Annotated in this window: 63 protein-coding genes, 4 tRNA genes and 1 pseudogene; 61 read left to right on the forward strand and 7 right to left on the reverse strand. The window is 58.2% G+C overall.

The window, feature by feature from the left end:
• The 49 genes and pseudogenes from birA to D7241_RS00245 form a co-directional block, all read left to right on the forward strand.
• On the forward strand, positions 1 to 950 hold a 950-nt coding region (birA, locus tag D7241_RS00005; RefSeq protein ID WP_408099808.1), incomplete at its 5' end, for a bifunctional biotin--[acetyl-CoA-carboxylase] ligase/biotin operon repressor BirA.
• Positions 940 to 1,680 (forward strand): type III pantothenate kinase, encoded by a 741-nt coding sequence (locus D7241_RS00010; protein WP_408099809.1) that lies wholly within the window; start codon positions 940 to 942, stop codon positions 1,678 to 1,680. The genes birA and D7241_RS00010, both read left to right, overlap by 11 nt.
• 11 nt (positions 1,681 to 1,691) lie before the next feature.
• Complete coding sequence (locus D7241_RS00015) at positions 1,692 to 2,354, forward strand: SPOR domain-containing protein (protein WP_408099810.1); 663 nt, start codon at positions 1,692 to 1,694, stop codon at positions 2,352 to 2,354.
• Positions 2,355 to 2,492: 138 nt separating this feature from the next.
• A tRNA-Tyr gene (locus tag D7241_RS00020) sits at positions 2,493 to 2,577 on the forward strand.
• A 25-nt stretch (positions 2,578 to 2,602) separates the two neighbouring features.
• Positions 2,603 to 2,676: transfer RNA gene (locus tag D7241_RS00025), tRNA-Gly, on the forward strand.
• 26 nt (positions 2,677 to 2,702) lie between these two features.
• Positions 2,703 to 2,778 (forward strand) — tRNA-Thr (locus D7241_RS00030).
• An 84-nt stretch (positions 2,779 to 2,862) separates the two neighbouring features.
• Positions 2,863 to 4,056 (forward strand): annotated as a pseudogene (tuf, locus tag D7241_RS00035) (elongation factor Tu).
• Between the two features lie 52 nt (positions 4,057 to 4,108).
• Positions 4,109 to 4,184 (forward strand) — tRNA-Trp (locus D7241_RS00040).
• 42 nt (positions 4,185 to 4,226) lie between these two features.
• Positions 4,227 to 4,595, forward strand: a complete 369-nt coding sequence (gene secE, locus D7241_RS00045) for a preprotein translocase subunit SecE (protein ID WP_255983754.1) — start codon at positions 4,227 to 4,229, stop codon at positions 4,593 to 4,595.
• A 9-nt stretch (positions 4,596 to 4,604) separates the two neighbouring features.
• Positions 4,605 to 5,138, forward strand: a complete 534-nt coding sequence (gene nusG / locus D7241_RS00050) for a transcription termination/antitermination protein NusG (protein WP_019342058.1) — start codon at positions 4,605 to 4,607, stop codon at positions 5,136 to 5,138.
• Positions 5,139 to 5,251: 113 nt separating this feature from the next.
• The gene (gene rplK / locus D7241_RS00055) at positions 5,252 to 5,683 is read left to right on the forward strand and encodes a 50S ribosomal protein L11 (protein WP_021209388.1); all 432 of its coding nucleotides are present in this window, start codon (positions 5,252 to 5,254) and stop codon (positions 5,681 to 5,683) included.
• Positions 5,683 to 6,378 (forward strand): 50S ribosomal protein L1, encoded by a 696-nt coding sequence (rplA, locus tag D7241_RS00060; protein WP_408099811.1) that lies wholly within the window; start codon positions 5,683 to 5,685, stop codon positions 6,376 to 6,378. Before rplK ends, rplA begins: the two co-directional genes overlap by 1 nt.
• A gap of 209 nt (positions 6,379 to 6,587) precedes the next feature.
• Positions 6,588 to 7,088 (forward strand): 50S ribosomal protein L10, encoded by a 501-nt coding sequence (rplJ, locus tag D7241_RS00065; protein ID WP_255983752.1) that lies wholly within the window; start codon positions 6,588 to 6,590, stop codon positions 7,086 to 7,088.
• Between the two features lie 73 nt (positions 7,089 to 7,161).
• Entirely contained in the window at positions 7,162 to 7,530 is a 369-nt protein-coding gene (rplL, locus tag D7241_RS00070; protein WP_255983751.1) for a 50S ribosomal protein L7/L12, read from the forward strand.
• Between the two features lie 222 nt (positions 7,531 to 7,752).
• Positions 7,753 to 11,823 (forward strand): DNA-directed RNA polymerase subunit beta, encoded by a 4,071-nt coding sequence (rpoB, locus tag D7241_RS00075; protein WP_408099812.1) that lies wholly within the window; start codon positions 7,753 to 7,755, stop codon positions 11,821 to 11,823.
• 65 nt (positions 11,824 to 11,888) lie between these two features.
• A complete protein-coding gene (gene rpoC, locus D7241_RS00080; RefSeq protein ID WP_408099813.1) occupies positions 11,889 to 16,088 on the forward strand; it encodes a DNA-directed RNA polymerase subunit beta' in 4,200 nt (1,399 codons plus the stop codon).
• 141 nt (positions 16,089 to 16,229) lie between these two features.
• Positions 16,230 to 16,601 (forward strand): 30S ribosomal protein S12, encoded by a 372-nt coding sequence (gene rpsL, locus D7241_RS00085; protein ID WP_003291416.1) that lies wholly within the window; start codon positions 16,230 to 16,232, stop codon positions 16,599 to 16,601.
• 98 nt (positions 16,602 to 16,699) lie between these two features.
• Positions 16,700 to 17,170, forward strand: coding sequence for a 30S ribosomal protein S7 (gene rpsG, locus D7241_RS00090; protein ID WP_045160593.1), 471 nt, complete (start codon positions 16,700 to 16,702; stop codon positions 17,168 to 17,170).
• 31 nt (positions 17,171 to 17,201) lie between these two features.
• Entirely contained in the window at positions 17,202 to 19,313 is a 2,112-nt protein-coding gene (gene fusA, locus D7241_RS00095) for an elongation factor G (RefSeq protein ID WP_255983748.1), read from the forward strand.
• 30 nt (positions 19,314 to 19,343) lie between these two features.
• Positions 19,344 to 20,537 carry an elongation factor Tu gene (tuf, locus tag D7241_RS00100; RefSeq protein WP_025240334.1) on the forward strand — a complete coding sequence of 398 codons (1,194 nt, stop codon included), beginning with the start codon at positions 19,344 to 19,346 and terminating at the stop codon, positions 20,535 to 20,537.
• A 149-nt stretch (positions 20,538 to 20,686) separates the two neighbouring features.
• Positions 20,687 to 20,998, forward strand: coding sequence for a 30S ribosomal protein S10 (rpsJ, locus tag D7241_RS00105; protein WP_003186070.1), 312 nt, complete (start codon positions 20,687 to 20,689; stop codon positions 20,996 to 20,998).
• Positions 20,999 to 21,080: 82 nt separating this feature from the next.
• Complete coding sequence (rplC, locus tag D7241_RS00110) at positions 21,081 to 21,716, forward strand: 50S ribosomal protein L3 (protein WP_408099814.1); 636 nt, start codon at positions 21,081 to 21,083, stop codon at positions 21,714 to 21,716.
• 12 nt (positions 21,717 to 21,728) lie between these two features.
• A complete protein-coding gene (gene rplD / locus D7241_RS00115; protein WP_255982612.1) occupies positions 21,729 to 22,331 on the forward strand; it encodes a 50S ribosomal protein L4 in 603 nt (200 codons plus the stop codon).
• The gene (gene rplW / locus D7241_RS00120; protein WP_021209378.1) at positions 22,328 to 22,627 is read left to right on the forward strand and encodes a 50S ribosomal protein L23; all 300 of its coding nucleotides are present in this window, start codon (positions 22,328 to 22,330) and stop codon (positions 22,625 to 22,627) included. The genes rplD and rplW overlap by 4 nt, the downstream gene beginning before the upstream one ends.
• Positions 22,628 to 22,641: 14 nt before the next feature.
• Positions 22,642 to 23,463: a 50S ribosomal protein L2 gene (gene rplB, locus D7241_RS00125; RefSeq protein WP_408099815.1), complete on the forward strand. Its 822-nt coding sequence runs from the start codon at positions 22,642 to 22,644 to the stop codon at positions 23,461 to 23,463.
• 16 nt (positions 23,464 to 23,479) lie between these two features.
• Positions 23,480 to 23,755: a 30S ribosomal protein S19 gene (gene rpsS / locus D7241_RS00130; RefSeq protein ID WP_021209376.1), complete on the forward strand. Its 276-nt coding sequence runs from the start codon at positions 23,480 to 23,482 to the stop codon at positions 23,753 to 23,755.
• A 13-nt stretch (positions 23,756 to 23,768) separates the two neighbouring features.
• On the forward strand, positions 23,769 to 24,101 hold the full coding sequence (gene rplV / locus D7241_RS00135) for a 50S ribosomal protein L22 (RefSeq protein ID WP_003103908.1): 333 nt from the start codon (positions 23,769 to 23,771) through the stop codon (positions 24,099 to 24,101).
• Positions 24,102 to 24,114: 13 nt separating this feature from the next.
• On the forward strand, positions 24,115 to 24,801 hold the full coding sequence (gene rpsC / locus D7241_RS00140) for a 30S ribosomal protein S3 (protein ID WP_021209375.1): 687 nt from the start codon (positions 24,115 to 24,117) through the stop codon (positions 24,799 to 24,801).
• A 12-nt stretch (positions 24,802 to 24,813) separates the two neighbouring features.
• Positions 24,814 to 25,227 (forward strand): 50S ribosomal protein L16, encoded by a 414-nt coding sequence (gene rplP / locus D7241_RS00145; protein WP_021209374.1) that lies wholly within the window; start codon positions 24,814 to 24,816, stop codon positions 25,225 to 25,227.
• Positions 25,227 to 25,418 carry a 50S ribosomal protein L29 gene (gene rpmC, locus D7241_RS00150; protein WP_003289209.1) on the forward strand — a complete coding sequence of 64 codons (192 nt, stop codon included), beginning with the start codon at positions 25,227 to 25,229 and terminating at the stop codon, positions 25,416 to 25,418. Before rplP ends, rpmC begins: the two co-directional genes overlap by 1 nt.
• A 2-nt stretch (positions 25,419 to 25,420) precedes the next feature.
• A complete protein-coding gene (rpsQ, locus tag D7241_RS00155; RefSeq protein ID WP_029404618.1) occupies positions 25,421 to 25,687 on the forward strand; it encodes a 30S ribosomal protein S17 in 267 nt (88 codons plus the stop codon).
• Positions 25,688 to 25,710: 23 nt separating this feature from the next.
• Positions 25,711 to 26,079: a 50S ribosomal protein L14 gene (gene rplN, locus D7241_RS00160; RefSeq protein WP_003289207.1), complete on the forward strand. Its 369-nt coding sequence runs from the start codon at positions 25,711 to 25,713 to the stop codon at positions 26,077 to 26,079.
• Between the two features lie 11 nt (positions 26,080 to 26,090).
• On the forward strand, positions 26,091 to 26,405 hold the full coding sequence (rplX, locus tag D7241_RS00165; RefSeq protein WP_019339971.1) for a 50S ribosomal protein L24: 315 nt from the start codon (positions 26,091 to 26,093) through the stop codon (positions 26,403 to 26,405).
• 19 nt (positions 26,406 to 26,424) lie between these two features.
• On the forward strand, positions 26,425 to 26,964 hold the full coding sequence (gene rplE, locus D7241_RS00170; protein WP_019339970.1) for a 50S ribosomal protein L5: 540 nt from the start codon (positions 26,425 to 26,427) through the stop codon (positions 26,962 to 26,964).
• A gap of 13 nt (positions 26,965 to 26,977) precedes the next feature.
• Entirely contained in the window at positions 26,978 to 27,283 is a 306-nt protein-coding gene (rpsN, locus tag D7241_RS00175) for a 30S ribosomal protein S14 (RefSeq protein WP_021209373.1), read from the forward strand.
• Positions 27,284 to 27,468: 185 nt separating this feature from the next.
• Entirely contained in the window at positions 27,469 to 27,861 is a 393-nt protein-coding gene (gene rpsH / locus D7241_RS00180) for a 30S ribosomal protein S8 (protein WP_003281824.1), read from the forward strand.
• A 13-nt stretch (positions 27,862 to 27,874) separates the two neighbouring features.
• Positions 27,875 to 28,408, forward strand: a complete 534-nt coding sequence (gene rplF / locus D7241_RS00185; RefSeq protein ID WP_021209372.1) for a 50S ribosomal protein L6 — start codon at positions 27,875 to 27,877, stop codon at positions 28,406 to 28,408.
• Positions 28,409 to 28,418: 10 nt separating this feature from the next.
• Positions 28,419 to 28,769 (forward strand): 50S ribosomal protein L18, encoded by a 351-nt coding sequence (gene rplR / locus D7241_RS00190; RefSeq protein WP_021209371.1) that lies wholly within the window; start codon positions 28,419 to 28,421, stop codon positions 28,767 to 28,769.
• A 3-nt stretch (positions 28,770 to 28,772) separates the two neighbouring features.
• Positions 28,773 to 29,273 carry a 30S ribosomal protein S5 gene (gene rpsE / locus D7241_RS00195; protein ID WP_019339966.1) on the forward strand — a complete coding sequence of 167 codons (501 nt, stop codon included), beginning with the start codon at positions 28,773 to 28,775 and terminating at the stop codon, positions 29,271 to 29,273.
• Positions 29,274 to 29,275: 2 nt separating this feature from the next.
• Positions 29,276 to 29,455, forward strand: coding sequence for a 50S ribosomal protein L30 (rpmD, locus tag D7241_RS00200; protein ID WP_003281818.1), 180 nt, complete (start codon positions 29,276 to 29,278; stop codon positions 29,453 to 29,455).
• 3 nt (positions 29,456 to 29,458) lie between these two features.
• Positions 29,459 to 29,893 (forward strand): 50S ribosomal protein L15, encoded by a 435-nt coding sequence (gene rplO, locus D7241_RS00205; RefSeq protein WP_102852780.1) that lies wholly within the window; start codon positions 29,459 to 29,461, stop codon positions 29,891 to 29,893.
• On the forward strand, positions 29,894 to 31,222 hold the full coding sequence (gene secY / locus D7241_RS00210; protein ID WP_408099816.1) for a preprotein translocase subunit SecY: 1,329 nt from the start codon (positions 29,894 to 29,896) through the stop codon (positions 31,220 to 31,222).
• Positions 31,223 to 31,250: 28 nt separating this feature from the next.
• The gene (gene rpmJ, locus D7241_RS00215; RefSeq protein ID WP_014854209.1) at positions 31,251 to 31,367 is read left to right on the forward strand and encodes a 50S ribosomal protein L36; all 117 of its coding nucleotides are present in this window, start codon (positions 31,251 to 31,253) and stop codon (positions 31,365 to 31,367) included.
• Positions 31,368 to 31,498: 131 nt separating this feature from the next.
• Positions 31,499 to 31,855: a 30S ribosomal protein S13 gene (gene rpsM / locus D7241_RS00220; protein ID WP_037025764.1), complete on the forward strand. Its 357-nt coding sequence runs from the start codon at positions 31,499 to 31,501 to the stop codon at positions 31,853 to 31,855.
• 19 nt (positions 31,856 to 31,874) lie between these two features.
• A complete protein-coding gene (rpsK, locus tag D7241_RS00225; RefSeq protein WP_014854207.1) occupies positions 31,875 to 32,264 on the forward strand; it encodes a 30S ribosomal protein S11 in 390 nt (129 codons plus the stop codon).
• Positions 32,265 to 32,281: 17 nt separating this feature from the next.
• Entirely contained in the window at positions 32,282 to 32,902 is a 621-nt protein-coding gene (gene rpsD, locus D7241_RS00230) for a 30S ribosomal protein S4 (RefSeq protein WP_158186161.1), read from the forward strand.
• Positions 32,903 to 32,924: 22 nt separating this feature from the next.
• Positions 32,925 to 33,926 (forward strand): DNA-directed RNA polymerase subunit alpha, encoded by a 1,002-nt coding sequence (locus D7241_RS00235; protein WP_019339960.1) that lies wholly within the window; start codon positions 32,925 to 32,927, stop codon positions 33,924 to 33,926.
• A gap of 45 nt (positions 33,927 to 33,971) precedes the next feature.
• Positions 33,972 to 34,358, forward strand: coding sequence for a 50S ribosomal protein L17 (gene rplQ, locus D7241_RS00240; protein WP_255982597.1), 387 nt, complete (start codon positions 33,972 to 33,974; stop codon positions 34,356 to 34,358).
• Positions 34,359 to 34,539: 181 nt separating this feature from the next.
• Complete coding sequence (locus tag D7241_RS00245) at positions 34,540 to 36,000, forward strand: catalase (RefSeq protein WP_255982595.1); 1,461 nt, start codon at positions 34,540 to 34,542, stop codon at positions 35,998 to 36,000.
• A 198-nt stretch (positions 36,001 to 36,198) separates the two neighbouring features.
• Here D7241_RS00245 and uvrA read toward each other — a convergent pair whose 3' ends face one another.
• Positions 36,199 to 39,036: an excinuclease ABC subunit UvrA gene (uvrA, locus tag D7241_RS00250; RefSeq protein ID WP_255982593.1), complete on the reverse strand. Its 2,838-nt coding sequence runs from the start codon at positions 39,034 to 39,036 to the stop codon at positions 36,199 to 36,201.
• Between the two features lie 131 nt (positions 39,037 to 39,167).
• Between uvrA and D7241_RS00255 the strand changes: the two genes are divergently transcribed.
• The 10 genes from D7241_RS00255 (at position 39,168) to D7241_RS00300 (ending at position 48,224) form a co-directional block, all read left to right on the forward strand.
• Positions 39,168 to 40,535 (forward strand): MFS transporter, encoded by a 1,368-nt coding sequence (locus D7241_RS00255; RefSeq protein ID WP_408099817.1) that lies wholly within the window; start codon positions 39,168 to 39,170, stop codon positions 40,533 to 40,535.
• Positions 40,536 to 40,717: 182 nt separating this feature from the next.
• Positions 40,718 to 41,212 (forward strand): single-stranded DNA-binding protein, encoded by a 495-nt coding sequence (locus D7241_RS00260; RefSeq protein ID WP_255982589.1) that lies wholly within the window; start codon positions 40,718 to 40,720, stop codon positions 41,210 to 41,212.
• Positions 41,213 to 41,222: 10 nt separating this feature from the next.
• Positions 41,223 to 42,107 carry a sugar nucleotide-binding protein gene (locus tag D7241_RS00265; protein ID WP_408099818.1) on the forward strand — a complete coding sequence of 295 codons (885 nt, stop codon included), beginning with the start codon at positions 41,223 to 41,225 and terminating at the stop codon, positions 42,105 to 42,107.
• Entirely contained in the window at positions 42,100 to 43,029 is a 930-nt protein-coding gene (locus D7241_RS00270; protein WP_408099819.1) for an NAD-dependent epimerase/dehydratase family protein, read from the forward strand. Before D7241_RS00265 ends, D7241_RS00270 begins: the two co-directional genes overlap by 8 nt.
• 319 nt (positions 43,030 to 43,348) lie before the next feature.
• The gene (locus D7241_RS00275; protein WP_408099820.1) at positions 43,349 to 44,119 is read left to right on the forward strand and encodes a DUF3450 domain-containing protein; all 771 of its coding nucleotides are present in this window, start codon (positions 43,349 to 43,351) and stop codon (positions 44,117 to 44,119) included.
• On the forward strand, positions 44,116 to 45,462 hold the full coding sequence (locus tag D7241_RS00280; protein WP_255982581.1) for a MotA/TolQ/ExbB proton channel family protein: 1,347 nt from the start codon (positions 44,116 to 44,118) through the stop codon (positions 45,460 to 45,462). The genes D7241_RS00275 and D7241_RS00280 overlap by 4 nt, the downstream gene beginning before the upstream one ends.
• A complete protein-coding gene (locus tag D7241_RS00285) occupies positions 45,455 to 46,000 on the forward strand; it encodes a MotA/TolQ/ExbB proton channel family protein (protein WP_255982579.1) in 546 nt (181 codons plus the stop codon). The genes D7241_RS00280 and D7241_RS00285 overlap by 8 nt, the downstream gene beginning before the upstream one ends.
• 10 nt (positions 46,001 to 46,010) lie before the next feature.
• Entirely contained in the window at positions 46,011 to 46,424 is a 414-nt protein-coding gene (locus D7241_RS00290) for a biopolymer transporter ExbD (protein WP_255982577.1), read from the forward strand.
• Entirely contained in the window at positions 46,424 to 47,131 is a 708-nt protein-coding gene (locus tag D7241_RS00295) for an energy transducer TonB (protein WP_408099821.1), read from the forward strand. The genes D7241_RS00290 and D7241_RS00295 overlap by 1 nt, the downstream gene beginning before the upstream one ends.
• A gap of 1 nt (position 47,132) precedes the next feature.
• Positions 47,133 to 48,224, forward strand: a complete 1,092-nt coding sequence (locus D7241_RS00300; RefSeq protein ID WP_408099822.1) for a tetratricopeptide repeat protein — start codon at positions 47,133 to 47,135, stop codon at positions 48,222 to 48,224.
• A gap of 82 nt (positions 48,225 to 48,306) precedes the next feature.
• Here the strand turns inward: D7241_RS00300 and D7241_RS00305 are convergent, their stop codons facing one another.
• From D7241_RS00305 to D7241_RS00320, 4 genes are all read right to left on the reverse strand, one after another.
• Complete coding sequence (locus tag D7241_RS00305) at positions 48,307 to 48,819, reverse strand: DUF3299 domain-containing protein (RefSeq protein ID WP_255982571.1); 513 nt, start codon at positions 48,817 to 48,819, stop codon at positions 48,307 to 48,309.
• 8 nt (positions 48,820 to 48,827) lie between these two features.
• Positions 48,828 to 50,093 (reverse strand): ABC transporter permease, encoded by a 1,266-nt coding sequence (locus tag D7241_RS00310; RefSeq protein ID WP_408099823.1) that lies wholly within the window; start codon positions 50,091 to 50,093, stop codon positions 48,828 to 48,830.
• A 3-nt stretch (positions 50,094 to 50,096) separates the two neighbouring features.
• Entirely contained in the window at positions 50,097 to 50,804 is a 708-nt protein-coding gene (locus D7241_RS00315; protein WP_408099824.1) for an ABC transporter ATP-binding protein, read from the reverse strand.
• Between the two features lie 71 nt (positions 50,805 to 50,875).
• Positions 50,876 to 51,448: a DUF2796 domain-containing protein gene (locus D7241_RS00320; protein WP_408099825.1), complete on the reverse strand. Its 573-nt coding sequence runs from the start codon at positions 51,446 to 51,448 to the stop codon at positions 50,876 to 50,878.
• 108 nt (positions 51,449 to 51,556) lie between these two features.
• Here D7241_RS00320 and D7241_RS00325 point away from each other — a divergent pair, with 108 nt between their 5' ends.
• Positions 51,557 to 51,904: a hypothetical protein gene (locus tag D7241_RS00325; RefSeq protein ID WP_408099826.1), complete on the forward strand. Its 348-nt coding sequence runs from the start codon at positions 51,557 to 51,559 to the stop codon at positions 51,902 to 51,904.
• A 6-nt stretch (positions 51,905 to 51,910) separates the two neighbouring features.
• Here D7241_RS00325 and D7241_RS00330 read toward each other — a convergent pair whose 3' ends face one another.
• Together D7241_RS00330 and D7241_RS00335 are read right to left on the reverse strand one after the other, a co-directional pair.
• Positions 51,911 to 52,771 carry a neutral zinc metallopeptidase gene (locus D7241_RS00330; protein ID WP_255982562.1) on the reverse strand — a complete coding sequence of 287 codons (861 nt, stop codon included), beginning with the start codon at positions 52,769 to 52,771 and terminating at the stop codon, positions 51,911 to 51,913.
• Positions 52,772 to 52,864: 93 nt separating this feature from the next.
• Positions 52,865 to 53,299, reverse strand: a complete 435-nt coding sequence (locus tag D7241_RS00335; RefSeq protein ID WP_408099827.1) for a DUF411 domain-containing protein — start codon at positions 53,297 to 53,299, stop codon at positions 52,865 to 52,867.
• A 181-nt stretch (positions 53,300 to 53,480) separates the two neighbouring features.
• Between D7241_RS00335 and D7241_RS00340 the strand changes: the two genes are divergently transcribed.
• Positions 53,481 to 54,059 carry a DUF4345 domain-containing protein gene (locus tag D7241_RS00340; RefSeq protein ID WP_408099828.1) on the forward strand — a complete coding sequence of 193 codons (579 nt, stop codon included), beginning with the start codon at positions 53,481 to 53,483 and terminating at the stop codon, positions 54,057 to 54,059.
• Positions 54,060 to 54,108: the final 49 nt, after the last annotated feature.

Raw genomic sequence — 54,108 nt, forward strand, 5'->3', positions numbered from 1 at the left:
TGCAGCTGCTCGCTGATGGCCGCTTTCATTCCGGTGAAGAGCTTGGAGCCGTCCTGGGTGTGAGTCGGAGTGCTGTATGGAAATGTCTAAGGCGCTTGGAGGAGGAATACAACGTTGAGCTGTTTAGGGTGCCTGGGAAAGGGTATCGGCTTGCGGAGCCGCTTTCATTGCTGAGCTACGAGCTTAGCGCTGCTGCTCTTGCCCGCCTTGGCTGGCAACTCCACTTTAGACAAACAGTTGACTCTACCAACGCTGAGGCATTGAGGTTGTTGCGGTCGGGTGCGGCCGCGCCTTTGGTGGTTATCGCTGAAAGTCAAACTAGTGGGCGAGGACGTAGGGGGCGGGCATGGGTTAGCCCGGCTTCGCAAAATATTTATTACACGCTAACGCTAAAAGTTTTCGATGGCCCCCAAGGGCTTTCCGGTCTGAGTCTGGTTGTAGGGTTGGCAGTCCTTCATGCGCTACGTCGGGCGGGAATCCAAAATGCCGGTCTCAAGTGGCCCAACGACATTTATGCAGATGGCAAGAAAATAGCTGGAATACTATTGGAGCTGACCGGGGACCCAGCTGACGTATGTCACGTGATTATAGGGATTGGAATAAATGTGAACATGACATCAAGTGCTAAGGATATCGGGCAGCCCTGGACCTCTGTAAGGGCGCAGATAGGTGTTATGGCGGACAGAAGTGCGTTGGTAAACTTTCTTAGTGAGGCATTGCATTGCTATATGGAGAGACGCATGCATGAGGGCTTTTCCTCGTTGCGTGTCGAGTGGGAAGCGAACAATATCTGGCAAGGTAAGCGTTGTACCTTGAGTACCGGTACTCGTGAGGTAAAAGGCTTGGTACTTGGCGTGGATGAGGTGGGAGCTCTACGGCTTCTGGTTGATGGCAAGGAGCAGCGGTTTAGTGGGGGAGAATTAAGCTTGAGGCTCGATCATGATTCTTGAGCTCGACTGCGGGAATAGCTTCATAAAATGGCGAGTTATCCCTAGTGCTGGCGGTGCACCTGTAACCGAGGGGGTAGCGGCGCAGGTGGCAGAGCTTGTTTGCGATCTAATCAGTAGATGTACGGGGAGAATTTCTCGCTGCCGCTTAGTGAGTGTCAGGAGTGATATTGAGACCAAGGCCATTGTGGGTGTGCTCTCCGAAGCGCTGAAAGTCGATGTGGCTGAGGTTCGTCCGGCCGAGCGCGTCGCTAGCGTCGTGAACGGCTACCGAGATCATCGGCGCCTGGGGCTGGATCGCTGGTTGGCGCTTGTCGCCGCGCATGAGCTGTGTGGTGGGGCGTGTTTGGTTATCGACCTTGGCACGGCCATTACTGTGGATTTCGTGGCTAGCGACGGGAAGCATCTCGGAGGTTACATCGCTCCTGGGATGGCTCTGCTACGGAACCAGCTGCTTGCCCATGCTCGCCGCATTCAGTACAACGCTGCAGGGGCGGAGCTCGCATTGACTGATATCTCTCCCGGGAAAAGTACTGCTGAAGCTGTTGAGCGGGGCTGTCTGATCATGGTGCGCAGCTATGTGGCGAGCCAAATCTCTAATGCGGGGGGGCAATTGGGGGGTAGTTTTGCCGCCTATGTCACGGGAGGCGATGCGGTATTGGTTGCTGATCTTCCGTCGGTAACGTGCGTGCCGGATTTGGTTTTCCGGGGGCTTGCAATAGCTTGTCCCTAAACGAGGTATTGATGCGCTGGCTCTTAATGCTTCTGGTGGTGTTAAATCTGCTGCTTTACCTTCATTACCTGAACCGGAAAGTGCCCATTGCCGGTGAGGTTACCGAGTCGCACGTTTCTTCTCTAGAGAGAAACATTCAATTAGTCAGTGAGGTGGAGTCGCTGGCGGTACGGCGGCCGAAGCAAGACGTAGATAGCGCCTGTCTGTTTCTTGGGGGGTTCGACGAAGAGGCGATCGCACTAGCCGTAGAGCAGCGTTTGTTGAGCCTCGATATCGATTCCAGGGTGGAGTCTGTCGATGAAGCTGCTGGCGTCGACTATTGGGTCTACTTGCCCCCGCTGATATCCCGTCAGGCATCGCTACGTCAACTGCGCGAACTGCAATCTCGAAATATAGATAGCTACGTCATCACCGTCGGGGATTTAACTAACGGCATATCCTTGGGGATATTCTCGCGCAAGGACTCCGCAGAGAGCGTTGTGAGCCGTCTGAAAGGCGTCGACTACACGGCGTTGATTCGTGATTTGCCAAGAGTCCATCGTCGTTACTGGGTGCGAGTGGCAGATACACGGCAGCATTTATTGAGCGACTCGTTACTTGGCGAGCTTGCTCGTGACTTCCCTGCTCTTGAGCATCAACAAATGCCATGTTCAGGCATTGCAACTTCAGGGTAGTTTACATAGAATGGCGCCCGCTTCGCGGCGCAGCTTCTTAGGGCGTCGTGACGAGCTGTCATCAGAGCTAACCTCAGGTTTTAAAATGAGAAATGCTTGACAGCAGGAGGTTAGGCAACCAAAATGCCGCCTCGTTTTGGAGGGGTTCCCGAGCGGCCAAAGGGATCAGACTGTAAATCTGACGTCATCGACTTCGAAGGTTCGAATCCTTCCCCCTCCACCAGATTTAAGCGTAAGCCTTGGGTATCGCGGGTATAGTTTAGTGGTAGAACCTCAGCCTTCCAAGCTGATGATGCGGGTTCGATTCCCGCTACCCGCTCCAGCTCAAGGGTTGTGCAAAAAAGATTGGCTCATGTAGCTCAGCTGGTAGAGCACACCCTTGGTAAGGGTGAGGTCAGCGGTTCAAATCCGCTCATGAGCTCCAAAACCCAAAGGCAGATATGTGAATATCTGCCTTTGTTCTAATGGTGGCGTGACTAGCTCAATTCAACGATGGGAGACGGTCTCGATGGCTAAAGAAAAATTCGAACGTAACAAACCGCACCTGAACGTCGGCACCATTGGTCACGTCGACCATGGCAAGACCACGCTCACCGCCGCGCTGACCAAGGTCTGCGCGGAGACCTGGGGCGGCTCTGCGCGTGACTTCTCGCAGATCGACAACGCGCCGGAAGAGAAGGCTCGTGGTATCACCATCAACACCTCCCACGTTGAATATGATTCCTCGATCCGTCACTACGCGCACGTTGACTGCCCAGGTCACGCTGACTATGTGAAGAACATGATCACCGGTGCGGCGCAGATGGACGGTGCGATCCTGGTTTGCTCCGCTGCTGACGGCCCGATGCCGCAAACTCGCGAGCATATCCTGCTGTCCCGTCAGGTTGGTGTTCCTTATATCGTGGTCTTCCTGAACAAGGCTGACATGGTGGATGACGCTGAGCTGCTCGAGTTGGTCGAGATGGAAGTGCGTGATCTGCTGTCGACTTACGACTTCCCTGGCGACGACACGCCGATCATCATCGGTTCTGCTCTGATGGCCCTGAACGGCCAGGACGACAACGAGATGGGCGTATCGGCCGTGCGCAAGCTGGTCTAGACTCTGGATAGCTACATTCCAGAGCCTGAGCGCGCTATCGACAAGCCGTTCCTAATGCCGATCGAAGACGTGTTCTCGATCTCCGGTCGCGGTACCGTTGTGACTGGTCGTGTTGAGCGCGGCATCGTCAAGGTTCAGGAAGAGATCGAAATCGTTGGTATCCGCGCCACGACCAAGACCACCTGCACTGGTGTCGAGATGTTCCGCAAGCTGCTCGACGAAGGTCGTGCTGGTGAGAACGTGGGCGTGCTGTTGCGCGGCACCAAGCGTGATGACGTCGAGCGCGGTCAGGTTCTGGCCAAGCCGGGCACCATCAAGCCGCACACCAAGTTCGAAGGCGAAGTCTACGTACTGAGCAAGGAAGAAGGCGGTCGCCATACTCCGTTCTTCAAGGGCTACCGTCCGCAGTTCTACTTCCGTACCACTGACGTGACTGGTAACTGCGAACTGCCGGAAGGCGTTGAGATGGTAATGCCGGGCGACAACATCAAGATGGTTGTTACCCTGATCGCTCCGATCGCCATGGAAGACGGCCTGCGCTTCGCGATTCGCGAAGGTGGTCGTACCGTTGGTGCTGGTGTGGTTGCCAAGATCATCGAATAATCGATTGATCTGATTTGTTCGGGTCGGCATAATAGTCGGCCTGACTCTTTTTAGGCCAGTAGCTCAATTGGCAGAGCGGCGGTCTCCAAAACCGCAGGTTGGGGGTTCGATTCCCTCCTGGCCTGCCAACTTCAATATAGAATTTGGCAGTATTTACAGGGTTCTAGCAGATGAATGTCAAAGCAGAAGCCAAAGACTCCCGCTTCGATTTGATGAAGTGGCTTGTTGTAGCTGCTTTGGTGGTCGTGGCGGTGGTTGGTAATCAGTATTACGCCGCAGAGCCTATCCTGTACAGAGTTCTTGCGTTGCTCGTGTTTGCTGTCGTTGCTGCGTTTGTTGCGCTGCAGACATCGAAGGGTCGTTCCTTTTTTGTTCTTCTGAAAGAGGCGCGCGTCGAGATTCGCAAAGTCGTTTGGCCGACCCGTCAAGAAACTACTCAGACTACGCTCATAGTTGTGGCGGTTGTGCTGGTTATGGCGTTGCTGTTGTGGGGGCTCGATTCCCTGCTCGGTTGGCTGGTTTCCATGATTGTAGGTTAAGGATATCCCGTGGCTAAGCGTTGGTACGTGGTTCATGCCTACTCGGGTTACGAGAAGCATGTCATGCGCTCGTTGATTGAGCGCATCAAGCTTGCCGGCATGGAGGATCATTTCGGCGAGATTCTGGTTCCCACTGAAGAAGTGGTTGAGATGCGTAATGGGCAGAAGCGCAAGAGTGAGCGCAAATTTTTCCCTGGTTACGTTCTTGTTCAGATGGATATGGCCGAAGGCGCTTGGCACCTGGTGAAGGATACGCCTCGAGTAATGGGCTTTATCGGTGGTACGGCCGACAAGCCGGCGCCGATCACTGATAAGGAAGCTGAGGCGATCCTGCGTCGCGTCGCGGATGGTAGTGATAAGCCGAAGCCTAAGACGCTTTTCGAGCCGGGCGAAGTTGTGCGTGTAGCTGACGGTCCGTTCGCCGATTTCAATGGCGTGGTCGAAGAGGTCAATTATGAAAAGAGCCGCATTCAGGTCGCGGTCCTTATTTTTGGCCGCTCGACGCCGGTAGAATTGGAGTTCAGTCAGGTCGAAAAGGTCTAGCTGAAACAAGCATCCCGCGCCCCGCAGCTAATGGCTGCGGGGTTTTGTTGTCACTGGGATATTCAAAGTAAACAGGGGAGCCGCAAGGCGCTAGCACCCGGAACGGAGTAGTTATGGCTAAGAAGATTCAAGCTTATATCAAGCTTCAGGTGAAGGCCGGTCAGGCCAACCCGTCGCCGCCTGTAGGTCCTGCGCTGGGTCAGCATGGCGTCAACATCATGGAGTTCTGCAAGGCATTCAATGCTCGCACTCAAGGTCAGGAAGCAGGACTGCCGACGCCGGTGATCATCACCGTTTATAGCGACCGTAGCTTCACTTTCGAGACCAAGAGCACGCCTGCTGCCGTTCTGCTGAAGAAGGCTGCTGGCATTACTAGTGGTTCTGCTCGTCCGAATACCCAGAAGGTCGGCACTGTTACTCGTGCTCAGCTGGAAGAGATCGCGAAGACCAAGAACGCTGATCTTACCGCTGCTGATCTTGAGGCGGCCGTGCGCACTATCGCCGGCTCCGCTCGCAGCATGGGCCTGAACGTGGAGGGTGTGTAATGGCTAAATTGACCAAGCGCCAGAAGGCTTTCGCCGAAAAGATCGAAGCTGGCAAGCAGTACTCGTTCGAAGACGCTGCGACTCTGCTGGCTCAGTTGTCGGCTGTAAAGTTCACTGAGTCTTTTGACATCGCCATTAACCTGGGTGTGGATCCGCGTAAATCCGACCAGGTCGTGCGGGGCGCTACTGTTCTGCCGAACGGTACTGGCAAGACCGTTCGTGTCGCAGTATTCACTCAAGGCCCGGCAGCTGAGGCCGCTCTGGCTGCAGGCGCTGATCGCGTGGGTATGGATGAGCTGGCTGCCGAGATGAAGGGCGGCGACCTGAATTATGACGTCGTGATTGCATCTCCGGATGCGATGCGCGTTGTGGGTCAGTTGGGTCAGATTCTTGGTCCGCGTGGGCTGATGCCTAACCCGAAGGTAGGCACTGTAACGCCGGACGTTGCGACCGCTGTCAAGAATGCCAAGGCTGGTCAGGTGCGCTTCCGTACCGACAAGAACGGCATCATCCATACCTCCGTCGGTAAGGTTGGTTTCGAAGCTGGCCAACTGAAGCAGAACGTTGAAGCACTGCTTTCGGACCTCAAGCGCCTGAAGCCGTCCACGTCCAAAGGTATTTATGTCAAGCGCGTAACCCTGAGCACCACCATGGGTCCAGGGCTGATCATCGATCAGGCTTCTCTCGAGGCGTAAGGCATTTAACGTCCTGCTTGCAGGGCGCCACAGATTGGGGTCCCTGCCTGGCGGGGGCTATCCAAGACCGTAGGCGGCGCAAGTCTTAAACCGTAGAAGTACTGCTTCTTCAGGCCTACGCAGAGGTGCTCCCGATTCGTACCGAATCAGACACCAAAACCCGTCCAGTCTCGGCTGGGCGAACCGGTAACATCCAGGAGTAAAAACCCGTGGCAATCAAACTCGAAGACAAGAAAGCCATCGTCGCTGAAGTCAACGAGGCTGCCAAAGCTGCCCTGTCCGCTGTCGTGGCCGATGCCCGTGGCGTGACCGTTGGGGCCATGACCGGACTCCGTAAAGAGGCCCGCGAGGCTGGTGTATACGTGCGTGTTGTGCGGAATACCCTGCTTCGCCGCGCTGTTGAAGGCACTCAGTACGACGTGCTCAACGACGTGTTCAAAGGCCCGACCCTTATCGCGTTCTCCAACGAACATCCGGGCGCTGCTGCTCGTATCTTCAAGGAATTTGCTAAGGGTCAGGATAAGTTCGAGATCAAGGCTGCTGCGTTCGAGGGTCAGTTGATCGCAGCCAACCAGATCGACGCTTTGGCAACCCTGCCGACCTATGACGAAGCTATTTCGCAGCTGATGAGCGTGATTCAAGGCGCTACCAGCAAGCTGGCTCGTACTCTGGCGGCCGTTCGCGATCAGAAAGAAGCCGCTGCAGCCTAAGGCGCGAGGCATCTTTCGAATTTTTTTGAATTAGATGGCCGTAGGCCGTCACCTATATATAGGAACTAGAGTCATGGCTCTGACCAACGAAGACATCATCAACGCCGTTTCCGAAATGTCCGTGATGCAGGTTGTTGAACTGATCAAGGCAATGGAAGAGAAGTTTGGCGTCACCGCCGCTGCTGCCACTGTCGCGGCTGCTGGCCCGGCTGCTGCCGCTGCTGAAGAGCAGACCGAGTTCACTGTTGTCCTGGCTGAAGCCGGCGACAAGAAAGTGAACGTGATCAAGGCTGTTCGCGAACTGACCGGCCTGGGCCTGAAAGAAGCCAAGGCAGTCGTTGACGGTGCCCCGGGCGTAGTTAAGGAAAGCGTCTCCAAAGACGAAGCCGAAGCCGCCAAAAAGGCACTGGAAGAGGCTGGCGCCAAAGTCGAGCTTAAGTAAGCACGACCTTGCGTCTACAGCCGAAGCGACTCACGTAAGGCTGATGGCTGGTGGCTTTTGCCACCGGCCTTTTTCCGTTATAGCTGCCTGATGTCCGTTTGGCAGTGCGACTGGAAAAAAAACCGCTCTGATGGGCGGTGCGAATCAAGGGGTTCGCAAGATTTTCTGGCTGCTCCCGTCGGGAGAGGCCAAACAAGCAGGTGACCAAGCTGGGGAACGCTGATGGCTTACTCATACACTGAGAAAAAACGAATCCGCAAGGACTTTAGCAAGTTACCGCACGTTATGGACGTGCCGTATCTTTTGGCCATCCAGCTGGATTCGTACCGCGAATTCCTGCAAGCGGGAGCGACCAAGGATCAATTCCGCGATATCGGCTTGCATGCAGCCTTCAAATCCGTTTTCCCGATAATCAGCTATTCCGGCAATGCAGCGCTGGAGTATGTTGGCTATCGTCTGGGCGACCCGGCTTTCGACGTCAAGGAATGCGTATTGCGAGGCGTGACCTTCGCAGTGCCGCTGCGGGTAAAAGTCCGCCTAATCATTTTCGATAAGGAATCCTCGAGCAAGGCGATTAAGGACATCAAGGAGCAGGAAGTCTACATGGGGGAAATCCCTCTGATGACTGAAAACGGTACCTTCATCATCAACGGTACCGAGCGCGTTATCGTGTCTCAGCTTCATCGTTCGCCAGGGGTGTTCTTCGATCACGATCGTGGCAAGACACACAGCTCCGGCAAGCTGCTGTACTCCGCTCGCATCATCCCTTACCGCGGTTCCTGGTTGGACTTCGAGTTCGATCCCAAGGATGCGGTATTCGTGCGTATCGACCGTCGCCGCAAGCTACCGGCTTCGGTACTTCTTCGTGCTCTGAATTACAGCACCGAAGAAATCCTTGACGCGTTCTACGACACCAACGTGTTCCACGTTAAAGGTGAGGCGCTGAGCCTGGAGCTGGTCCCGCAGCGCCTGCGCGGCGAGATCGCCTCGTTCGATATCACCGATGAGAACGGCAAGGTCATTGTCGAGCAAGGCCGCCGGATTACCGCGCGCCACATCAATCAGCTCGACAAATCCGGTATTAAGTCGCTCGATATGCCGATGGATTACGTCCTGGGTCGCACCACGGCGAAGGCCATCGTGCATCCGGCAACCGGTGAAATTATCGCCGAGTGCAACACCGAGCTGACCGTTGAAGTCCTGGCCAAGCTGGTCAAGGCACAGGTCGTTCGTTTCGAGACGTTGTACACGAACGACATTGATTGCGGTCCGTTCATTTCCGATACGCTGAAGATCGATTCGACCACCAACCAGCTTGAAGCTCTGGTTGAGATCTATCGCATGATGCGTCCTGGCGAGCCGCCAACCAAGGATGCTGCCGAGACGCTGTTCAATAATCTGTTCTTCGCATCGGAACGCTACGACCTGTCAGCTGTAGGTCGAATGAAGTTCAACCGTCGTATCGGTCGTACCGAGATCGAGGGTTCCGGTGTTCTGAGTCGCGAAGACATCGTTGCAGTGTTGAAGACCCTGGTCGATATCCGTAACGGCAAGGGCATCGTCGACGACATCGACCACCTCGGTAACCGTCGCGTGCGTTGCGTTGGTGAAATGGCTGAAAACCAGTTCCGCGTGGGCCTAGTGCGTGTTGAGCGTGCGGTCAAGGAGCGTCTCTCCATGGCCGAGAGCGAAGGCTTGATGCCGCAAGACCTGATCAACGCCAAGCCGGTTGCGGCGGCGGTGAAGGAGTTCTTCGGTTCCAGTCAGCTATCGCAGTTCATGGACCAGAACAACCCGCTCTCCGAGATCACCCACAAGCGTCGTGTTTCCGCACTCGGCCCGGGCGGTCTGACCCGTGAGCGCGCCGGTTTTGAGGTTCGTGACGTACACCCGACTCACTATGGTCGCGTTTGCCCGATCGAGACGCCTGAAGGTCCGAACATTGGCCTGATCAACTCGCTGGCCGCCTATGCTCGTACCAACCAGTACGGCTTCCTGGAAAGCCCGTACCGTGTGGTTAACGAGGGCGAAGTCACCGACGAGATCGTATTTCTCTCGGCCATCGAAGAAGCCGACCATGTGATCGCTCAGGCCAGCGCCAAGCTGGATGGCCGCAAGCTGGTTGATGAGCTGGTCGCTGTTCGTCATCAGAACGAATTCACGGTCAAGGCACCGGAAGACGTGACCCTGATGGACGTCTCGCCGAAGCAGGTTGTTTCCGTAGCCGCTTCGCTGATTCCGTTCCTTGAACACGACGACGCCAACCGAGCGCTCATGGGATCGAACATGCAGCGTCAGGCCGTGCCGACCCTGCGTTCGGACAAGCCGCTGGTAGGCACCGGGATGGAGCGCAACGTGGCGCGCGATTCCGGCGTCTGTGTCGTTGCTCGTCGCGGTGGCGTGATCGACTCAGTCGACGCCAGTCGCGTCGTTGTGCGTGTGCATGATGCGGAAGTCGAAACCGGCGAAGCGGGTGTCGACATCTACAATCTGACCAAGTACACCCGCTCCAACCAGAACACCTGCATCAACCAGCGCCCGCTGGTCAGCAAAGGTGATGTGGTCGAGCGTGGCGATATCATGGCCGATGGCCCGTCCACCGATATGGGTGAGCTGGCGCTTGGGCAGAACATGCGTGTCGCGTTCATGCCATGGAACGGCTACAACTTCGAAGACTCCATCCTCCTGTCGGAGCGTGTGGTCCAAGAAGATCGTTTCACCACCATCCATATTCAGGAGCTGACCTGCGTATCCCGTGATACCAAGCTCGGCCCAGAAGAGATCACCGCGGACATCCCGAACGTGGGTGAGGCTGCGCTGAACAAGCTGGACGAGGCGGGCATCGTTTACGTTGGTGCCGAGGTTGGTGCAGGCGACATCCTGGTCGGCAAGGTCACGCCGAAAGGCGAAACCCAGCTGACGCCGGAAGAGAAGCTTCTGCGTGCGATCTTTGGTGAAAAGGCTTCCGACGTGAAGGATACGTCCCTGCGTGTTCCTACTGGCACCAAGGGCACCGTCATTGATGTTCAGGTCTTCATTCGGGATGGTGTTGAGCGCGACTCCCGCGCACTGGCCATCGAGAAGATGCAGCTGGACGAGATCCGCAAAGATCTGAACGAAGAGTTCCGCATCGTTGAAGGTGCAACCTTCGAGCGCTTGCGTTCGGCACTGGTCGGCGCCACGGCCGAGGGCGGCGCTGGCTTGAAGAAGGGTGCCGTTATCACTGACGAAATCCTCGATGGTCTCGAGCATGGTCAGTGGTTCAAGTTGCGTATGGCTGAAGATGCGCTGAACGAGCAGCTGGAAAAGGCGCAAGCCTACATTTCCGATCGCCGTCAGTTGCTCGACGACAAGTTCGAAGACAAGAAGCGTAAGCTGCAGCAGGGCGACGATCTGGCTCCGGGCGTACTGAAGATCGTCAAGGTTTATCTGGCGATCAAGCGTCGGATCCAGCCAGGCGACAAGATGGCTGGTCGTCACGGTAACAAAGGTGTTGTCTCGGTCATCATGCCGGTTGAAGACATGCCGCATGACGCCAATGGCACGCCGGTCGACATCGTTTTGAACCCGTTGGGCGTACCGTCGCGTATGAACGTCGGTCAGATTCTTGAAACCCACCTGGGCCTCGCGGCCAAGGGGCTGGGTGAAAAGATCAACCGCATGCTCGACGAGCAGCGCAAAGTTGCGGAGCTACGCAAGTTCCTTACTGAGATCTACAACGAGATTGGTGGTCGCCAGGAAAACCTCGAAAGCTTCAGCGATCAAGAAGTGCTTGATCTGGCGAAGAACCTGCGTGGCGGTGTGCCCATGGCGACGCCGGTGTTCGACGGTGCCAAGGAGCGCGAGATCAAGGCCATGCTGAAGCTTGCAGACCTTCCGGAAAGCGGCCAAATGCAGCTGTTCGACGGACGTACTGGTAACAAGTTCGAGCGCACCACTACGGTCGGTTACATGTACATGCTCAAGCTGAACCACCTGGTCGACGACAAGATGCATGCGCGTTCCACCGGTTCCTACAGCCTGGTAACCCAACAGCCGCTGGGTGGCAAAGCGCAGTTCGGTGGTCAGCGTTTCGGGGAGATGGAGGTCTGGGCACTGGAAGCCTACGGTGCCGCCTACACCCTGCAGGAAATGCTCACGGTCAAGTCGGACGACGTGAACGGGCGGACCAAGATGTACAAGAACATCGTGGACGGCGATCACCGTATGGAGCCCGGCATGCCGGAATCCTTCAACGTGTTGATCAAAGAAATCCGCTCGCTCGGTATCGACATCGATCTGGAAACCGAATAACCACGCACCGCCCATGCGGCGCCCGACATCAGTCGGTCGTCGCAGGTCCGTGAGGAGGAAAGGCCTTGAAAGACTTGCTGAATCTGTTGAAAAACCAGGGTCAAATCGAAGAGTTCGATGCCATCAAGATTGCATTGGCTTCGCCCGAGATGATCCGTTCCTGGTCCTTTGGTGAAGTGAAGAAGCCAGAGACCATCAACTATCGTACGTTCAAGCCCGAGCGCGACGGCCTGTTCTGCGCCAAGATATTTGGCCCGGTCAAGGACTACGAATGCCTGTGCGGTAAGTACAAGCGCCTCAAGCATCGCGGCGTCATTTGTGAAAAGTGCGGCGTTGAAGTTGCGCTGGCCAAGGTTCGTCGAGAGCGCATGGCGCACATCGAGCTGGCTTCGCCAGTCGCCCACATCTGGTTCCTGAAGTCGCTGCCGAGCCGTATCGGTCTGCTGCTGGACATGACCCTGCGTGACATTGAGCGCGTGCTTTATTTCGAAAGCTACGTCGTGATCGATCCAGGCATGACCACCCTTGAGAAGGGCCAGCTGCTCAACGACGAACAGTATTTCGAAGCACTCGAAGAGTTCGGTGACGATTTCGACGCCCGTATGGGTGCAGAAGCCGTGCGCGAGCTGCTGCACGAAATCGACTTGGAGCACGAGATCGGTCGCCTGCGCGAAGAGATTCCGCAGACCAACTCGGAAACCAAGATCAAGAAGCTGTCCAAGCGTCTGAAGCTGATGGAAGCTTTCCATGGTTCGGGCAACCTGCCGGAATGGATGGTGCTGACCGTTCTGCCAGTACTGCCGCCGGATCTGCGCCCGTTGGTTCCGCTGGATGGTGGCCGCTTCGCGACTTCGGATCTCAACGATCTGTATCGCCGAGTGATCAACCGTAACAACCGTCTGAAGCGCCTGCTCGATCTGTCGGCGCCGGACATCATCGTGCGCAACGAAAAGCGCATGTTGCAGGAAGCTGTCGATGCGCTGCTGGACAACGGTCGTCGCGGCCGTGCCATCACCGGCTCGAACAAGCGTCCACTCAAATCCCTGGCCGACATGATCAAAGGCAAGCAGGGCCGTTTCCGTCAGAACCTGCTCGGCAAGCGCGTGGACTACTCTGGTCGTTCGGTTATTACCGTAGGCCCGACCCTGCGTCTGCACCAGTGCGGTCTGCCGAAGAAGATGGCTCTCGAGCTGTTCAAGCCGTTCATTTTTGGCAAGCTGGAAATGCGCGGCATGGCGACCACCATCAAGGCCGCCAAGAAGATGGTCGAGCGCGAGCTGCCCGAGGTCTGGGACGTTCTGGCTGAAGTGATCCGCGAACATCCCGTACTGCTCAACCGTGCGCCGACGCTGCACCGGCTGGGTATCCAGGCGTTCGAGCCGGTCCTCATCGAAGGCAAGGCGATCCAGCTGCACCCGTTGGTCTGCGCTGCTTACAACGCTGACTTCGATGGTGACCAGATGGCCGTCCACGTGCCGCTGACGCTGGAAGCCCAGCTCGAAGCGCGCGCGCTGATGATGTCCACCAACAACATCCTGTCGCCTGCAAACGGTGAGCCGATCATCGTGCCTTCGCAGGACGTGGTTCTGGGGCTGTACTACATGACCCGTGAGGCCATCAACGCCAAGGGCGAAGGCCGCGTGTTTGCTGACCTGCAGGAAGTCGACCGCGTCTTCCGAGCTGGCGAGGCTTCGTTGCACGCGCGTGTCAAGGTTCGTATCAACGAAACCATCAAGGACCGTGACGGCTCCATCACCAAGAGCACCCGGATTGTCGACACCACTGTCGGCCGCGCGCTGTTGTTCCAGGTGGTTCCGGCCGGCCTGGCGTTCGAAGTAGTCAACCAGCCGATGAAGAAGAAGGCGATCTCCAAACTGATCAACTTGTGCTACCGCACGGTCGGTCTGAAGGACACCGTCATCTTCGCCGATCAGTTGATGTACACCGGCTTCGCCTATTCCACGATTTCTGGCGTATCGATCGGCGTGAACGACTTCGTGATCCCGGACGAGAAGGCCCGGATTATCGACGCCGCGACCGAGGAAGTGAAGGAAATCGAGTCGCAGTACGCCTCCGGCTTGGTTACCCAGGGCGAGAAATACAACAAGGTGATCGACCTCTGGTCCAAGGCCAACGACGAAGTGTCCAAGGCGATGATGGCTAACCTTTCGAAAGAGAAGGTCATCGACCGTGACGGCAACGAAGCCGAGCAGGATTCGTTCAACTCGATGTACATGATGGCCGATTCTGGTGCACGGGGCTCTGCTGCACAGATTCGCCAGTTGGCGGGTATGCGTGGTCTGATGGCCAAGCCGGACGGCTCCATCATCGAGACGCCGATTACCGCGAACTTCCGTGAGGGCTTGAACGTACTTCAGTACTTCATCTCTACGCACGGTGCTCGTAAGGGCTTGGCGGATACTGCACTTAAGACTGCGAACTCCGGTTACCTGACCCGTCGTCTCGTTGACGTGGCCCAGGACTTGGTTGTGACTGAGGTCGATTGTGGGACCGAGCAGGGTCTATTCATGACCCCGCACATCGAAGGCGGCGATGTAGTTGAGCCGCTGGGTGAGCGTGTTTTGGGTCGCGTAATTGCGCGCGACGTGCTCAAGCCGGGCACTGAAGAAGTGCTGGTGCCTGCCGGTACGCTGGTTGATGAGCAGTGGGTCGACTTTATCGAGCTGAACAGCATCGACGAGGTTGTGGTTCGTTCGCCGATCAGCTGTGAGACTCGCTACGGGATCTGCGCCAAGTGCTACGGTCGCGATCTTGCTCGCGGTCATCAGGTCAACATCGGTGAAGCGGTCGGCGTTATCGCCGCCCAGTCCATCGGTGAGCCAGGTACCCAGCTGACCATGCGGACCTTCCATATCGGTGGTGCGGCTAGCCGGACCTCTGCTGTCGACAACGTCATGGTGAAGAATGGCGGCACTATCCGTCTGCATAACCTGAAGCACGTCGAGCGTGCCGACGGAGCTTTGGTCGCCGTTTCCCGCTCTGGTGAGCTGGCGGTAGCGGATGATTTCGGACGTGAGCGCGAGCGCTACAAGCTACCGTATGGTGCGGTGATCTCCATCAAGGAAGGCGACAAGGTCGATGCTGGCGCTGTCGTTGCCAAGTGGGATCCGCACACTCACCCGATCGTTACCGAGATGAAGGGTGTCGTGACCTTCGTCGGAATGGAAGAGAACATCACCATCAAGCGTCAGACTGACGAGCTAACCGGTCTGACCAACATTGAAGTGATGGATCCGAAAGACCGTCCGGCTTCAGGCAAAGACATTCGCCCGGCCATCAAGATGGTCGATGCGAGCGGCAAGGAGCTGCTGCTGCCGGGTACAGATGTCCCCGCTCAGTACTTCCTGCCAGCCAACGCTCTGGTAGGTGTGGCCGACGGCGCCGAGATCAATGTGGGTGACGTTATTGCACGTATCCCGCAGGAGACATCGAAGACCCGCGACATTACCGGTGGTCTGCCGCGTGTTGCCGACCTCTTCGAGGCGCGTCGTCCGAAAGAGCCATCTATCCTGGCGGAAATCAGCGGCACGATCTCCTTTGGCAAGGAAACCAAGGGCAAGCGTCGTCTGGTGATTACGCCTACCGATGGTACCGATCCGTACGAAGAGCTGATTCCAAAGTGGCGTCACCTCAACGTCTTCGAGGGCGAACAGGTGAACAAGGGCGAGGTCATCTCGGACGGTCCGAGCAACCCGCACGACATCCTGCGGCTGCTCGGCGTCAGTGCGCTGGCGAAGTACATCGTCAACGAAATTCAGGACGTTTACCGACTGCAGGGCGTGAAGATCAACGACAAGCACATTGAGACCATTCTGCGGCAGATGCTGCGCAAGGTCGAAGTGGCGGAATCCGGCGATTCGAGCTTCATCAAAGGCGACCAAATGGAGCTCACTCAGGTGCTTGAGGAGAACGAGCGCCTTTCCTCGGATGACAAGTTCGCTTCGAAATACATCCGTGTGCTGCTGGGTATCACTAAGGCATCGCTGTCCACCGAGTCGTTCATTTCGGCAGCCTCCTTCCAGGAAACTACGCGCGTTCTTACAGAGGCAGCGGTTACCGGGAAGCGCGATTACCTGCGTGGACTCAAGGAAAACGTGGTCGTGGGTCGTCTGATTCCGGCCGGTACCGGTCTGCAGTATCACAGCGAGCGCAAGCGCAAGCGTGATGCTGAAAAACCGGTTCGCGTGAGTGCCGATGAGGTCGAAGCGGCGCTGACCGAGGCGCTCAATTCGAGCGGCAACTGATTGGCGGCCAGCCCCGATGTAAGTCGGGGCGCGCCTTGACGGTGTGCAGGAACCTCTTTAGACTCTTGTACCCCTAATTTGGCGGGGCCGTGCGCCCTGCCATTTTTCGTTTGTGTCGAAAGACAACAGTGGAGCTAGTAGATGGCAACGATCAACCAGCTGGTACGCCAGCCGCGCAAGCGCGTCGTCGAGAAAAGCGACGTCCCTGCGCTGCAGAACTGCCCGCAACGCCGTGGTGTGTGCACTCGCGTGTACACCACCACGCCAAAGAAACCGAACTCTGCACTGCGTAAAGTATGCCGTGTTCGCCTGACCAACGGTTTTGAAGTCGCCTCCTATATCGGTGGTGAGGGGCATAACCTGCAAGAGCACAGCGTGGTGCTTATCCGTGGCGGTCGTGTAAAAGACCTTCCGGGTGTTCGCTACCACACCGTGCGCGGTTCGCTGGATACCTCTGGTGTCAAGGATCGTAAGCAGGGTCGCTCCAAGTACGGCGCCAAGCGTCCGAAGTAATCAGTATTTCTATTTATTTGAGTCGATAAGAGTAAGGTCGGGCGTAACCTCTTCGTTATAGTCCCGGGCTAACCTGAAGACCGTTTGAGGGCTTATCAATGCCAAGACGTCGTGTAGCAGCCAAGCGCGAGATCCTTGACGATCCGAAGTACGGAAGTCTGATTCTTGCCAAGTTCATGAACCACGTAATGGAAAGCGGCAAGAAGGCCGTTGCCGAACGTATCGTTTATGGTGCTCTGGACAAGGTCAAAGAGCGCAAGAATAGCGATCCCCTGGAAATCTTCGAAAAAGCACTCGACGCCATCGCTCCGCTGGTCGAAGTGAAGTCCCGCCGCGTAGGTGGTGCGACTTACCAGGTTCCGGTCGAAGTTCGTCCTTCCCGTCGTAACGCCTTGGCGATGCGCTGGCTGGTAGATGCTGCGCGCAAGCGTGGCGAGAAATCCATGGCCCTGCGTTTGGCAGGTGAGCTGTCGGATGCATTTGAAGGCAAGGGCGCTGCAGTCAAGAAGCGTGAAGATGTGCACCGCATGGCTGAGGCCAACAAGGCGTTCTCGCACTACCGTTTCTAAATCCCGGTACCACTCAATTTGCGAGGGCTTTATGGCTCGTAATACAGCAATTAACCGCTACCGTAACATCGGTATCTGTGCGCACGTTGATGCGGGCAAGACCACTACGACCGAGCGGATCCTGTTTTATACAGGCCTTAGCCACAAGATGGGTGAGGTGCATGACGGTGCGGCTACTACCGACTGGATGGTGCAGGAGCAGGAGCGTGGTATCACCATTACCTCCGCTGCCGTTACCACCTTCTGGAAAGGTTCGCGCGGTCAGTACGATAATTACCGTGTAAACGTTATTGACACCCCTGGTCACGTTGACTTCACCATTGAAGTAGAGCGTTCGCTGCGCGTTCTTGATGGCGCTGTCGTCGTGTTCTGTGGTACCTCCGGTGTTGAGCCGCAGTCCGAAACGGTATGGCGTCAGGCTAACAAATACGGCGTGCCGCGTATCGTTTACGTGAACAAGATGGATCGTGCTGGCGCCAACTTCCTGCGCGTCGTTGGTCAGATCAAGAATCGGCTGGGGCACACCCCAGTGCCGGTTCAGCTGGCTATTGGTTCCGAAGAGAACTTCGAAGGCCAGATCGATTTGATCAAGATGAAGGCCATCTACTGGAACGAAGACGACAAGGGTACTTCCTACCGCGAGGAGGAAATTCCGGCCGAGCTTCAAGATTTGGCGGACGAGTGGCGCTCGAACATGATCGAGTCGGCTGCCGAAGCCAATGAAGAACTGATGAACAAGTATCTCGAAGGCGGCGAGCTGACCGTCGAGGAAATTAAGGCAGGCCTGCGTGCGCGCACCCTGGCTGGTGAAATCGTTCCTGCAGTTTGCGGCTCGTCGTTCAAGAATAAGGGCGTTCCTCTTGTTCTCGATGCGGTGATCGACTACTTGCCTGCTCCTACCGAAATCCCTGCGATTCAGGGCGTTCATCCGGATAGCACCGAAGAAAACGAGATCAAGGACGAGCGCCACGCTGACGACGACGAGCCTTTCTCGGCTCTGGCGTTCAAGATCGCGACTGACCCGTTCGTGGGCACGCTGACCTTTGTTCGTGTGTACTCTGGCGTCTTGCAGTCTGGTGACTCGGTCATCAACTCGGTCAAGGGCAAGAAAGAACGCGTTGGTCGTATGGTGCAAATGCATGCCAACCAGCGTGAGGAAATTAAGGAGGTGCGCGCGGGCGACATCGCTGCGCTGATCGGCATGAAAGACGTGACCACTGGTGAAACCCTGTGTAACGCTGACAAGCCAATCATCCTTGAGCGCATGGATTTCCCGGAGCCGGTCATCTCGGTAGCTGTCGAGCCGAAAACCAAGGCCGACCAGGAAAAGATGGGTATCGCACTGGGCAAGTTGGCCCAGGAAGACCCTTCGTTCCGCGTCAAGACCGACGAAGAAACCGGCCAGACCATTATCTCCGGTATGGGCGAGCTGCATCTGGATATCCTCGTGGACCGCATGAAGCGCGAGTTCAACGTCGAGGCCAACATCGGCAAGCCGCAGGTTTCCTACCGCGAGAAGATCACCAAGAACTGCGAAATCGAAGGTAAGTTTGTTCGCCAGTCCGGTGGTCGTGGCCAGTTCGGTCATTGCTGGATTCGCTTCGCGCCGGCAGACGAAGGTCAGGAAGGTCTGGTGTTCGTCAACGAGGTTGTAGGTGGTGTGGTTCCGAAGGAATACATCCCGGCGATCCAGAAGGGCATCGAAGAGCAGATGAAGAACGGCGTCGTTGCCGGTTATCCGCTTATTGGCCTGAAGGCAACCGTTTTCGATGGTTCCTACCATGACGTCGACTCTAACGAGATGGCGTTCAAGGTGGCCGCTTCCATGGCGACCAAGCAGCTGGCCCAGAAGGGTGGCGGTGTTGTGCTTGAGCCGATCATGAAGGTAGAAGTGGTAACCCCTGAGGACTACATGGGTGACGTGATGGGTGACCTGAACCGTCGTCGCGGTCTGATCCAGGGTATGGAAGATACGGTTACCGGCAAGGTGATCCGTGCTGAGGTTCCGCTCGGTGAGATGTTTGGTTATGCGACCGACGTGCGTTCCATGTCCCAAGGTCGTGCAAGCTACTCCATGGAATTCTCCAAGTACTCCGAGGCTCCGTCGAATATCGTCGAAGCACTGGTTAAAAAACAAGGTTGATTCAGCCCTTTAAGTAAGAGGTTTACTGTCGTGGCTAAAGAAAAATTCGAACGTAACAAACCGCACCTGAACGTCGGCACCATTGGTCACGTCGACCATGGCAAGACCACGCTCACCGCCGCGCTGACCAAGGTCTGCGCGGAGACCTGGGGCGGCTCTGCGCGTGACTTCTCGCAGATCGACAACGCGCCGGAAGAGAAGGCTCGTGGTATCACCATCAACACCTCCCACGTTGAATATGATTCCTCGATCCGTCACTACGCGCACGTTGACTGCCCAGGTCACGCTGACTATGTGAAGAACATGATCACCGGTGCGGCGCAGATGGACGGTGCGATCCTGGTTTGCTCCGCTGCTGACGGCCCGATGCCGCAAACTCGCGAGCATATCCTGCTGTCCCGTCAGGTTGGTGTTCCTTATATCGTGGTCTTCCTGAACAAGGCTGACATGGTGGATGACGCTGAGCTGCTCGAGTTGGTCGAGATGGAAGTGCGTGATCTGCTGTCGACTTACGACTTCCCTGGCGACGACACGCCGATCATCATCGGTTCTGCTCTGATGGCCCTGAACGGCCAGGACGACAACGAGATGGGCGTATCGGCCGTGCGCAAGCTGGTCGAGACTCTGGATAGCTACATTCCAGAGCCTGAGCGCGCTATCGACAAGCCGTTCCTAATGCCGATCGAAGACGTGTTCTCGATCTCCGGTCGCGGTACCGTTGTGACTGGTCGTGTTGAGCGCGGCATCGTCAAGGTTCAGGAAGAGATCGAAATCGTTGGTATCCGCGCCACGACCAAGACCACCTGCACTGGTGTCGAGATGTTCCGCAAGCTGCTCGACGAAGGTCGTGCTGGTGAGAACGTGGGCGTGCTGTTGCGCGGCACCAAGCGTGATGACGTCGAGCGCGGTCAGGTTCTGGCCAAGCCGGGCACCATCAAGCCGCACACCAAGTTCGAAGGCGAAGTCTACGTACTGAGCAAGGAAGAAGGCGGTCGCCATACTCCGTTCTTCAAGGGCTACCGTCCGCAGTTCTACTTCCGTACCACTGACGTGACTGGTAACTGCGAACTGCCGGAAGGCGTTGAGATGGTAATGCCGGGCGACAACATCAAGATGGTTGTTACCCTGATCGCTCCGATCGCCATGGAAGACGGCCTGCGCTTCGCGATTCGCGAAGGTGGTCGTACCGTTGGTGCTGGTGTGGTTGCCAAGATCATCGAATAATATTTTCGATGTCGGAAAGGGTCCTTCGGGGCCCTTTTTCTATTATTGATCATTTATTGACACCCCCTGGACGCATCCGTACAATTGCGCCTCCTTTTACCGGGCGTATTGCGCCTAGTAGGGATGGCTAATTGGAGTCTGAGGTCAAAATGCAAAACCAACAAATCCGTATTCGGTTGAAGGCTTTTGACCATCGCCTGATCGATCAATCAACCCAGGAAATCGTGGAAACCGCGAAGCGTACTGGTGCTCAGGTGCGTGGTCCGATTCCACTGCCAACCCGCAAAGAGCGGTTCACTGTTCTGGTTTCTCCGCACGTCAACAAAGATGCGCGCGACCAGTATGAGATCCGTACTCATAAGCGTGTGCTGGACATCGTTCAGCCGACTGATAAGACCGTCGATGCGCTGATGAAGCTTGATCTTGCGGCTGGTGTGGAAGTGCAGATCAGCCTCGGCTAAAACCTAGGAGTTTTAGTCGTGTAACGCTCTGAAATGGGCGGCCATAGCGGGTGAAAGCCCCGTACACTCAAGAGGTTACAACATGACTATTGGTGTAGTCGGTCGTAAATGCGGTATGACCCGCATTTTCATCGAAGATGGTGTCTCTATTCCGGTTACGGTCATCGAGATCGAGCCGAATCGCGTCACTCAGTTCAAGAATGAAGAGAGCGATGGCTATCGCGCCGTACAGGTCACTGTCGGCGAGCGTCGCGCGTCCCGTGTTACCAAAGCTCAGGCTGGTCACTTCGCGAAGGCGAACGTAGCTGCCGGTCGTGGCGTTTGGGAGTTCCGTCTTGATGGCGAGGAATTCCAGGCTGGTGACCAGATCAACGCTGAAATCTTCCAGGCTGGACAGATGGTGGATGTCACCGGTCAGTCCAAAGGTAAAGGCTTTGCCGGTACCATTAAGCGCTGGAATTTCCGTGGTCAGGACAATACTCACGGTAACTCCGTATCCCACCGCGTTCCGGGTTCGATTGGCCAGTGCCAAACACCAGGCCGCGTTTTTAAGGGCAAGAAGATGTCCGGGCACATGGGCGCCGAGCGCGTAACCGTGCAGTCCCTGGAAATCGTGCGTGTCGATGCTGAGCGTAACCTGCTGTTGGTCAAGGGTGCAGTGCCCGGCGCCACTGGTGGTGACGTTGTCGTGCGTCCGGCTGCCAAGGCTCGCGGGTAAGGGGGAGTTCACATGCAATTGAATGTTAATGGCGCACAAGCCATCGAAGTCTCCGAGCAAACCTTTGGTGGTGAGTTCAATGAGACGCTGGTGCACCAGGCAGTCGTCGCCTACATGGCTGGCGGTCGTCAGGGTAGCAAGCAGCAGAAGACTCGCTCCGATGTGTCCGGTGGCGGCAAGCGTCCCTGGCGTCAGAAGGGTACTGGTCGCGCTCGTGCCGGTACTTCGCGTGGTCCGATCTGGCGTGGCGGTGGTGTGACTTTCGCAGCTCGTCCGCAGAACCATGATCAGAAGCTCAACAAGAAGATGTATCGCGCAGCGCTGCGCTCCATCCTCTCCGAGCTAGTGCGCTCTGAGCGTCTGGTCGTTGTGGAAGACTTCGCTGTCGACAGCCCCAAGACCAAGCTGCTTGCTAACAAGCTGACTGACATGGGTCTGAACGATGTGCTGATCGTTTCCGATGCTGTTGATCAGAATCTTTATCTGGCGGCTCGCAACCTGCCTCACGTCGATGTACGCGATGTGCAAGGTTCGGATCCTGTCAGCCTGATCGCCTATGACAAGGTGTTGATCACCGTGTCGGCTGTGAAGAAATTCGAGGAGCTGCTGGGATGAACCAGGAACGCGTATTCAAAGTCCTGCTTGGCCCACACGTCTCCGAGAAGGCAACCATGCTGGCCGACAGCAAGAGCCAGTTCGTTTTCAAGGTTGCTACTGATGCAACCAAGCTGGAAATCAAGAAGGCCGTCGAAAGCCTGTTCAACGTGAAGGTGGCCAAGGTCAGTACCCTGAATGTTCAGGGTAAGACCAAGCGCACCGCTCGCGGTCTGGGCAAGCGTAACGACTGGAAGAAGGCGTACATCGCGCTTCAGCCGGGCCAGGATCTCGATTTCTCCGGCAACGCTGAGTAAGGAAGGGGTGCATCATGGCAATCGTTAAATGCAAACCGACTTCCGCGGGCCGCCGTTTCGTGGTCAAGGTGGTCAATCAGGAGCTGCACAAAGGCGCTCCTTATGCTCCGCTGCTCGAGAAGAAGTCGAAGTCCGGCGGTCGTAACAACAACGGTCGTATCACCACTCGTCACATCGGTGGTGGTCATAAGCAGCATTACCGTCTGGTCGATTTTCGTCGCAACAAGGATGGCATCCCTGCCATCGTCGAACGCGTCGAATACGATCCGAACCGTACTGCGCACATCGCGCTGCTGAAGTACGCCGACGGTGAACGTCGCTACATCATTGCGCCGAAAGGCGTAACCGCTGGCGATCAGCTGCTCTCCGGCGTCAACGCGCCGATCAAGGCTGGTAACAGCCTGCCGCTGCGCAACATTCCGCTGGGTTCCACCGTTCACGGTGTCGAGCTCAAGCCGGGCAAGGGTGCTCAGATCGCTCGCTCCGCTGGTGCTTCGGCTCAGCTGGTTGCGCGTGAAGGCGCCTATGTAACCCTGCGTCTTCGCTCCGGCGAGATGCGCAAAGTGCTGGCTGAATGCCGCGCGACCCTGGGCGAAGTCTCGAACTCCGAGCACAGCCTGCGTTCGCTGGGTAAAGCCGGTGCCAAGCGTTGGCGCGGTGTTCGCCCGACCGTTCGCGGTGTGGCAATGAACCCGGTCGATCACCCCCACGGTGGTGGTGAGGGTCGTACCTCCGGTGGTCGTCATCCGGTGTCGCCATGGGGCTTCCCAACCAAGGGCGCGAAGACTCGCTCTAACAAGCGCACCGATAACATGATCGTCCGTCGTCGCAAGTAACTAGAGGGATACGACAGTGCCGCGTTCTCTGAAAAAAGGTCCTTTTATCGATCTTCACCTATTGAAGAAGGTCGAAGTGGCGATGGAAAAGAACGATCGCAAGCCGGTTAAAACCTGGTCGCGTCGTTCGATGATCCTGCCGCAAATGGTCGGTCTGACCATCGCTGTGCATAACGGCCGTCAACATGTCCCCGTTCTCGTGAGCGAAGACATGGTCGGTCACAAACTCGGCGAGTTCGCTGGTACCCGCACCTATCGCGGGCACGTAGCGGACAAGAAAGGCAAGCGCTAAGGGGTAAGGAAAGATGGAAGTAGCCGCTAAGTTGTCGGGCGCTCGCATCTCCGCCCAGAAAGCCCGCCTGGTCGCCGACCAGATCCGCGGGAAGAAGGTGGGCGAAGCGCTCAACCTGCTGGCTTTCAGCAGTAAGAAAGCCGCCGAGATCATGAAGAAAGTGCTGGAGTCGGCCGTAGCCAACGCCGAGCACAACGAAGGCGCTGACGTGGATGACCTGAAGGTTTCCACCGTCTTCGTCAACGAGGGGCGTTCGCTTAAGCGCATCATGCCGCGTGCCAAAGGCCGCGCTGATCGCATCGTCAAGCGGTCTTGCCATATCACTGTCAAGGTTGCGGACAAGTAACGGAGTCGATCAGATGGGTCAGAAAGTACATCCCACTGGCATTCGCCTGGGAATCGTCAAGGAGCACACTTCCGTCTGGTACGCAGACGGTCGTACGTACGCCGATTATCTGCTTGCAGATCTGAACGTGCGTGAGTACCTCCAAGACAAACTAAAAAGCGCGTCCGTAAGCCGTATCGATATCCATCGTCCGGCTCAGACAGCACGCATCACCATCCACACTGCTCGTCCCGGTATCGTGATCGGCAAGAAAGGTGAAGATGTCGAGAAGCTGCGTCAGGACCTGACCAAGAAAATGGGTGTGCCGGTGCACATCAACATCGAAGAAATCCGCAAGCCGGAACTCGATGCAATGCTGGTAGCACAGAACGTCGCTCAGCAGCTGGAGCGTCGCGTAATGTTCCGTCGCGCCATGAAGCGCGCCGTACAGAACGCGATCCGCATTGGTGCCAAGGGCATCAAGATCCAGGTGAGCGGTCGTCTGGGTGGGGCTGAAATCGCCCGTACGGAATGGTATCGGGAAGGTCGTGTGCCGCTGCACACCCTGCGTGCCGATATCGACTACAACACCTACGAAGCGCACACCACCTACGGTGTGATCGGCGTCAAGGTCTGGATCTTCAAAGGCGAAGTGATTGGTGGTCGCCATGAAGAGCTCAAGCCGCAAGCGCCTGCGCCTCGTAAAAAAGCTGCCAAGTAAGGAGTACGCCAAATGTTGCAACCCAAGCGTACAAAATTCCGCAAGCAGATGACCGGCCACAACCGTGGCCTGGCTCAGCGCGGTAGCAAAGTCAGCTTCGGCGAGTTCGCTCTGAAGTCTGTTGCGCGTGGTCGTCTCACCGCGCGTCAGATCGAGTCCGCACGTCGTGCGTTGACCCGTCACGTGAAGCGTGGCGGCAAGATCTGGATCCGCGTATTCCCCGACAAGCCTGTCACCAAGAAGCCTCTGGAAGTCCGGATGGGTAAAGGTAAGGGTAACGTCGAGTACTGGGTAGCCCAGATTCAACCGGGCAAGGTGCTCTACGAGATCGAGGGTGTTTCCGAAGAGCTGGCGCGTGAGGCATTCGCCCTGGCCGCTGCAAAGCTGCCGCTCGCCACCTCCTTTGTTAAGCGGACGGTGATGTGATGAAAGCGAATGAACTTCGTGAAAAATCCGCTCAGCAGCTGAACGAGCAACTGCTCGAGCTGCTGCGCGACCAGTTCAATCTGCGCATGCAGAAAGCAACTGGCCAGTTGGGGCAGTCTCACCTGCTCTCGCAAGTCAAGCGCGACATCGCTCGTGTCAAGACTGTGCTCAACCAGCAGGCAGGTAAGTGATCATGGCTGAAGTTGAAAAAACTGTCCGCACGCTGACTGGCCGCGTCGTCAGCGACAAGATGGACAAAAGCATCACCGTTCTGATCGAGCGTCGCGTCAAGCACCCGATCTACGGTAAATACGTGAAGCGTTCGACCAAACTGCACGCCCACGACGAAACCAACCAGTGCCGTATCGGCGACAAGGTCACTATCCGCGAGACTCGTCCGCTGGCGAAGACCAAGTGCTGGATGCTGGTTGATGTCGTTGAACGTGCCGTCGAAGTCTAAGGGCTAGGGGTCGGAGAAATTATATGATTCAGACTCAATCAATGCTCGATGTGGCGGATAACAGTGGCGCTCGTCGCGTCATGTGTATCAAGGTCCTCGGCGGTTCGCACCGCCGTTACGCCGGCATCGGCGACATCATCAAGGTTACCGTCAAGGAAGCGATTCCGCGTGGCAAGGTCAAGAAAGGCCAGGTAATGACTGCTGTCGTAGTCCGTACCCGTCACGGTGTTCGTCGTCCGGACGGCTCCATTATCCGCTTCGATGGCAATGCTGCTGTTCTGTTGAACAACAAGCAGGAGCCTATTGGCACCCGTATTTTCGGGCCGGTGACCCGTGAACTTCGTTCCGAGAAGTTCATGAAGATCGTCTCGCTCGCGCCTGAAGTGCTGTAAGGAGAAGCCGCATGCAAAAGATTCGTCGCAACGACGAGATCATCGTCATCGCCGGCAAAGACAAGGGTAAGCGCGGTAAGGTGCTTCGGGTTCTCGCTGACGACCGTCTGGTCGTCGGTGGCATCAACCTGGTCAAGCGTCATACCAAGCCGAACCCGATGTCGGGCGTTCAGGGCGGTATCGTCGAGAAAGAGGCGCCACTGCACGCCTCTAACGTCGCTATCTTCAATGGCGAAACCAACAAGGCTGACCGCGTTGGATTCAAGGTTGAAGACGGCAAGAAAATTCGTGTCTTCAAGTCGACCCAAAAGCCGGTTGAAGCTTGAGACTGCTAGGTAGATAACCATGGCACGACTAAAAGAAGTTTATCGGAAGCAAATCGCTCCCAAGCTGAAAGAAGAGCTTCAGCTCGGCAACGTGATGGAAGTTCCGCGCATCACCAAGATCACCCTTAACATGGGTATCGGCGAGGCGATCGGTGACAAGAAAATCATCGATAACGCCGTTGCTGATCTTGAAAAGATCACCGGCCAAAAGGTCGTCGTGACTCACGCTCGCAAATCCATCGCAGGCTTCAAGGTCCGCGAAGGTTGGCCGATCGGCGTCAAGGTGACGCTGCGCAGCGATCGTATGTATGAATTCCTGGATCGTCTGTTGTCGATCTCCCTGCCTCGGGTCCGCGACTTCCGCGGCCTGAATGCCAAGTCGTTCGACGGCCGTGGCAACTACAGCATGGGCGTCAAAGAGCAGATCATCTTCCCGGAAATCGATTATGACAAGATCGATGCCCTGCGTGGTCTGGACATCACTCTGACCACTACTGCTCGGACGGATGAAGAGGGTCGCGCACTGCTGCGTGCCTTCAACTTCCCGTTCCGTAACTGATTGGAGTAGGCACATGGCTAAGCAAAGCATGAAGAACCGCGAGCTGAAGCGTCAGCAGACGGTTGCCAAGTACGCCCAGAAGCGTGCCGCGCTGAAAGCGATCATCGCTAACCCGGAGTCCACTCCGGAAGCGCGTTGGGAAGCTCAGGTTGCGTTGCAGAAGCAGCCGCGCGACGCGAGTGCATCTCGCCTGCGCAATCGCTGCCGCCTGACCGGTCGTCCGCATGGTGTTTATCGCAAGTTCGGTCTTGCGCGTAACATGCTGCGTCAGGCCGCTATGCGCGGTGACGTTCCAGGTCTGGTCAAGGCCAGCTGGTAAGATGGTGGCCCGGCGTTCGCGTCGGGCTTGCTGTTTTCAATCAAGCCCCTTACGGGGCTTGATTCGTTTCTGGACTATCTCTAGAATGTCCGGCTCGCCCGAGCCACGCCCTTTGGTGTTTGCTCTTCTTGTCGGCGACACGAGCCCTCGCGGGCTTATTTTTTAGTATTAGGAGCCAAGAGCCCATGAGTATGCAGGACCCGTTAGCGGACATGCTAACTCGTATCCGTAATGCCCAGATGGCCGAAAAGTCCGTCGTAAGCATGCCGTCTTCCACTCTGAAGGTGGCTGTAGCCAACGTTCTTCAAGGTGAAGGCTATATCGCAGGATACAACGTCAGCAGCGACGCCAAGCCGCAGCTGTCCATCGAGCTAAAGTACTTCGAAGGCCGTCCGGTCATCGAGGAACTCAAGCGCGTAAGCCGTCCTGGCCTTCGCCAGTACAAATCCGTTGATCAGTTGCCGAAGGTTCGCGGCGGTCTGGGTGTTTCGATCGTGTCCACCAACAAAGGTGTGATGACTGATCGGGCTGCTCGCGCTGCTGGCGTCGGCGGCGAAGTGCTCTGCACAGTGTTCTAAGGGGGGGATAAGCATGTCTCGCGTTGCTAAGAACCCCGTCAAGCTGCCCGCCGGTGTTGAATTCAACATGTCTGGTCAGCGGCTTTCGGTGAAGGGTGCCAAGGGTGCTCTCGAACTGAATGTGCACTCGTCCGTGGAAGTTATTCACGAGGCTGGTGAGCTGCGTTTTGCTGCGCGTAATGGCGATCAGCAGAACCGTGCCATGGCCGGTACCACCCGTGCGCTGGTTAACAACATGGTGATCGGCGTCAGCCAAGGCTTCGAGCGCAAGCTCCAGCTGGTTGGTGTTGGTTACAAGGCGCAAGCCAAAGGTCAAGTGCTGTCCCTGGCTCTCGGCTTCTCGCATCCGGTGGAATATGAACTGCCGCAAGGCGTTACCGCTGAGACCCCCAGCCAGACCGATATCCTGATCAAGGGTGTCGATAAGCAACTGGTCGGTCAGGTGGCTGCTGAAATCCGTGATTTCCGTCGTCCTGAGCCTTACAAAGGCAAAGGCGTGCGTTACTCGGACGAAGTGGTCCGTCGTAAAGAAGCTAAGAAGAAGTAGGGCATAGCAAATGAGCGTAAAGAAAGTTACTCGTCTGCGTCGCGCTCGCAAGGCACGCCTGAAGATGCGCGAGCTGGAAGCCGTACGCCTTTGTGTGTACCGCTCTTCGCAGCACATCTACGCCCAGGTCCTTTCGGCCGACGGCGGCAAGGTCCTGGCCAGTGCCTCGACTCTCGACAAAGAACTGCGCGACGGAGCCACCGGCAACGTCGACGCTGCCAAGAAAGTTGGTCAGCTGGTCGCTGAGCGTGCTAAGGCCGCAGGTGTCACCCAGGTGGCGTTCGACCGTTCTGGCTTCAAGTACCACGGTCGTGTCAAGGCACTGGCTGATGCTGCTCGTGAAGGCGGGCTGGAGTTCTAAGTTATGGCATATAACGAGCAAAAGCGCGACGAAGGCTACATTGAGAAGCTGGTTCAAGTTAACCGCGTCGCCAAAACAGTAAAAGGCGGCCGTATCTTCACCTTCACCGCGTTGACCGTGGTGGGTGATGGTAAGGGTCGTGTCGGTTTCGGTCGTGGTAAGTCCCGCGAAGTTCCGGCCGCTATTCAGAAGGCCATGGAAGCGGCTCGCCGCAATATGATCCAGGTCGATCTGAACGGCACCACGCTGCAATACGCCACCAAGGCTGCGCATGGCGCTTCCAAGGTGTACATGCAGCCTGCTTCCGAAGGTACCGGTGTAATCGCTGGTGGTGCCATGCGCGCCATTCTGGAAGTTGCCGGCGTGCAGAACGTCCTGGCCAAGTGCTATGGCTCCACCAACCCGGTGAACGTGGTTCATGCCACCTTCAAGGGTTTGAAAGCCATGCAGTCGCCTGAGTCGATCGCTGCGAAGCGTGGCAAGAGCGTTGAGGAGATTTCCTGATCATGGCTAACACCGTCAAGGTCACGCTGATCAAAAGCGTCAGCGGTCGTATCCCCAATCACAAGCTGTGCGTCAAGGGTCTCGGCCTGCGTCGCATTGGTCACACCGTGGAAGTTCAGGACACTCCTGAAAATCGCGGCATGATCAACAAGGCTTATTACATGCTCCGTGTGGAGGGCTAAGCCATGCAACTGAACGATTTGCGTTCTGCGCCAGGCGCCCGTCGCGAAAAGCTGCGTCCGGGCCGTGGTATCGGTAGCGGCCTCGGCAAGACCGGTGGTCGTGGTCACAAGGGTCAGACTTCCCGCTCCGGCGGCAAGATCGCGCCCGGTTTCGAAGGCGGCCAACAGCCATTGCATCGTCGCCTGCCGAAGTTCGGCTTCGTCTCCCTGAAAGCGATGGATCGTGCCGAGGTTCGTACTTCCGAACTGGCCAAGGTCCAGGGCGATGTCGTAACCGTGCAGAGCCTTAAGGATGCCAACGTCATCAACCAGAACGTGCAGCGGGTGAAAATCATGCTGTCCGGTGAGGTTGGGCGTGCGGTCACCTTGAAGGGCATCGCCGCCACCAAAGGTGCGCGTGCGGCTATCGAAGCAGCTGGCGGCAAGTTCGAGGAATAAATGGCTAAGCAAGGTGCTCTCTCCGCGCTGAGTAATGGCGGGCTGTCTGAACTCTGGGCTCGTCTGCGTTTTCTGCTGATGGCGATCATCGTCTATCGTGTTGGTGCGCACATCCCGGTGCCGGGTATCAATCCCGACAGGTTGGCCGAGCTGTTCCGTCAGAACGAAGGGACCATCCTTAGCCTGTTCAACATGTTCTCTGGTGGTGCGCTGGAGCGCATGAGCATTTTCGCGTTGGGGATCATGCCGTACATTTCGGCATCGATCATCATGCAGCTCATGACCGCTGTTAGTCCTCAACTGGAACAGTTGAAGAAAGAAGGCGAGGCGGGCCGTCGCAAGATAAGCCAGTACACGCGTTACGGTACGCTGGTGCTGGCTATTGTGCAGGCTATAGGTATGGCGGTCGGTCTAGCTGGCCAGGGTGTCGCTTTCAGTAACGACTTCGGCTTCTACTTCGTGGCTATCACCACCTTCGTGGCTGGTGCGATGTTCATGATGTGGTTGGGTGAGCAGATTACCGAGCGAGGTGTTGGTAACGGCATCTCGATGCTGATTTTTGCTGGTATCGTCGCTGGTCTGCCCGGTGCTTTAGGGCAGTCGTTCGAGTCTGCGCGGCAAGGTGATGTCAATATCATCGCGCTGCTGGCTGTCGGGCTCCTGGCCGTTGCGATCATTGGTTTTGTGGTGTTCATTGAGCGTGGTCAGCGGCGTATAGCCGTGCACTACGCCAAGCGTCAGCAAGGTCGGAAGGTTTTTGCTGCGCAGACCAGCCACTTGCCGCTGAAAGTGAACATGGCCGGTGTCATTCCTGCGATCTTTGCTAGCAGTATTCTGTTATTCCCCGCTTCGCTGGGGCAATGGTTCGGCCAGTCGGAAAGCATGGGCTGGCTGGCTGATGTCTCTCAATCGATCGCGCCTGGTCAGCCGTTGAATATCTTGTTGTTCAGCGCCGGCATCATCTTTTTCTGCTTCTTCTACACGGCATTGATGTTCAATCCTAAAGACGTTGCGGAGAACCTGAAGAAGTCCGGTGCGTTTATCCCAGGGATTCGTCCTGGTGAGCAGTCGGCGCGCTATATCGATGGCGTACTGACTCGCTTGACCATGTTCGGTGCCCTCTACATGACGGCCGTATGTCTGCTACCTCAGTTCCTTGTGGTGGCAGCAAACGTTCCGTTCTACCTTGGCGGGACATCGTTGCTGATCGTGGTTGTGGTTGTAATGGACTTCATGTCCCAAGTGCAGTCGCACCTCATGTCTCACCAGTATGATTCCCTGATGAAAAAAGCCAACCTGAAGGGCTATGGCAGCGGAATGCTTCGCTGACTTGTCCGTAAGGTTCTAGGAGTTGGTCATGAAAGTTCGTGCATCGGTCAAAAAACTGTGCCGCAACTGCAAAATCGTCCGTCGCGAAGGCGTCGTTCGGGTGATCTGCAGCGCAGAACCGCGTCACAAACAGCGCCAAGGCTGATTGTGAGCTAAGGCTTGAGCCCGGTAGCTAGTGCGCTGCCGGGTTGATTATTTGTTATTACAGCGTTAGTATCTCGCGCCCTTTTCTTGGCTTCCGGGGCGTTGGGTAGCTGTCAATTGGAGTTTCACTGAATGGCCCGTATTGCAGGCGTAAACATTCCGGATAACAAGCACACTGTTATCTCGCTGACCTACATCTATGGTGTTGGTCGCACCCGTGCGCAGTCTATCTGCGCCGCTACCGGCGTAAATCCGGCAGCAAAAATCAAGGATCTCTCCGACGAGCAGGTCGAACTGCTGCGCGGCGAAGTGGCCAAGTTCATCGTTGAAGGTGATCTGCGTCGCGAAGTCAACATGAAGATCAAGCGCTTGATGGACCTGGGTTGCTACCGCGGCCTGCGCCATCGTCGTGGTCTGCCGGTGCGCGGTCAGCGTACCAAGACCAACGCTCGCACCCGTAAGGGCCCGCGCAAGCCGATCCGCAAGTAATCGCGTAGGAATTTAAGTAATGGCAAAACCTGCTGCTCGTCCTCGTAAAAAAGTCAAAAAGACAGTGGTTGATGGCATCGCCCACATCCATGCGTCTTTCAATAACACCATCATCACGATCACCGATCGCCAGGGTAACGCGTTGTCCTGGGCGACGTCCGGTGGCTCGGGCTTCCGCGGTTCGCGTAAAAGCACCCCGTTCGCTGCTCAGGTAGCCGCAGAGCGTGCCGGTCAGGCTGCACTGGAATATGGTCTGAAGAACCTCGACGTCAACGTCAAGGGGCCAGGTCCGGGTCGTGAATCTGCTGTTCGTGCATTGAACGGCTGTGGTTATAAAATCGCCAGCATCACCGACGTGACGCCGATCCCGCACAACGGGTGCCGTCCGCCGAAGAAGCGCCGCGTGTAATCAGGAGACAGTGAGAAATGGCTCGTTATATTGGTCCCAAGTGCAAACTGTCTCGTCGTGAAGGCACCGATCTCTTTCTGAAGAGTGGTGCGCGCGCGCTCGAATCAAAGTGCAACATCGAAACCCCACCGGGTGTTCATGGTCAGCGTCGTGGTCGTCTGTCTGACTACGGTACTCAGCTGCGTGAAAAGCAGAAAGTCCGCCGTATCTATGGCGTGCTTGAGCGCCAGTTCAGCGGTTACTACAAGGAAGCGGCCAGTCGTAAGGGCGCTACCGGTGAAAACCTGCTGCAACTGTTGGAATGCCGTCTGGACAACGTGGTTTACCGCATGGGCTTCGGCTCTACTCGTGCCGAATCGCGTCAGCTAGTTTCCCACAAGGCAATCAGTGTTAACGGCAAGACCGTTAATGTTCCGTCCTTCCAAGTGAAGGCGGGTGATGTTGTCGCCGTCCGTGAGAAGTGCCGTAACCAGCTGCGTATCGCCCAAGCCCTGGAACTGTGCGTACAGCGCGGTCGCGTTGAGTGGGTCGAAGTAGATGCCGACAAGAAATCCGGTGTTTTCAAGAATGTTCCGGCTCGCAGTGATCTGTCCGCCGACATCAACGAAAACCTGATTGTCGAGCTCTACTCCAAGTAAGGGCTAGAAAATAGGTGTATCCATGCAGATTTCGGTAAATGAGTTCCTGACCCCCCGCCATATCGATGTGCAGGTGGTCAGTCCGACCCGTGCCAAGATTACGCTCGAGCCTCTTGAGCGTGGTTTCGGCCATACCCTGGGCAACGCGCTGCGCCGCATTCTGTTGTCCTCCATGCCCGGCTGCGCTGTGGTCGAGGCTGAGATCGACGGTGTGCTCCACGAGTACAGCGCCATCGAGGGCGTGCAGGAAGATGTAATCGAAATCCTGCTGAACCTCAAAGGTATCGCCATCAAGCTGCATGGCCGTGATGAAGTGACCTTGAGCCTGGTGAAGAAGGGCGCGGGCGCTGTTACCGCTGCCGATATCCAGCTGGATCACGATGTCGAAATCGTCAATGGTGATCATCTGATCGCCAACCTGGCGGCTAATGGGTCGATCAACATGAAGCTCAAGGTCGCTCGCGGCCGTGGTTACGAGCCAGCAGACGCGCGCCAGAGCGATGAAGATGAAAGCCGCAGTATTGGCCGTCTTCAGCTCGACGCAACTTTCAGCCCGGTTCGTCGCGTAGCTTATGTTGTCGAAAACGCTCGTGTTGAGCAGCGTACTAACTTGGACAAGCTGGTCATCGATCTGGAAACCAACGGAACCCTGGATCCTGAAGAAGCGATCCGTCGTGCCGCGACCATTCTGCAGCAGCAGTTGGCCGCGTTCGTCGACCTCAAGGGTGACAGCGAGCCGGTCGTGGTCGAACAGGAAGACGAGATCGATCCGATCCTGTTGCGTCCAGTTGATGACTTGGAACTGACCGTGCGGTCGGCGAACTGCCTCAAGGCAGAAAACATCTACTACATCGGTGACCTGATTCAGCGCACTGAAGTAGAGCTGTTAAAAACGCCGAATTTGGGCAAGAAGTCTCTGACCGAAATCAAAGACGTTCTGGCTTCCCGTGGTCTGTCCCTCGGTATGCGCCTCGACAATTGGCCGCCGGCAAGTCTCAAGAAGGACGATAAGGCTACGGCCTGATCGTCCCTAGTCACCGAACTAATCGTTTGGTAAGGAATTTCAATCATGCGTCATCGTAAAAGTGGCCGTCATCTCAGCCGCACAAGCGCACATCGCAAGGCCATGTTTCAGAACATGGCGGTATCGCTGTTCGAGCACGAACTGATCAAGACTACTCTGCCCAAGGCCAAGGAGCTGCGTCGTGTTGCAGAGCCGCTGATCACCTTGGCCAAGGAAGACAGCGTTGCCAATCGTCGTCTGGCTTTCGACCGTACCCGTTCGAAGGCTATCGTCGGTAAATTGTTCAGTGATCTAGGCCCGCGTTATGCCACCCGTCAGGGTGGTTATCTGCGCATCCTCAAGTGCGGCTTCCGTGCCGGGGACAATGCACCGATGGCTTACGTCGAACTGGTCGACCGTCCGGTTACCGGTGAAGTGGAAGCATCCGAATAAGCTCCAGCTTTTCGGAACAGAAAACCGAGCCTCCAGGCTCGGTTTTTTTATATCTGGATTTTCTATCGAGGGTCTTGATTCAACGCATTGGCCCCGGTTCGCCTGGCTTCCTATGATGCTCCCCGTACCGCCGGTATCACCGGTTTCGCTGTATTTATGGACTGCCGTTCAAGGAGCCAACATGACTGACAAGCCCAGATTGACGACCGTCGCCGGCGCGCCGGTGGCTGAAAACCAGAATTCCATGACCGCCGGCTCACGTGGCCCGATGCTGCTGCAAGATGTTTGGTTTCTGGAGAAGCTTGCACACTTTGATCGTGAAGTGATTCCCGAGCGGCGCATGCATGCCAAGGGCTCTGGCGCCTTTGGCGAGTTCGTGGTTACCCACGACATCACCCGCTACACCAAGGCGACGATATTCTCCAAAATTGGAAAAAAGACGTCGATGTTCGCGCGTTTCTCTACTGTGGCAGGCGAGCGTGGCGCCGCCGATGCCGAGCGGGATATCCGTGGTTATGCCCTGAAGTTTTATACCGAGCAGGGCAATTGGGACATGGTCGGCAACAACACGCCGGTCTTCTTTTTTCGCGATCCGCTGAAATTTCCCGACCTGAACCACGCGGTCAAGCGCGACCCGCGCACTAACATGCGCAGCGCCAACAATAATTGGGACTTCTGGACCAGCCTGCCCGAAGCGCTGCACCAGATTACCTATGTGATGGGTGATCGAGGGATCCCAGCTTCCTACCGACACATGCACGGTTTCGGCTCGCACACCTACAGCTTCATCAGTGCCGATAACCAGCGCTACTGGGTCAAGTTCCATTTCAAGACCCAGCAGGGCATCAAGAACCTTACCGATGCTGAAGCCGCCGCGATTGTTGCGGGCGATCGTGAAAGCTCTCAGCGCGACCTGTTCGAGGCTATTGAGCGTGGCGATTTTCCACGCTGGACCATGTATGTGCAGGTGATGCCCGAAGCCGAGGCGGCAAGCTATCGCTTCCATCCGTTCGATCTGACCAAGGTCTGGTCGAAGAAGGATTACCCGCTGATCGAAGTGGGTTACTACGAGCTCAACCGCAATGCCGACAACTACTTCCAGGATGTCGAGCAGGCAGCATTCACGCCCGCGAACGTAGTGCCGGGCATCAGCTTCTCGCCGGATCGCATGCTGCAGGGGCGTCTGTTCTCCTACGGCGATGCACAGCGCTACCGGCTAGGTGTCAATCATCACCAGATCCCGGTCAATGCGCCGCGTTGTCCAGTGCATAGCTATCATCGCGATGGTGCGATGCGGGTCGATGGCAATCACGGTGGTCGCTTGCACTACGAGCCGAACACTTACGGCGAATGGCGGGAGCAGCCTGACTTTAGCGAGCCGCCGCTGGCGCTCGAAGGTGCCGCTGCCCGTTACGATTATCGCGCAGATGATGCTGACTATTTCACCCAGCCGGGCGATCTGTTCCGGCTGATGAATGCGGATGAGCAGCAACGTCTATTCGAGAACACGGCGCGGGCCATGGGTGATGCGGCGCGCCATATCAAGCTGCGGCACATCAAGCATTGCTACCTGGCTGACCCAGGCTATGGTGCTGGCATCGCCAGCGCTCTTGATCTCCCGGTCGAGGAAGCGCTGGCCTGATCAGCACGCCGCATAAAGAAGCCCGTGGCAACTGCTACGGGCTTCTTCGTTTTCGGGGCGCGGTAAGGGCGGGTTGAACACGCTCGAGCGAGCTAATCTATCGATACAGGACGTGAGCGCTGATGCTCATCCGAGGCTTTGCGGCCGTGTTAAGAGCTGTAGCCGTTTCATCACGGTGCGCAGTGAATGGCTACAGATCTAGACCTTATCTCGCTCCAGCAGCGGCTTGAGGAAGTGACCGGTATGTGATTGCGGCATTCGCGCAACTTCCTCGGGCGTGCCGGTCGCTATAATCTGCCCGCCTTTCGATCCGCCTTCGGGGCCTAGATCGACGAGCCAGTCAGCGGTCTTGATCACGTCCAGGTTGTGCTCGATCACCACGACGGTGTTGCCGTGGTCGCGCAGCCGGTGCAGCACGTCGAGCAGTTGCTGGATATCGGCGAAGTGTAAGCCGGTGGTGGGTTCATCAAGGATGTAAAGCGTCTTGCCCGTATCGCGCTTGGACAGCTCTCGAGAGAGCTTGACCCGCTGCGCCTCGCCGCCGGAAAGCGTGGTCGCGCTTTGCCCCAGCTTGATGTACGACAAGCCCACATCCATTAGTGTTTGTAGCTTTCGCGCGACGGCCGGTACCGGATCGAAAAACTCCCGAGCCTCCTCGATCGTCATGTCCAGCACTTCGGTAATGCTCTTGCCCTTGTACTTCACTTCCAAGGTTTCGCGGTTGTAGCGCTTGCCCTTACACACATCGCAAGGAACGTAAATGTCCGGCAGGAAGTGCATCTCCACCTTGATCACGCCGTCGCCCTGGCAGGCTTCGCAGCGGCCGCCCTTAACGTTGAACGAGAAACGGCCGGGTCCGTAACCGCGCGAGCGTGCTTCGGGTACGCCGGCGAACAGCTCGCGAATAGGCGTAAACAAGCCGGTATAGGTTGCAGGATTGGAACGTGGTGTGCGGCCGATCGGGCTCTGATCGATATCCACCACCTTATCCAGATGCTGCAGGCCGTCAAACGAGTCATGGGGCGCGACTTCAAGTGTCGTTGCGCCGTTCAAGGCTGTGGCGGTTATGGGGAACAGCGTGTTGTTGATCAGCGTCGACTTACCCGAGCCGGAGACACCGGTGATACAGGTGAGCAGCCCGACTGGAATTTCCAGATCGACGTTGCGTAGATTGTTGCCACGCGCGCCTTTGAGTTTGAGTAGTTTGCTGGCGTCGCGTGGGGTGCGCTCGGCAGGGTAGAGAATCTTCACCCGTCCGGACAGATAGCCGCCAGTAAGCGAGGCAGGATTGTTCATCACCTCGTCGGGTGTGCCCTCGGCGACAATTTGCCCGCCGTGCACGCCGGCACCGGGGCCGATGTCGACTACATAATCGGCAAGCCTTATGGCGTCTTCGTCGTGCTCGACGACGATCACGGTATTGCCGATGTCTCGCAGGTGGCGCAGGGTGCCGAGCAGGCGTTCGTTGTCGCGTTGGTGCAGGCCGATCGAGGGTTCGTCGAGGATGTACATCACTCCGACCAGACCCGCTCCGATCTGGCTGGCCAAACGGATACGCTGCGCCTCGCCACCAGATAAGGTATCGGCGCTGCGGTCCAGGGTTAGGTAATCGAGACCGACGTTGACCAGAAACTGCAGACGCTCGCGGATTTCCTTGAGAATCTTGTCGGCAATTTCGCCGCGACGGCCCGACAGAGAGAGACCTCCAAAGTATTCGGTAGCATCGCCTATCGGCAGTCCGGTCACTGCCGGCAGAGTCTTGTCGCCTACCCATACATGGCGCGCTTCGCGGCGTAGGCGGGTGCCTCGGCATTCTGGGCAGGGCTGGGTGCTGAGGTATTTGGCCAACTCTTCGCGCACCGAGTTGGACTCGGTTTCCCGATAGCGGCGCTCGAGGTTGGGGATGATTCCCTCGAAGGGGTGTGAACGTTTGACGATGTCGCCGCGATCATTCAAGTAGCGGAAGTCCACGTTCTCCTTCCCGCTGCCGCGCAATACGGCTTTCTGCTGCTCCGCCGGGAGAGAATCAAAAGGCTCCTCGAGACTGAAACCGTAATGCGTGGCGAGTGAGCCCAGCATCTGGAAGTAATAGACGTTGCGCCGATCCCAGCCGCGAATCGCGCCCTCGGCCAGCGTCAGTTCGCCATTGACCAGGCGCTTGGCGTCGAAGAACTGTTTGACCCCGAGGCCGTCACAGGTCGGACAGGCCCCGGCCGGATTGTTGAACGAGAACAGCTTGGGCTCGAGTTCGCTGATCGAATGACCGCAGATCGGGCAGGCGAAGCGTGCGGAAAAGATCATTTCCTCGCTGTCGTCTTCCTCTTCCATCGAGGCGACCAACGCGATGCCGTCGGCCAGCTTGAGTGCTGTTTCGAAAGATTCGGCGAGACGCTGTTGCAAATCGCTGCGTACCTTGAAGCGATCTACCACCACGTCGATGGAATGCTTCTTCTGCTTATCCAGTTTTGGCAGCTCATCGAGCTCGTATAGCCGGCCATTGACCCGCGCGCGGACGAAACCCTGAGCGCGCAGTTCGTCGAATACCGCCAGGTGTTCGCCTTTGCGCTCGCGAATCACCGGCGCCAGCAGCATCAGCTTGCGGCCCTCCGGTAGTGCCAATACTTGATCGACCATCTGGCTGACGGTCTGCGCCTCCAGCGGGGCGTCGTGGTCGGGACAGCGCGGGGTGCCTACTCGGGCATAGAGCAGTCTCAGGTAATCGTAGATCTCGGTGATGGTGCCGACCGTGGAACGCGGATTGTGCGAGGTGGACTTCTGCTCGATGGAGATCGCAGGGGACAGCCCTTCGATGGTATCTACGTCGGGCTTTTCCATCATCGAGAGAAATTGCCGGGCATATGCCGAAAGCGACTCGACGTAGCGCCGCTGTCCTTCGGCATAAAGCGTATCGAACGCCAGAGAGGACTTGCCGGAACCGGACAGGCCGGTAATCACGATCAGCTTGTCGCGCGGCAGGGTCAGGTCGATGTTCTTCAGGTTATGGGTACGAGCCCCACGAATCAGAATCTTGTCCAAAGCAGCCTCGCTTGGCGGGCGAAAACCCGAAATTATACGGCCGTAGGCGACGTCGCGGCAAAATAGCGCGCCTGTGCCGCGCAGGGGATGACTGTTAGAATCGCCGCCGGTTCATTGAAGCGAGACCCTCCATGCAGGATCCTTACAGCGAGCGAATGAGCTCCAGCGAAACCCGCGCAGCATCCGGGCTGGCCCTGGTTTTCGCGTTTCGCATGCTCGGCATGTTCATGGTGCTGCCAGTGCTGGCAACCTACGGCATGGATCTGCAGGGTGCTACGCCGGCGCTGATTGGTCTCGCTATTGGTGCTTATGGTTTGACCCAGGCGATGCTGCAAATTCCGTTCGGCATGCTCTCTGATCGGATCGGCCGCCTGCCAGTGATCTATTTCGGCTTGCTGATCTTCGCCGCGGGGGCAGTATTGGCGGCGACGGCCGATTCTATCTGGGGCGTGATCGCCGGCCGCATCCTGCAGGGTGCTGGGGCGATCTCGGCCGCGGTGATGGCGCTGTTGTCGGATCTCACACGCGAGCAGCATCGCACCAAGGCGATGGCGATGATTGGCATGAGCATTGGCATTTCGTTCGCGGTGGCAATGGTCGTCGGTCCTCTGCTGACCCGCGCTTTCGGTCTGTCCGGATTATTCTGGGCGACTGCCGGGATGGCTCTGATGGGTGCGCTGGTTGTCGCCACATTGCCGCGCGCTCACCAGCATCTACGCCATCGTGAATCAGGTGTCGCCAAGCAGGCGCTCGGTGCCACGCTGCGTCATCCGGATTTGCTTCGGCTGGACTTTAGCATCCTCGCGTTGCACGCAATCCTCATGGCCAGTTTCGTTGCACTGCCGTTGGCGCTGGTAGAGGAAGCGGCGTTACCCAAGGACGAACACTGGTGGGTCTACCTCACGGCCCTGGTGGTTGGTTTCTTCGGCATGGTGCCCTTCATCATTTATGGCGAGAAGAAGCGTCAGATGAAGCGCGTCCTGTTAGGAGCCGTTAGCGTGCTGCTGTTGGCCGAGGTGTTCTTCTGGTGGTTCGGTGATCGTCTCTGGTCGCTAGTCGGTGGCATGATCGTGTTCTTCATCGCTTTCAATCTGCTGGAAGCATCGCTGCCCTCGCTGATCAGCAAGGTCGCGCCAGCTGGTGGCAAGGGCACGGCGATGGGGGTTTACTCTACCAGTCAGTTTCTTGGTGCTGGCATTGGCGGCATTTTTGGTGGTTGGTTCTATCAGCAAGGTGGTCTAGGGCTGGTTTTTATCGGTTGCGCGGCGCTTTGCGCGCTGTGGTTGATGGTTGCCTGGGGCATGCGCGAGCCACCGTACGTTACCGGCCTGCGCCTGCCATTGTCGGTTGACGCCGCGATTAATCCTGCTCTCGCTGAGCAAATGTTGGCGGTTCCGGGCGTGTCGGATGCCGTGGTGATTGCCGAGGAAGCGGCTGCCTATGTCAAGGTCGACATGCGGGCGCTGGATCGGGCTGCGCTTGATCGTCTGGTTGCCTGATTAGTCTGGCTGCATTGTGAGCATCAGCCACCATCAAGCTGTCCACATTCCCATATCGTGAAGTCGCGCCGGTTGGCCGGCATGGGGCGGTGAGGTAAGATTCGCGGTCATTGGCTTTTTCCTGTTTGCAGGGATTCTCTCCAGTGAGCCAACCTAATTCATGTTTGAGCAAGGAGTTACCCATGGCCAGAGGGGTGAATAAAGTCATCTTGATCGGCAATGTCGGCGGCGACCCGGAAACCCGCTACATGCCCAATGGCAATGCGGTGACCAACATCACGCTGGCCACCACCGACAGCTGGAAAGACAAGCAGACCGGTCAGCAGCAGGAACGCACCGAATGGCACCGTGTCGTACTGTTCGGCAAGGTTGCCGAAATCGCCGGTGAGTATCTGCGCAAGGGCTCTCAGTGCTACATCGAGGGACGCCTGCAGACTCGCGAGTGGGAAAAAGACGGTGTCAAGCGCTACACCACGGAAGTGGTAGTCGACATGGGCGGCACCATGCAGCTGCTCGGCGGCCGCGGTGGCAACTCCGACGATGCCCCTCGCCAATCCCAGCCGCGTCCGCAGCGTGACTCGCAACCGCAGCAGCAATCGCGTCCGCAGTCCCAGCCGCAGCCGGCTCAGCAGCCAGCACCGGACTACGACAGTTTCGACGACGATATCCCGTTCTAGAGTCCACTCAATGCGAATGCGCCTGATGCTGTTGGGCGGCGGCAATGCCCTGGGTCAGGCGCTTATCCGCCTCGGTGCCGAGGAAGACATCGGCTTCCTCGCACCGCGCCCACCCGATCAAGGATGGGACGCGCCTAGTCTGACCGAACTGCTCGACGACAACCGTCCGGATGTCGTAATCAACCTTGCCTACTACTTCGACTGGTTTCAGAGTGGCCATGTCTATGAGGCCGTACTTGTTAATCAGGAACGAGCAGTAGAGCGGCTGGCGGAGCTAGGCCAGCACCATCAGTTCGTGCTGATGCAGCCGTCCAGCTACCGCGTATTCGACGGGGCTCGCACCACCGCTTACAGCGAAAAGGATGAAGTCGCGCCTCTGGATGCGCGCAGCCACGCACTTTGGCGTATCGAACAGAGTGTTCGTGCGCTCTGCCCGCGACACGTTCTGCTGCGGTTCGGCTGGTTGCTGGATGACAGTCAGGACGGCTTGCTAGGGCGCTTTCTCCAGCGTCTCGAGCAGGGCGATGAGCTGTGTCTGGCCGATGACCGCCGTGGCAACCCTACGCCTGTTGAAGATGCGGCGAGGGTCATCCTGGCCGTATTGAAGCAGCTGGATTGTCAGGTGCCGCTCTGGGGAACCTATCACTATGGTGGGCACGAGGCATCGACCCCGCTGGTTGTCGGCCAGGCGCTGCTCGCTGAGGCCGCTCAGCATCGCCAGCTGAAAATCAGCAGCCTGACCCCCGTCGCTCACGCCGCTTGTCCCGATGCTGCGGACGAGCCGCAGCATGGCGTACTGGCCTGCAAGAAAATCTTCAATACCTTCGGCATCAAGCCGCGTGCCTGGCGCGCCGGACTGCCGAGCCTGCTGGAGCGTTACTACCGTCATGGCTGAATCACCTATTCTGGTTACAGGCGGAGCCGGCTTCATCGGTTCGAATCTGATTGATGTGCTTGTCGCTCGCGGCTACTCGGTCCGAGTGCTGGACAATCTTTCCACTGGCAAGCGCAGCAATTTGCCGGACGACGCCCGCGTCGAGCTCATCGAGGGCGACGTGGCCGATGCGCAGCTTGTTCGCCGTACGATTCAGGGATGCCAAGCCGTGGTGCATCTGGCTGCTGTTGCATCGGTACAAGCATCGGTCGATGACCCGGTCGGGACGCATCAGAGCAATCTGGTCGGCACCCTGAACCTGTGCGAAGCGATGCGCGAGGAGGGCGTAAGGCGAGTCGTCTTCGCCTCGAGTGCAGCTGTCTACGGCAACAATGGTGAAGGGCAGCCGATTGACGAACAAACGCCAAAAGCACCGCTGACCCCATACGCGGCGGACAAGCTCGCCAGTGAGCACTATCTCGATTTCTATCGCCGCCAGCATGGTCTGGAGCCGGTGGTGTTTCGCTTCTTCAACATCTACGGGCCGCGTCAGGATCCGTCCTCGCCATACTCGGGCGTGATCAGCATCTTCACCGAGCGCGCGCAGCAGGGACTGCCGATCACTGTGTTTGGTGATGGTGAGCAGACTCGCGATTTCGTCTATGTCGGCGATCTGGTCGAGTTACTGGTGCAGGCACTGGAAAAACCAAGTGTTGAAACTGGTGCGGTCAACGTTGGGTTGAATCGCGCCACTAGCCTGAGCCAGTTACTGGCAGCGATCGGCGATGTTTTGGGCGAGTTGCCGTCGGTCAGTTACAAAGACGCGCGGAGCGGTGACATTCGTCATTCGCGTGCGAACAATGCGCGACTGCTACAACACTTCCATCTGCCGGAGCCGATAACTGACATGCGCAGCGGTTTGGCAAAGCTGCTAAGTCGCTAGTGGAGCGGTAGAAATCATAAAGGCGCCGAGGGCGCCTTTATTGTTTTTGCAAGTTAGCAATTGACGGATTCGTAAAATTTTTGGGCGTTGGCGGTGCCGTGCCTCTAGTTCGTTTCTTCTTCTGCACATAATCCCACAGCCAGCCCTTGGCAGCATTGATCAGGTTGCTTTGTCCTCTGGTTGCGGATGATAATGTTTCTCTTTCTGAATCCGCCGTAATATCAGATCGGGCGTCGCCATGATGAATTGGCTGCGGCGCATGCCGGAAGTGTTATAAAGTAACGCTCTGAGATTGCCGTGAACCGAGGATCCACCCCGCATGAATCAGTACCCGACTCGCTTGTTCGCAGGCGTGCTGTTGTTGTTATGCCTGCCGCTACAGGCCGCTCCGTTGGATGCAGCGTTGGAGGAAAGTCAGCGCTTGGCTGCTGAGGCCAAAGCGTCGCAAACGCGCATCGAGCAGCTCGACGATGCCACGCGGCAAATGCTCAACGAGTACCGCAATGCTGTGCAGCAGGCCGAGGCCCTGAAGGCCTACAACGCGCAGCTGACCGAGCTCACCGTGGCGCAGCGCAAGGAACTCGAAGGGTTCCAACGTCAACTGGATAGCATCGAACGTACCCAGGAAGCCGTCGCGCCGCAGATGGGCCGGATGATCGATGTGCTTGGTGAGTTCATTGAGGCTGATCTGCCGTTTCTTCCCGACGAGCGCGCCGATCGCTTGGCCAGTCTGCAGGACATGCAAGTGCGTGCCGACGTCAGCCTAGCCGAGAAATATCGCCGCATTCTTGAGGCCTATCAGATCGAGAGTGACTACGGCCGAACCTTGGAAGCCTGGCGCGGCGAGCTGCCCGTAGAGGGCGGAACTCGCAGCGTCGAATTCCTGCGATTGGGGCGGACGATGCTCTATTACCAGACGCTCGATGCCCATGAGAGTGGCTGGTGGAATTCGCAAACCCACGCCTGGGAAGTGCTCGACGGCAGCGCGCGCCGGCCGCTCACCAAGGCCATTGCCATTGCTCGTCAGCAGCAGGCGCCCACTTGGCTCGAACTGCCTATCAAGACCTTGGCCAAGGAGGCTGCGCAATGAGCCGTATGTTCACGTTATTTTTCATCGGCCTGTTACCCGCTCTGGCGCAGGCGGCCGAGCCTCTAAGTCCGGACCAGTTGCTGCAACGCATTCGCAGCGAGCGCGCCGCGGAAGTCGATGCCATGCAGGCTCGCGAACAATCCTTCATTCAGAATCGCAGCGAACAGGCGCAGCTACTGGCTAGCGCTAATGCCGCGCTTGAAAAGCAGAAGGCCGAAGCCGAGCGTCTGAAAGCTGAATTCGACCGTCAGGAAACTGAACTGGCCGAGCAGGAAAAGCTCCTGGCACAGCGGGTCGGCCATCTCGGTGAGCTGTTCGGCGTGGTCCGTCAGAGCGCAGGCGACGTTGCTGGCCAATGGCAGGACAGTCTGCTCAACGCGCAATACCCCGATCGGCTCGATCGTCTCAACGCGCTGGCTGAAAGCCGCACGCTGCCCTCAGCGGACGACCTCGACAGTTTCTGGATGACGCTGCTCGAAGACCTCACCGCCAGCGGTCAGGTCGAGCGCGTTGAACTCCCCGTGGTGGGCGCCGATGGCCAGCGAAGCGAGCAGTCGGTGCTGCGTGTTGGCAATTTCTCTGCGTTCACCAATGAGAACTTCCTGCGTTATGACAGCGATGCGGGCGAGTTGCTGATGCCGAGCCGCCAGCCAGCCGGCATTAATATGGTCGACGACTATCTGAGCAGCAATGATGCGTTGGCCACCTTGCCGATCGACCCGAGCCGCGGCTCTTTGCTGGCGCAGCTGCAGCGCCAGCCACAGCTGTGGGATCGTGTTCAACAGGGCGGTCTGGTCGGTTGGGTGATTATCGTGCTGGGCGTTGTCGGCCTGTTGCTTGCAATTTGGCGCATGGTCTATCTGACCGGTGTCGGCCGCGCCGTTGGCCGGCAGATGCGTGCGCTCAGCCAGCCGCGTGACGATAACCCGCTGGGTCGAATCATTGGTGTGCTTGGTCCCAAGCCACAGCTGTCGGATCTGGAAACCCTGGAATTGAAGCTTGACGAGGCGATTCTCCAGGAAACGCCGCCACTGGAGCGCGGTCAGCCGTTGCTCAAATTGCTTAGTGCGGTGGCGCCATTGCTCGGCCTGCTGGGCACAGTGACTGGCATGATCGTGACCTTCCAGGCGATTACCCAGAGCGGTGGTGGTGATTCGCGACTGATGGCCGACGGTATCTCTCAGGCGCTGGTAACCACCGTGCTGGGACTGGTGGTAGCGATTCCGCTGCTGTTTCTGCACAGCCTGCTCGCCAGTCGTAGCAAGGCGCTGATTCAGCTGCTCGAGCAACAGAGCGCTGGCCTGATTGCACTGCATCTGTCGGGGGCGCCACGTCGTGACTGATCTGCACGGGCACTGGCTGCGCCTGATCGACAGCGCCTACTCGCTGCTCGATTTCATGGCGGCCGGCGGCGCGGTGATGTGGGCGCTGGCTGCCTTGTGCGTGCTTTATTGGACGCTGGTATTCGAGCGCCTGTGGTTTATGCGCCGGGTGTTTCCGCGCTGGGTCGAAGCCCGCCGCGAGGCCTGGGCGCAGTTGGATCGTGAGCCTGGCAATTGGCAGCGCGCGGTGCGTAGCGCCTGGCTGGCCCAGGCGCAGCAGCAACTCGCCGGCCCGCTGCGGATGAGCAAGACCTTGGTCGCGATGTATCCGCTGCTGGGCCTGCTCGGCACCGTCAGCGGCATGATTGCCGTATTCGATGTGCTGGCGCTCAACGGCACCGGCAATCCCCGTGGCATGGCCGCGGGCGTCTGGCAGGCGACCCTGCCGACCATGGCCGGCATGGTGCTGGCTATTACTGGACTGTTTAGCCTGGCGCGTCTCGAACGTATTTCGCGACAGGCTCTCGACCGGCTGGCCGACCAGCTGCGTCACGATTGAGGATTACCGGATGCGTATGCGTCGCCATCATTACCAGCAGGAAGAGGACACCGGCATCGATCTGACGCCGATGCTCGACGTGGTCTTCATCATGCTGATCTTTTTCATTGTCACCAGCTCCTTCATCAAGGAGTCCGGCGTCGAAGTCCAGCGCCCGCAGGCCGATACTGCCAGTGCGCAGGACAAAGGCAACATTCTGATTGCGGTCACTGCCGACGGCCAGGTCTGGATCGACAAGCAGCCGGTCGACGTGCGCAGCGTACGCGCCCATGTCGAGCGCATGCGCGTCGACCAGCCTGAAGGCGCTGTGGTGGTTCAGGCGGATCAGGACGCGCGCACCGGGCTGGTGGTTCAGGTAATGGATCAGGCGCGCCAGGCTGGGGTCCGGGATGTGGCGCTCGCTGCCATTTCGGGAGCGCAGTAATGGCTCGCGGGCTGACCCGTGTCGGGTTGTCCTTTATCGCCGCCTGCGTGGTGGCGTTGCTGCTGTTCGTTTTGATGCTGAGCATGGTCAACCCGCCGCGTAGCGAAGTGACGGACGAGCCGGTGGCCATTGCCAACTTCGTGCGCATGGACAGCCGCAACGAAAGCACCGCGACGCGTTCGCGGCAGCAAGCGCCTCAGCCGCCTCAGCCAAAGACACCGCAACCGCCGACGCCACCCACGCCGAGCATGGCCACGCCAGATGCCAGCCTGCCGAAACTGGATCTGCAACTGCCCAATATCGACAGTGGAATGTCGGTTGCCAGCGCGCCGGCGCCCAGCCTGTCCGGCTTGACCGCCGCTGCGTCGCCCGCAGCTCCAGCGCCGGCCCCGTCGGCGGCTGATACTGCGGCGCAGTCCGGTGGCCCCGAGCAGGAAGTCATGCCACTGAACGATGTTCGTCCCGAGTATCCCTATCGGGCACGTCAGCGCGGCATTGAAGGTCATATCAAGCTCGCCTTCACCATTACGCCTGCCGGCGAAGTCGAGAACATCCGGGTGCTGGAAGCCTCGCCGCGCAATGTGTTCGATCGCGAAGCGCGCCGTGCAGCCGCTCGCTGGCGTTTTGCACCACGTACCCAGAATGGCGCCGCTGTATCGCGCGAAGCAGTCAAGACTCTGCACTTCCGCCTACAAGGAGAACGCTGACATGCCACGTTTGCTGCTGTTGATCTCGTTGTTGTTCGCCGCTTCGACTCACGCCGCTCAAAGCATCGACCCGGTCGTATTCAAGGCGCTGGAGCGTGCGCAAAGCGCTCAGCAGAAGGGCGACTACAGCGCTGCGCGCAAGGCCCTCATTCAGGCCGAGGCCAAGTCAGGCAGTGCCGAAGAAGCGCTTTTGTGGCGCAGTCGGGCATATCTGGCCTGGGCCGAAGGCGATAGCCGGCAAGCGCTGGAGTTGCTCGAGAAGGCGGTCGCCAGCGGCAAGCTGGACGAGGCGCTGCTGCCGAACGAGCGGCTCAACCTGGCCAAACTCAATCTGATCGAACGTCGCTACGCCAAGGTGATCAATCTGCTGGGCTCGCCTGCACAGGCGAACGAGGAGGTGCTGCAGATGTTGGTGCAGGCCTATCAGGGGCTCGGCCAGCATGCCAAGGCGCTGCCGCTGGCGGAGCGTTACGTCCAGGCCAACCCCAATGCGGCCGATACCTGGCTGCAATTTCTGGTGGCCGGCAATGCCGAACTGAAGCGTTACGATGCTGCCGAGCGCTGGCAGCGGCGTTTGCTTGCCCGCCATCCGAATCAAGCCAAGAGCTGGCGTCAATTGGCAGGTTTGCAGCAGATGGCGGGCGCTGAAGACAAGGCGCTCGCGACGCTGCGCGCGGCACATGTCAAGGGGCTGCGTTTCAGCGAGTCGGAGCTGGACAATCTGGTGCTGCTGGCGGGCGCAGCCGGACAACCATGGCAAGGGGCGAAGCTGCTAGAAGGCATGCTCGAGTCGCGTCTGCTACCCAGTGACGCCAAGCGTCGTGAACGGCTGGGCATGCTCTGGTGGCAGGCGCGGGAACGCTCCGCAGCCGCGAAGATTTACCGCGAGCTGGCCGTGCAGTCCGGCAGCGCAAAGTTCTGGCTGAATGTCGCTCAGCTGGAGCTAGAGCAGGCCCGCTGGCAAGCGGGACTCGATGCGCTGAAACAGGCCGAGCGGGCCGGTGCCGAGCGGCGCAAGGTACGCGCCTGGCGGGAATGGGCTGAAGGTGAGCTGAGTTTCGAGCGTGAACGCCAGGTCGCGAGTGCCCACTGACCCAGCCCTCGCCGATTCAGTACGGCAAAATAGTTGAGCGATCTGATTCCCAACGCTCTGGCATAGGGAACCTTGCCGTTCCTCACTCCAATTCGTAGAAGTAAATCTTCTGCGCATCCATGCGATAGCCGGCCTCGGCCAACTCGCTGCTGGCGTGCTCGACTCGCAGCGGACCCTCGATCCAGAAGGGCTGGTACAACTCGTCGACCTTTACCCCCAGTTCGCTGGTGGCATGCACGATCTGGTTCGACGGAGGTGGCGGAACGTGAATGCAGGCGCCGAAGTAGGGCACCAGCAGAAATTCAGTGACACGCCCATCCTCGCCCATGTCCAGCGGCACGATATAGCCAGGCAGCTTTACCTGGGCGCCGTCCAGCGACTCGACTACCGGTGCGGCAGGAGATTGCTGAGCAGCAGCGGGGCCCGTTTCGGCGGCGAGCGCATCGGCCAGCTGCGACATGTCATGGATCGCCATGGGTGGCGGTGGTGGCGGCGCGTCCGCGGGAATCAGATCTGACCATTGCAGTTCACGCACCTCGGCGGCGGCGAACGGAACCGCAAGGGCGAGCAGCGTGGCGAGCAGCAGGCGTGGCATGACAGTCCTCATAATTTGATCGACAGGCCATCGGCCAGGGACTGCCGGTAAGCGCGCCAGGCAGGCACGCTGCCCATCAGCAGGCCGGCCAATAGTATGCCGGCAAGCAGCGACCACTCATAAGCACTCGGCCAGGCCAGCGGCAAGTAAAGCCCATAATGGCTTTGCAGCGGTGCCTGGGCGGCGGCAATTGCTATGTATAACAACAGCGATCCGAGCATCACGCCCGCCAGTGCCAGACTGAACGCCTCGACGATCAGCAGACCGGCGATATGCCAGGGCCTGGCGCCCACCGAGCGGAGGATGGCCATTTCCCGGCGGCGCTCGTTGAGGCTGGTCAGAATCGCCGTGAGCATGCCGATCAACCCGGTGATCACGACGAACAGCGAGACCACGAACAGTGCCTGTTCCGCCGTCCCCATCAGGTTCCAGAGCTCTTGCAACGCAACGCCGGGCAGGATCGCCAATAGCGGTTCGCCGCGATACTGGTTTATTTCGCGCTGCAGGGTGAAGGTAGCGATCTTGCTGTTGAGTCCAAGCATGACGGCAGTAATCTGCTTCGGCTGCAGATCCATCTGCCGCGCCTGTTCCGCGTCGATGCGCGCCGCTCCGCGAGCAGGCATGCCGTTCTGCCAGTCGATATGTAGCGCTTCCATTCCGGCAAGATTGATATGCAGCGTACGGTCGACCGGCGTGCCGGTGCGCTGCAGGATGCCGACCACGCGGAACGGCTTGTCGTCATGTTTGACCAGGCTGACCGTGGCGACCCCGTGGGCCAGCACCAACTGGTCGTCCAGTCTGTAGTTCAACGCCCGTGCCACCTCGGCGCCGAGCACCACTTCGAACGGATCCTCGGCGAAAGGGCGCCCTTCAGCGAGTTGCAGGGGCTGCTTGCGCCCGTAACGATAGTGTTCAAAGTAGGCGCTGCTGGTGCCCATGACGCGATAGCCGCGATGAGAGTCGCCCAGCGAGATGGGAATCGCCCAGCTCACCCGTGGGTGCTGGGCGAAATGCTCGAAGCTTTCCCAGCGGATGTTGTTGGTGGCGTTGCCGATACGGAACACCGAATACAGCAGCAGATTCACAGAGCCGGAGCGGGCGCCAACGATCAGGTCGGTGCCGCTGATGGTACTGGCGAAGCTGGCGCGGGCTTCGGTGCGTACACGCTCGACAGCGAGCAACAGACACACCGACAGGGCGATGGCGAAGACCGTAAGCAAGGCGGTGAAGCGGCGGTTGTTCAGGCTCGCCAAGGCCAGGCGCAACAGGTACATGGCCTATATCTCCGGTACGTAGGCGGCGTGGTTGAGCTCCGCCAGTGACAGGCTACGGTCGAATAGCGGAGCCAGACTCTGGTCGTGGCTGACGAACAGCAAGCTCGAGCCAGCCTCTCTGCACTCGGCGAACAACAATTGCAGAAAAGCTTCCCGGCTGTCGGCGTCGAGCGCCGAGGTGGGCTCGTCGGCAATCACCAGTTCCGGCTGACCGATCAACGCGCGCGCCGCGGCAACGCGCTGTTGTTGGCCGATCGATAGCGCTTCGGCACGCCGCCCGAAGAGCTCCTTGGATAGGCCGAGGTGCGAAAGCAGACTCGCGGCTGCCTGCGCAACGCTGCCGTGCCGCTGACGGGCGCGTTCGGCCCGAGCTTGCGAGAAATGACAGGGCAAGCCGACGTTTTCGGCTACCGAGAGAAAGGGCAACAGGTTGAACTGCTGGAAGATATAGCCGGTGTGATCGACGCGAAAACGATCCCGCGCGCCTGCGGAAAGCGCAGCGAGGTCGCTGCCGAGCAGTCGAACCGTTCCGCGCTGCGCTTTTTGTACGCCGCCGATCAGGCCCAGCAAGGTGGTCTTGCCGCTACCTGACGGCCCCTTTAGAAACAGGCTCTGGTTGCGCTCCAGCTTGAAGTTGGAGATGTCGAGCAATTCTGCCTGGCCGGGCCAGGCAAAACCCAGTTGGTGGAGTTCGAGCAACGGTGCGGTCATTCGCGATGATCCGTGTCAGGCGAGCCGGTGAGTTTACTGCGTCGGGCCGGGCAGCGGCAGACAACGGGTGTTCAGAACTCAGCGCGTGGTTGGCCGGCGTCGAGTTGTGCGCCACGTTGGCCGTTCGGGCCGATCAGTTGTGCCTGGATTTTCTCGGTGCCGGGGAATGCCTTGAACAGCGCCTGCAGATCAAGGGCGTGCAGCGCCTGAGGGGTGGCGCAATCGTAGTGATAGTGGGCGTGGATCTCGCTGTGCTGGCCTTCATGATCGTGCTCGTGCTCGCCGTCATGAGCGGCGTCTTCGAACAGTGGGCTTTCCAGCTCGGTTTCAGCCAGGGTGCAGCCCGCTGCCGCTGGCAGGCCGAACAGGGTATCGGGCTGCTCTAGCCGCTTGCGTGCATCGGCGATCTTGCGTTTGTCCGCATCGCTGCCCGGCGCGTGTTCGAATCCCACCAGATTCATCGCCGGACTGCGAAGTTCGATTTCCAATGTCGAACCATCCAGCGCGACGTCCAGTTCGGCGGCGCCGTGCTCATGGGCGCCGAGACTGGCGTGCTGATCATGATGGTCATGCTCGTGATGCTGGGCAGCCTGAGCGAGGCCGGGCGCAAGAACAAAGGGCAGGGCGAGCAACAGATGGCGCATGACGATCTCCTGATTAAGTAATGGTTACGTTATAACAAAAGAGTGGCTGCGCTGGCCAGCCCGACGCGAGCCGTGGGAGCATGGTGAGAGTTTTTCTGGAGAACAAAGATGATCCGAATTCGTGGCTACATCGGCGAGCTACCGGTGGATCTCAGCGTGGAGCTGGACGATCAGGATTGGGCACAGCTGGCGCGTCAGCTGCCGCTAAGCGCCAACTCACAAGCGGCGCAGGCATCGACTGAGGCGGGTTCCGATCGCCTCTGGCTCGGTGCCCAGCAGTTGCTGCGGGAAGCGGGGCGGATGGAGGGACCACAACTGCTGGCTGAGCTGCAAGCCCTGAGCGGTAGCGCACAGGCCGGCAAGCGCTTGCTGGTGCGTCTGCGCCACAGTGCTCAGGTTAGCGTGCAGAGCGGTGCCGACTCGCCGATCTACAGCTGGATCAACGAGGCACTCTGAGAAACGTTACAGGCGCTGCGCCTGGAAGGTGTTGCAGCGCGCGGGCTCACCGCTGTCGAAGCCGGTGCGGAACCACTTCACCCGCTGCGCCGAGGTGCCGTGGGTGAAGGCGTCCGGTACCACGCGGCCCTGGCTCTGCTGCTGAAGACGATCATCACCGATGGCGTTGGCGGCGTTCAGTGCCTCCTCCAGATCACCTTCCTCAAGCCAGTCATGACGCTGCTGGGCGTGGTAGGCCCAGACACCAGCGAAGCAGTCCGCCTGTAATTCCTGCCGGACCAGCAAGCCATTGTCGCCCTCCATTTGGGCTCCGCGCTGACGTGCGGCCTGCATCTGCTGCGATACGCCGAGCAAGGTCTGGACATGATGACCAACCTCATGGGCAATCACATAGGCCTGGGCGAAATCGCCAGCGACCGAAAAGCGTGAGGCCATCTCATCGAAGAACTGCAGATCGAGATACACCTGCCGGTCGCCAGGGCAGTAGAACGGCCCGACCGCCGAATTGGCGAAACCGCAGGCCGAGCTGACACCACCGCGAAAGAGCACCAGCGTAGGGTCGCGATACTGCTCGCCGGACTGCTGAAACAGCGCGCGCCAGGTGTCTTCCGTATCGCCCAGGATCGCCTGAACGAAGGCGACCTGCGGATCGTCGCCGCTCGCTGGCGTATTGCTTTGAGACGTGGGTGTCGAGCCGGTCTGATTGGCCAACTGACCGAGAATCTGCATCGGGTCCTGGCCCGAGAGCAGTCCGATCACCACCACGATGGCGACCCCGGCCAGGCTCAGACGTCCACCGCCTATGCCGCCGCTACGGCCGCGGGCATCCACCACGTTGTCACTGCGACGCGCCTTTTTCCACCGCATGTTCGGGGCCTTCTGCCAGTCATTGCTCAGTGGCTAAGACCCGCCATGCCGCCCGCTAATTCAGCCAGAAGACGACGCTTCGTCTGCTTGATTTCAGTTCGCGGGGTAATCGGCCAGTACCGATTCCTCGCCCTGTTTGCTCAGCCCGATCACCTTGTAGGCGTCTTTCCGATCGCCCATCTCCATGCCCGGCGAGCCCATGGGCATGCCCGGCACGGCCGCGCCGATCAGATTCGGTTGTGCACGCAGCTTGAGGATGTCGGCGGCCGGAACGTGACCTTCGACGAACTTTCCGTCGATCACGCCGGTATGGCAGGAGCCCAGCCGATGCGGTACGCCAAGACGGCTCTTGACCGCCGCCATGTCGGTTTCGACGTGATCGGTTACGGCGAAGCCGTTCTCTTCCAGATGCTTGATCCACGAGGTGCAGCAGCCGCAATTGGCGTCGCGATGCACGTCGATCGCGATGGGGTCAGCGGCCTGGGCAAGGCCGGCGAAAAGGGTGGTGGCGAGCAGCAGACGGCGCATAGGAAATCCTCCGACGAAATAGCGCGCAGAGTACCGCCAGGTTCGGGCGCAGCCCAAGCAACAGGTGTGAGCGAATGTCTCAGCCGAAGGTGCATGCGACTGCATTTTGCTGGCGAACCAACGCGTGCTGTTTCGGTCCGATAACCATCGTGGTGCGGAGCCGCTATCAGGAGAGTTTTCGATGCGTTTTGCCCGTTTCGTTCTGATTGTTCAGGCCGTGATCATGATCGGTTTCAGCCTCGCCTACTGGCTGCGCCCTTATGAGATGGCCAATCTGAACGGGATGCTGCTGATGGAGACCGCCTCGGTCAGCCATATGCGCGTCTATTACGGTGGTTTGCAGCTGGGCCTGGCGCTGTTTCTGCTCTGGGCAATCCAACTCCCGGAGCGTGCCAAAGCAGCTTTGGTGATGCTGGTGATCACTATGCTTGCGCTGGTGGCCGGGCGGCTCGGATCGTTGTGGCTCGACGGCGGCGAGCTGGTCGGTTTCGATCTTGCCTCGTTGATCTACCGGGTGTTCGCAGCGCTACTGGCGGCGGCTGCGCTGATGATGATTCGCGAACGTCCCACGGCCGAACCAGAAGCTGAGCCGCAACCCAAACGGAGCCGCATGGACGACGACCCACCCAAGCCATTTCGCGTAGGCGATGAAACGGCCGTGTTGCCGATATCTGAACCGGATCAGGGGCCGGAGCCATTCCGCCGCGGTGATCCGCTCAATGCGGCCTCCGTAGGCACGCCGGACGTGACCCCACGATAGTCAGCGATTGCGGCAAGCCGGGCTGAGTTCAGCAGAGCCGTGCCCTTGG

Source organism: Stutzerimonas sp. VN223-3 (assembly GCF_045999685.1).
In the GTDB taxonomy this organism is placed as follows: Bacteria; Pseudomonadota; Gammaproteobacteria; order Pseudomonadales; family Pseudomonadaceae; genus Stutzerimonas; species Stutzerimonas stutzeri_AR.

What these genes read in the sequence shown, in the direction of transcription:
- D7241_RS00010 (WP_408099809.1), top strand. Translation starts at nt 940, where the DNA reads ATGATTCTTGAGCTCGACTGCGGGAATAGCTTCATAAAATGGCGAGTT.
- D7241_RS00015 (WP_408099810.1), top strand. Translation starts at nt 1,692, where the DNA reads ATGCGCTGGCTCTTAATGCTTCTGGTGGTGTTAAATCTGCTGCTTTAC.
- secE (WP_255983754.1), top strand. Translation starts at nt 4,227, where the DNA reads ATGAATGTCAAAGCAGAAGCCAAAGACTCCCGCTTCGATTTGATGAAG.
- rplK (WP_021209388.1), top strand. Translation starts at nt 5,252, where the DNA reads ATGGCTAAGAAGATTCAAGCTTATATCAAGCTTCAGGTGAAGGCCGGT.
- rplA (WP_408099811.1), top strand. Translation starts at nt 5,683, where the DNA reads ATGGCTAAATTGACCAAGCGCCAGAAGGCTTTCGCCGAAAAGATCGAA.
- rplL (WP_255983751.1), top strand. Translation starts at nt 7,162, where the DNA reads ATGGCTCTGACCAACGAAGACATCATCAACGCCGTTTCCGAAATGTCC.
- rpoB (WP_408099812.1), top strand. Translation starts at nt 7,753, where the DNA reads ATGGCTTACTCATACACTGAGAAAAAACGAATCCGCAAGGACTTTAGC.
- rpsL (WP_003291416.1), top strand. Translation starts at nt 16,230, where the DNA reads ATGGCAACGATCAACCAGCTGGTACGCCAGCCGCGCAAGCGCGTCGTC.
- rpsG (WP_045160593.1), top strand. Translation starts at nt 16,700, where the DNA reads ATGCCAAGACGTCGTGTAGCAGCCAAGCGCGAGATCCTTGACGATCCG.
- fusA (WP_255983748.1), top strand. Translation starts at nt 17,202, where the DNA reads ATGGCTCGTAATACAGCAATTAACCGCTACCGTAACATCGGTATCTGT.
- rpsJ (WP_003186070.1), top strand. Translation starts at nt 20,687, where the DNA reads ATGCAAAACCAACAAATCCGTATTCGGTTGAAGGCTTTTGACCATCGC.
- rplC (WP_408099814.1), top strand. Translation starts at nt 21,081, where the DNA reads ATGACTATTGGTGTAGTCGGTCGTAAATGCGGTATGACCCGCATTTTC.
- rplD (WP_255982612.1), top strand. Translation starts at nt 21,729, where the DNA reads ATGCAATTGAATGTTAATGGCGCACAAGCCATCGAAGTCTCCGAGCAA.
- rplW (WP_021209378.1), top strand. Translation starts at nt 22,328, where the DNA reads ATGAACCAGGAACGCGTATTCAAAGTCCTGCTTGGCCCACACGTCTCC.
- rplB (WP_408099815.1), top strand. Translation starts at nt 22,642, where the DNA reads ATGGCAATCGTTAAATGCAAACCGACTTCCGCGGGCCGCCGTTTCGTG.
- rplV (WP_003103908.1), top strand. Translation starts at nt 23,769, where the DNA reads ATGGAAGTAGCCGCTAAGTTGTCGGGCGCTCGCATCTCCGCCCAGAAA.
- rpsC (WP_021209375.1), top strand. Translation starts at nt 24,115, where the DNA reads ATGGGTCAGAAAGTACATCCCACTGGCATTCGCCTGGGAATCGTCAAG.
- rplP (WP_021209374.1), top strand. Translation starts at nt 24,814, where the DNA reads ATGTTGCAACCCAAGCGTACAAAATTCCGCAAGCAGATGACCGGCCAC.
- rpmC (WP_003289209.1), top strand. Translation starts at nt 25,227, where the DNA reads ATGAAAGCGAATGAACTTCGTGAAAAATCCGCTCAGCAGCTGAACGAG.
- rpsQ (WP_029404618.1), top strand. Translation starts at nt 25,421, where the DNA reads ATGGCTGAAGTTGAAAAAACTGTCCGCACGCTGACTGGCCGCGTCGTC.
- rplN (WP_003289207.1), top strand. Translation starts at nt 25,711, where the DNA reads ATGATTCAGACTCAATCAATGCTCGATGTGGCGGATAACAGTGGCGCT.
- rplX (WP_019339971.1), top strand. Translation starts at nt 26,091, where the DNA reads ATGCAAAAGATTCGTCGCAACGACGAGATCATCGTCATCGCCGGCAAA.
- rplE (WP_019339970.1), top strand. Translation starts at nt 26,425, where the DNA reads ATGGCACGACTAAAAGAAGTTTATCGGAAGCAAATCGCTCCCAAGCTG.
- rpsN (WP_021209373.1), top strand. Translation starts at nt 26,978, where the DNA reads ATGGCTAAGCAAAGCATGAAGAACCGCGAGCTGAAGCGTCAGCAGACG.
- rpsH (WP_003281824.1), top strand. Translation starts at nt 27,469, where the DNA reads ATGAGTATGCAGGACCCGTTAGCGGACATGCTAACTCGTATCCGTAAT.
- rplF (WP_021209372.1), top strand. Translation starts at nt 27,875, where the DNA reads ATGTCTCGCGTTGCTAAGAACCCCGTCAAGCTGCCCGCCGGTGTTGAA.
- rplR (WP_021209371.1), top strand. Translation starts at nt 28,419, where the DNA reads ATGAGCGTAAAGAAAGTTACTCGTCTGCGTCGCGCTCGCAAGGCACGC.
- rpsE (WP_019339966.1), top strand. Translation starts at nt 28,773, where the DNA reads ATGGCATATAACGAGCAAAAGCGCGACGAAGGCTACATTGAGAAGCTG.
- rpmD (WP_003281818.1), top strand. Translation starts at nt 29,276, where the DNA reads ATGGCTAACACCGTCAAGGTCACGCTGATCAAAAGCGTCAGCGGTCGT.
- rplO (WP_102852780.1), top strand. Translation starts at nt 29,459, where the DNA reads ATGCAACTGAACGATTTGCGTTCTGCGCCAGGCGCCCGTCGCGAAAAG.
- secY (WP_408099816.1), top strand. Translation starts at nt 29,894, where the DNA reads ATGGCTAAGCAAGGTGCTCTCTCCGCGCTGAGTAATGGCGGGCTGTCT.
- rpmJ (WP_014854209.1), top strand. Translation starts at nt 31,251, where the DNA reads ATGAAAGTTCGTGCATCGGTCAAAAAACTGTGCCGCAACTGCAAAATC.
- rpsM (WP_037025764.1), top strand. Translation starts at nt 31,499, where the DNA reads ATGGCCCGTATTGCAGGCGTAAACATTCCGGATAACAAGCACACTGTT.
- rpsK (WP_014854207.1), top strand. Translation starts at nt 31,875, where the DNA reads ATGGCAAAACCTGCTGCTCGTCCTCGTAAAAAAGTCAAAAAGACAGTG.
- rpsD (WP_158186161.1), top strand. Translation starts at nt 32,282, where the DNA reads ATGGCTCGTTATATTGGTCCCAAGTGCAAACTGTCTCGTCGTGAAGGC.
- D7241_RS00235 (WP_019339960.1), top strand. Translation starts at nt 32,925, where the DNA reads ATGCAGATTTCGGTAAATGAGTTCCTGACCCCCCGCCATATCGATGTG.
- rplQ (WP_255982597.1), top strand. Translation starts at nt 33,972, where the DNA reads ATGCGTCATCGTAAAAGTGGCCGTCATCTCAGCCGCACAAGCGCACAT.
- D7241_RS00245 (WP_255982595.1), top strand. Translation starts at nt 34,540, where the DNA reads ATGACTGACAAGCCCAGATTGACGACCGTCGCCGGCGCGCCGGTGGCT.
- D7241_RS00255 (WP_408099817.1), top strand. Translation starts at nt 39,168, where the DNA reads ATGCAGGATCCTTACAGCGAGCGAATGAGCTCCAGCGAAACCCGCGCA.
- D7241_RS00260 (WP_255982589.1), top strand. Translation starts at nt 40,718, where the DNA reads ATGGCCAGAGGGGTGAATAAAGTCATCTTGATCGGCAATGTCGGCGGC.
- D7241_RS00265 (WP_408099818.1), top strand. Translation starts at nt 41,223, where the DNA reads ATGCGAATGCGCCTGATGCTGTTGGGCGGCGGCAATGCCCTGGGTCAG.
- D7241_RS00270 (WP_408099819.1), top strand. Translation starts at nt 42,100, where the DNA reads ATGGCTGAATCACCTATTCTGGTTACAGGCGGAGCCGGCTTCATCGGT.
- D7241_RS00275 (WP_408099820.1), top strand. Translation starts at nt 43,349, where the DNA reads ATGAATCAGTACCCGACTCGCTTGTTCGCAGGCGTGCTGTTGTTGTTA.
- D7241_RS00280 (WP_255982581.1), top strand. Translation starts at nt 44,116, where the DNA reads ATGAGCCGTATGTTCACGTTATTTTTCATCGGCCTGTTACCCGCTCTG.
- D7241_RS00290 (WP_255982577.1), top strand. Translation starts at nt 46,011, where the DNA reads ATGCGTATGCGTCGCCATCATTACCAGCAGGAAGAGGACACCGGCATC.
- D7241_RS00295 (WP_408099821.1), top strand. Translation starts at nt 46,424, where the DNA reads ATGGCTCGCGGGCTGACCCGTGTCGGGTTGTCCTTTATCGCCGCCTGC.
- D7241_RS00300 (WP_408099822.1), top strand. Translation starts at nt 47,133, where the DNA reads ATGCCACGTTTGCTGCTGTTGATCTCGTTGTTGTTCGCCGCTTCGACT.
- D7241_RS00305 (WP_255982571.1), bottom strand. Translation starts at nt 48,819, where the DNA reads ATGCCACGCCTGCTGCTCGCCACGCTGCTCGCCCTTGCGGTTCCGTTC.
- D7241_RS00310 (WP_408099823.1), bottom strand. Translation starts at nt 50,093, where the DNA reads ATGTACCTGTTGCGCCTGGCCTTGGCGAGCCTGAACAACCGCCGCTTC.
- D7241_RS00315 (WP_408099824.1), bottom strand. Translation starts at nt 50,804, where the DNA reads ATGACCGCACCGTTGCTCGAACTCCACCAACTGGGTTTTGCCTGGCCC.
- D7241_RS00320 (WP_408099825.1), bottom strand. Translation starts at nt 51,448, where the DNA reads ATGCGCCATCTGTTGCTCGCCCTGCCCTTTGTTCTTGCGCCCGGCCTC.
- D7241_RS00325 (WP_408099826.1), top strand. Translation starts at nt 51,557, where the DNA reads ATGATCCGAATTCGTGGCTACATCGGCGAGCTACCGGTGGATCTCAGC.
- D7241_RS00330 (WP_255982562.1), bottom strand. Translation starts at nt 52,771, where the DNA reads ATGCGGTGGAAAAAGGCGCGTCGCAGTGACAACGTGGTGGATGCCCGC.
- D7241_RS00335 (WP_408099827.1), bottom strand. Translation starts at nt 53,299, where the DNA reads ATGCGCCGTCTGCTGCTCGCCACCACCCTTTTCGCCGGCCTTGCCCAG.
- D7241_RS00340 (WP_408099828.1), top strand. Translation starts at nt 53,481, where the DNA reads ATGCGTTTTGCCCGTTTCGTTCTGATTGTTCAGGCCGTGATCATGATC.